General features: G+C 39.4%; 53 protein-coding genes. 31 read left to right on the top strand and 22 right to left on the bottom strand.

The features are described 5' to 3' along the window. The first annotated feature begins 144 nt into the window (after window positions 1-144). A complete protein-coding gene (locus IBX42_RS02950; protein ID WP_294928575.1) occupies window positions 145-834 on the top strand; it encodes a 16S rRNA pseudouridine(516) synthase in 690 nt (229 codons plus the stop codon). On the opposite strand, the gene IBX42_RS02945 is transcribed toward IBX42_RS02950, so the two are convergent. Then, window positions 818-1,348: a hypothetical protein gene (locus IBX42_RS02945; protein ID WP_294928571.1), complete on the bottom strand. Its 531-nt coding sequence runs from the start codon at window positions 1,346-1,348 to the stop codon at window positions 818-820. The two genes, IBX42_RS02950 and IBX42_RS02945, sit on opposite strands and share 17 nt — an antisense overlap. Before the next feature lie 160 nt (window positions 1,349-1,508). Here IBX42_RS02945 and IBX42_RS02940 point away from each other — a divergent pair, with 160 nt between their 5' ends. Both IBX42_RS02940 and IBX42_RS02935 read left to right on the top strand, forming a co-directional pair. Next, the gene (locus IBX42_RS02940) at window positions 1,509-2,723 is read left to right on the top strand and encodes a NifS family cysteine desulfurase (protein WP_294928568.1); all 1,215 of its coding nucleotides are present in this window, start codon (window positions 1,509-1,511) and stop codon (window positions 2,721-2,723) included. A gap of 174 nt (window positions 2,724-2,897) precedes the next feature. Further along, the gene (locus IBX42_RS02935; RefSeq protein ID WP_294928565.1) at window positions 2,898-3,872 is read left to right on the top strand and encodes an iron-sulfur cluster assembly scaffold protein; all 975 of its coding nucleotides are present in this window, start codon (window positions 2,898-2,900) and stop codon (window positions 3,870-3,872) included. A gap of 3 nt (window positions 3,873-3,875) precedes the next feature. Here IBX42_RS02935 and IBX42_RS02930 read toward each other — a convergent pair whose 3' ends face one another. The 3 genes from IBX42_RS02930 to IBX42_RS02920 are packed head-to-tail and all read right to left on the bottom strand — an operon-like array spanning window position 3,876 to window position 5,832. Next, complete coding sequence (locus IBX42_RS02930; RefSeq protein WP_294928562.1) at window positions 3,876-4,703, bottom strand: UDP-N-acetylmuramate dehydrogenase; 828 nt, start codon at window positions 4,701-4,703, stop codon at window positions 3,876-3,878. Beyond that, a complete protein-coding gene (fliQ, locus tag IBX42_RS02925; protein WP_294928559.1) occupies window positions 4,703-4,969 on the bottom strand; it encodes a flagellar biosynthesis protein FliQ in 267 nt (88 codons plus the stop codon). The genes IBX42_RS02930 and fliQ overlap by 1 nt, the downstream gene beginning before the upstream one ends. Then, window positions 4,969-5,832: an MqnA/MqnD/SBP family protein gene (locus IBX42_RS02920; protein WP_294928556.1), complete on the bottom strand. Its 864-nt coding sequence runs from the start codon at window positions 5,830-5,832 to the stop codon at window positions 4,969-4,971. Before IBX42_RS02920 ends, fliQ begins: the two co-directional genes overlap by 1 nt. A 172-nt stretch (window positions 5,833-6,004) precedes the next feature. Here IBX42_RS02920 and recA point away from each other — a divergent pair, with 172 nt between their 5' ends. The 4 genes from recA (at window position 6,005) to IBX42_RS02900 (ending at window position 9,644) form a co-directional block, all read left to right on the top strand. Then, complete coding sequence (recA, locus tag IBX42_RS02915) at window positions 6,005-7,042, top strand: recombinase RecA (RefSeq protein WP_294928553.1); 1,038 nt, start codon at window positions 6,005-6,007, stop codon at window positions 7,040-7,042. Between the two features lie 200 nt (window positions 7,043-7,242). Next, window positions 7,243-8,508 (top strand): phosphopyruvate hydratase, encoded by a 1,266-nt coding sequence (gene eno, locus IBX42_RS02910; RefSeq protein WP_294928550.1) that lies wholly within the window; start codon window positions 7,243-7,245, stop codon window positions 8,506-8,508. Window positions 8,509-8,517: 9 nt separating this feature from the next. Next, on the top strand, window positions 8,518-8,796 hold the full coding sequence (locus tag IBX42_RS02905; protein ID WP_294928547.1) for a hypothetical protein: 279 nt from the start codon (window positions 8,518-8,520) through the stop codon (window positions 8,794-8,796). A gap of 191 nt (window positions 8,797-8,987) precedes the next feature. Next, entirely contained in the window at window positions 8,988-9,644 is a 657-nt protein-coding gene (locus tag IBX42_RS02900; protein ID WP_294928544.1) for an AMIN domain-containing protein, read from the top strand. Between the two features lie 3 nt (window positions 9,645-9,647). Here IBX42_RS02900 and IBX42_RS02895 read toward each other — a convergent pair whose 3' ends face one another. From IBX42_RS02895 to IBX42_RS02885, 3 genes are all read right to left on the bottom strand, one after another. Continuing rightward, window positions 9,648-11,456: a DUF4105 domain-containing protein gene (locus IBX42_RS02895; RefSeq protein ID WP_294928541.1), complete on the bottom strand. Its 1,809-nt coding sequence runs from the start codon at window positions 11,454-11,456 to the stop codon at window positions 9,648-9,650. An 88-nt stretch (window positions 11,457-11,544) separates the two neighbouring features. Further along, entirely contained in the window at window positions 11,545-11,991 is a 447-nt protein-coding gene (locus IBX42_RS02890; RefSeq protein WP_294928538.1) for a DUF3015 family protein, read from the bottom strand. Between the two features lie 58 nt (window positions 11,992-12,049). Next, entirely contained in the window at window positions 12,050-12,640 is a 591-nt protein-coding gene (locus IBX42_RS02885; RefSeq protein ID WP_294928535.1) for a hypothetical protein, read from the bottom strand. 287 nt (window positions 12,641-12,927) lie between these two features. Here IBX42_RS02885 and IBX42_RS02880 point away from each other — a divergent pair, with 287 nt between their 5' ends. Genes IBX42_RS02880 through IBX42_RS02830 form a run of 11 tightly spaced genes read left to right on the top strand, consistent with a single transcriptional unit; the run spans window position 12,928 to window position 22,858 of the window. Beyond that, entirely contained in the window at window positions 12,928-13,584 is a 657-nt protein-coding gene (locus IBX42_RS02880; protein ID WP_294928532.1) for a DUF3313 family protein, read from the top strand. 11 nt (window positions 13,585-13,595) lie between these two features. Further along, window positions 13,596-14,342, top strand: a complete 747-nt coding sequence (locus IBX42_RS02875; RefSeq protein ID WP_294928529.1) for a metallophosphoesterase — start codon at window positions 13,596-13,598, stop codon at window positions 14,340-14,342. A 43-nt stretch (window positions 14,343-14,385) separates the two neighbouring features. Then, the gene (locus IBX42_RS02870; protein WP_294928526.1) at window positions 14,386-14,856 is read left to right on the top strand and encodes a hypothetical protein; all 471 of its coding nucleotides are present in this window, start codon (window positions 14,386-14,388) and stop codon (window positions 14,854-14,856) included. Next, window positions 14,853-15,926: an ABC transporter permease gene (locus tag IBX42_RS02865; RefSeq protein ID WP_294928523.1), complete on the top strand. Its 1,074-nt coding sequence runs from the start codon at window positions 14,853-14,855 to the stop codon at window positions 15,924-15,926. Before IBX42_RS02870 ends, IBX42_RS02865 begins: the two co-directional genes overlap by 4 nt. Continuing rightward, the gene (locus IBX42_RS02860; protein WP_294928520.1) at window positions 15,923-16,546 is read left to right on the top strand and encodes an ABC transporter ATP-binding protein; all 624 of its coding nucleotides are present in this window, start codon (window positions 15,923-15,925) and stop codon (window positions 16,544-16,546) included. The genes IBX42_RS02865 and IBX42_RS02860 overlap by 4 nt, the downstream gene beginning before the upstream one ends. Further along, window positions 16,530-18,071: a hypothetical protein gene (locus tag IBX42_RS02855; protein WP_294928516.1), complete on the top strand. Its 1,542-nt coding sequence runs from the start codon at window positions 16,530-16,532 to the stop codon at window positions 18,069-18,071. Before IBX42_RS02860 ends, IBX42_RS02855 begins: the two co-directional genes overlap by 17 nt. After that, window positions 18,068-18,976, top strand: coding sequence for a hypothetical protein (locus IBX42_RS02850; RefSeq protein WP_294928513.1), 909 nt, complete (start codon window positions 18,068-18,070; stop codon window positions 18,974-18,976). Before IBX42_RS02855 ends, IBX42_RS02850 begins: the two co-directional genes overlap by 4 nt. Before the next feature lie 48 nt (window positions 18,977-19,024). Beyond that, window positions 19,025-19,549 carry a YceI family protein gene (locus IBX42_RS02845; protein WP_294928510.1) on the top strand — a complete coding sequence of 175 codons (525 nt, stop codon included), beginning with the start codon at window positions 19,025-19,027 and terminating at the stop codon, window positions 19,547-19,549. A gap of 12 nt (window positions 19,550-19,561) precedes the next feature. Then, a complete protein-coding gene (gene mgtE, locus IBX42_RS02840) occupies window positions 19,562-20,890 on the top strand; it encodes a magnesium transporter (RefSeq protein ID WP_294928507.1) in 1,329 nt (442 codons plus the stop codon). 13 nt (window positions 20,891-20,903) lie between these two features. Then, window positions 20,904-22,127, top strand: coding sequence for a dicarboxylate/amino acid:cation symporter (locus IBX42_RS02835; protein WP_294928503.1), 1,224 nt, complete (start codon window positions 20,904-20,906; stop codon window positions 22,125-22,127). Between the two features lie 29 nt (window positions 22,128-22,156). Continuing rightward, window positions 22,157-22,858 carry a tetratricopeptide repeat protein gene (locus IBX42_RS02830; protein WP_294928500.1) on the top strand — a complete coding sequence of 234 codons (702 nt, stop codon included), beginning with the start codon at window positions 22,157-22,159 and terminating at the stop codon, window positions 22,856-22,858. 15 nt (window positions 22,859-22,873) lie between these two features. Here the strand turns inward: IBX42_RS02830 and IBX42_RS02825 are convergent, their stop codons facing one another. The 11 genes from IBX42_RS02825 to IBX42_RS02775 form a co-directional block, all read right to left on the bottom strand. Further along, window positions 22,874-23,563: a response regulator transcription factor gene (locus IBX42_RS02825; RefSeq protein WP_294928497.1), complete on the bottom strand. Its 690-nt coding sequence runs from the start codon at window positions 23,561-23,563 to the stop codon at window positions 22,874-22,876. Beyond that, a complete protein-coding gene (locus tag IBX42_RS02820; RefSeq protein ID WP_294928494.1) occupies window positions 23,553-25,079 on the bottom strand; it encodes an ATP-binding protein in 1,527 nt (508 codons plus the stop codon). Before IBX42_RS02820 ends, IBX42_RS02825 begins: the two co-directional genes overlap by 11 nt. After that, a complete protein-coding gene (gene cobA, locus IBX42_RS02815) occupies window positions 25,072-25,812 on the bottom strand; it encodes a uroporphyrinogen-III C-methyltransferase (protein WP_294928491.1) in 741 nt (246 codons plus the stop codon). The genes IBX42_RS02820 and cobA overlap by 8 nt, the downstream gene beginning before the upstream one ends. Further along, the gene (locus IBX42_RS02810) at window positions 25,812-26,951 is read right to left on the bottom strand and encodes a cytochrome D1 domain-containing protein (RefSeq protein WP_294928488.1); all 1,140 of its coding nucleotides are present in this window, start codon (window positions 26,949-26,951) and stop codon (window positions 25,812-25,814) included. Before IBX42_RS02810 ends, cobA begins: the two co-directional genes overlap by 1 nt. Beyond that, the gene (locus IBX42_RS02805) at window positions 26,951-28,072 is read right to left on the bottom strand and encodes a radical SAM protein (RefSeq protein ID WP_294928485.1); all 1,122 of its coding nucleotides are present in this window, start codon (window positions 28,070-28,072) and stop codon (window positions 26,951-26,953) included. The genes IBX42_RS02810 and IBX42_RS02805 overlap by 1 nt, the downstream gene beginning before the upstream one ends. Next, on the bottom strand, window positions 28,073-28,378 hold the full coding sequence (locus tag IBX42_RS02800) for a cytochrome c (RefSeq protein ID WP_294928482.1): 306 nt from the start codon (window positions 28,376-28,378) through the stop codon (window positions 28,073-28,075). It abuts the gene before it with no gap. A gap of 202 nt (window positions 28,379-28,580) precedes the next feature. Beyond that, window positions 28,581-30,224: a nitrite reductase gene (locus tag IBX42_RS02795; protein WP_294928479.1), complete on the bottom strand. Its 1,644-nt coding sequence runs from the start codon at window positions 30,222-30,224 to the stop codon at window positions 28,581-28,583. A 65-nt stretch (window positions 30,225-30,289) separates the two neighbouring features. Next, window positions 30,290-30,442 carry a hypothetical protein gene (locus tag IBX42_RS02790; protein WP_294928476.1) on the bottom strand — a complete coding sequence of 51 codons (153 nt, stop codon included), beginning with the start codon at window positions 30,440-30,442 and terminating at the stop codon, window positions 30,290-30,292. A 10-nt stretch (window positions 30,443-30,452) separates the two neighbouring features. After that, a complete protein-coding gene (locus IBX42_RS02785; protein ID WP_294928473.1) occupies window positions 30,453-31,877 on the bottom strand; it encodes a cbb3-type cytochrome c oxidase subunit I in 1,425 nt (474 codons plus the stop codon). Next, complete coding sequence (locus IBX42_RS02780; RefSeq protein ID WP_294928470.1) at window positions 31,867-32,553, bottom strand: cytochrome c; 687 nt, start codon at window positions 32,551-32,553, stop codon at window positions 31,867-31,869. The genes IBX42_RS02785 and IBX42_RS02780 overlap by 11 nt, the downstream gene beginning before the upstream one ends. Window positions 32,554-32,590: 37 nt before the next feature. Further along, complete coding sequence (locus IBX42_RS02775; RefSeq protein WP_294928467.1) at window positions 32,591-32,917, bottom strand: hypothetical protein; 327 nt, start codon at window positions 32,915-32,917, stop codon at window positions 32,591-32,593. 513 nt (window positions 32,918-33,430) lie between these two features. Between IBX42_RS02775 and IBX42_RS02770 the strand changes: the two genes are divergently transcribed. The 3 genes from IBX42_RS02770 to IBX42_RS02760 all read left to right on the top strand — a co-directional run bounded on the left by IBX42_RS02770 (window position 33,431) and on the right by IBX42_RS02760 (window position 36,097). Then, window positions 33,431-33,808, top strand: coding sequence for a hypothetical protein (locus IBX42_RS02770; RefSeq protein WP_294928464.1), 378 nt, complete (start codon window positions 33,431-33,433; stop codon window positions 33,806-33,808). A gap of 176 nt (window positions 33,809-33,984) precedes the next feature. Further along, a complete protein-coding gene (locus IBX42_RS02765; protein WP_294928461.1) occupies window positions 33,985-34,881 on the top strand; it encodes a glycosyl transferase in 897 nt (298 codons plus the stop codon). Continuing rightward, on the top strand, window positions 34,862-36,097 hold the full coding sequence (locus IBX42_RS02760) for an MFS transporter (RefSeq protein WP_294928458.1): 1,236 nt from the start codon (window positions 34,862-34,864) through the stop codon (window positions 36,095-36,097). The genes IBX42_RS02765 and IBX42_RS02760 overlap by 20 nt, the downstream gene beginning before the upstream one ends. A gap of 12 nt (window positions 36,098-36,109) precedes the next feature. Here the strand turns inward: IBX42_RS02760 and IBX42_RS02755 are convergent, their stop codons facing one another. Continuing rightward, window positions 36,110-36,487, bottom strand: coding sequence for a hypothetical protein (locus tag IBX42_RS02755; protein ID WP_294928456.1), 378 nt, complete (start codon window positions 36,485-36,487; stop codon window positions 36,110-36,112). Continuing rightward, entirely contained in the window at window positions 36,484-37,053 is a 570-nt protein-coding gene (locus IBX42_RS02750; RefSeq protein ID WP_294928453.1) for a bifunctional precorrin-2 dehydrogenase/sirohydrochlorin ferrochelatase, read from the bottom strand. Before IBX42_RS02750 ends, IBX42_RS02755 begins: the two co-directional genes overlap by 4 nt. 139 nt (window positions 37,054-37,192) lie before the next feature. Here IBX42_RS02750 and IBX42_RS02745 point away from each other — a divergent pair, with 139 nt between their 5' ends. From IBX42_RS02745 to IBX42_RS02725, 5 genes are read left to right on the top strand one after another with little or no spacing between them, the layout of a single operon-like run. Further along, complete coding sequence (locus tag IBX42_RS02745) at window positions 37,193-38,191, top strand: Lrp/AsnC family transcriptional regulator (protein ID WP_294928450.1); 999 nt, start codon at window positions 37,193-37,195, stop codon at window positions 38,189-38,191. A 9-nt stretch (window positions 38,192-38,200) separates the two neighbouring features. Further along, window positions 38,201-38,620: a hypothetical protein gene (locus IBX42_RS02740; protein ID WP_294928448.1), complete on the top strand. Its 420-nt coding sequence runs from the start codon at window positions 38,201-38,203 to the stop codon at window positions 38,618-38,620. Continuing rightward, a complete protein-coding gene (locus IBX42_RS02735; protein WP_294928445.1) occupies window positions 38,621-38,782 on the top strand; it encodes a hypothetical protein in 162 nt (53 codons plus the stop codon). After that, window positions 38,779-39,072 carry a hypothetical protein gene (locus IBX42_RS02730; RefSeq protein WP_294928442.1) on the top strand — a complete coding sequence of 98 codons (294 nt, stop codon included), beginning with the start codon at window positions 38,779-38,781 and terminating at the stop codon, window positions 39,070-39,072. The genes IBX42_RS02735 and IBX42_RS02730 overlap by 4 nt, the downstream gene beginning before the upstream one ends. After that, the gene (locus IBX42_RS02725) at window positions 39,069-39,764 is read left to right on the top strand and encodes a hypothetical protein (protein ID WP_294928439.1); all 696 of its coding nucleotides are present in this window, start codon (window positions 39,069-39,071) and stop codon (window positions 39,762-39,764) included. Before IBX42_RS02730 ends, IBX42_RS02725 begins: the two co-directional genes overlap by 4 nt. On the opposite strand, the gene IBX42_RS02720 is transcribed toward IBX42_RS02725, so the two are convergent. After that, the gene (locus IBX42_RS02720; protein WP_294928436.1) at window positions 39,761-39,961 is read right to left on the bottom strand and encodes a hypothetical protein; all 201 of its coding nucleotides are present in this window, start codon (window positions 39,959-39,961) and stop codon (window positions 39,761-39,763) included. The two genes, IBX42_RS02725 and IBX42_RS02720, sit on opposite strands and share 4 nt — an antisense overlap. Window positions 39,962-40,027: 66 nt before the next feature. Between IBX42_RS02720 and mtnK the strand changes: the two genes are divergently transcribed. From mtnK to IBX42_RS02695, 5 genes are all read left to right on the top strand, one after another. Continuing rightward, the gene (gene mtnK, locus IBX42_RS02715) at window positions 40,028-41,254 is read left to right on the top strand and encodes an S-methyl-5-thioribose kinase (protein WP_294928433.1); all 1,227 of its coding nucleotides are present in this window, start codon (window positions 40,028-40,030) and stop codon (window positions 41,252-41,254) included. After that, the gene (mtnA, locus tag IBX42_RS02710) at window positions 41,244-42,323 is read left to right on the top strand and encodes an S-methyl-5-thioribose-1-phosphate isomerase (RefSeq protein ID WP_294928430.1); all 1,080 of its coding nucleotides are present in this window, start codon (window positions 41,244-41,246) and stop codon (window positions 42,321-42,323) included. Before mtnK ends, mtnA begins: the two co-directional genes overlap by 11 nt. Before the next feature lie 4 nt (window positions 42,324-42,327). Next, on the top strand, window positions 42,328-44,289 hold the full coding sequence (locus tag IBX42_RS02705) for a bifunctional aldolase/short-chain dehydrogenase (protein WP_294928428.1): 1,962 nt from the start codon (window positions 42,328-42,330) through the stop codon (window positions 44,287-44,289). Window positions 44,290-44,380: 91 nt separating this feature from the next. Continuing rightward, complete coding sequence (locus tag IBX42_RS02700) at window positions 44,381-44,911, top strand: YaeQ family protein (RefSeq protein WP_294928425.1); 531 nt, start codon at window positions 44,381-44,383, stop codon at window positions 44,909-44,911. Between the two features lie 16 nt (window positions 44,912-44,927). After that, window positions 44,928-45,416, top strand: coding sequence for a YhcH/YjgK/YiaL family protein (locus IBX42_RS02695; RefSeq protein ID WP_294928421.1), 489 nt, complete (start codon window positions 44,928-44,930; stop codon window positions 45,414-45,416). Window positions 45,417-45,505: 89 nt separating this feature from the next. Here IBX42_RS02695 and IBX42_RS02690 read toward each other — a convergent pair whose 3' ends face one another. Beyond that, on the bottom strand, window positions 45,506-45,952 hold the full coding sequence (locus tag IBX42_RS02690) for a hypothetical protein (RefSeq protein WP_294928419.1): 447 nt from the start codon (window positions 45,950-45,952) through the stop codon (window positions 45,506-45,508). Window positions 45,953-46,193 lie beyond the last annotated feature (241 nt).

The raw sequence follows: 46,193 nt of genomic DNA, 5'->3' as shown, positions 1-46,193 counted from the left end.
CATGCTCAGAGAATATTTTTTCGGTTATAGTTTGTCCCATGACGTATAATTCCTTCACTTTATTTGTATCTGCTATTTTTTTGCAATTATACCCATTTTCTTTTTAACCCACAAAATGGTAGGATTGCAAAAAAAGTGATAAATATGCAAAACAGCTATAAAAGAGTGGACGCTCACCTCTCAAGTCTAGGGTACTGCACAAGAAGTGAAGCAAAAAAGTTTTTGAGCAAAAACCTAGTATGCATAGAGGGCGTCAGGGTTTTTGATGTAAGACAAAAAGCTTACCACAGCGACATTACGGTTGAGGGTGAGAGACTTGATGATGAGAGATTGGTTATTTTGATGAATAAGTCAAGCGGAGTAATCTGCTCTCATGATGACGCTGGAGTACTTATCTACTCTCTGCTTCCACAGCGCTGGCAAAGAAGAAATCCAAAGATTTCTACCATCGGAAGATTGGACGCAGACACTACGGGTGCAATTCTCTTAACGGATGACGGGGAGTTGAATCATAAATTAACCAGTCCAAAAAGCGATGTGGTTAAAGTGTATGAAGCTACTCTTGCAGAACCTTTGAGAGGGGATGAGGCAGAGATTTTTGCAAGCGGGTCTCTTATGCTAAGGGGAGAGAAAAAACCGCTTCTTAGTGCCAAAATGGAGATAACAGAGCCAACTTTGGTAAGGTTGGAGATTTGCGAGGGAAGATACCATCAGGTAAAGAGAATGTTTGGTGCAGTAGGAAATAGGGTAGTCGCACTTCACAGACTACGTTTTGGAGAGTTTAGTGTTGATGGCATGGAGCCATCAGAGTATAAGATTATAAATCTTTCCTAACATCCAAATCGGAAATCTCGTATCTTAGAACCTTTTTCATATATTCGGTTGAACAGAAAAATAATGCTACAAAAATAGGGTTGATTTTTACGCAATCCTCCTCAATTGTTTCAAATATTTTAAAGCCAAACCCCTCAAAATCTTCAGAGTTTTTAACCCTTACGCTAAACTCTATCGGCGCTAAAGTTTTGACCATGTTTAAAATCTTTTTTTTCTTTTTTTGACTATCGCTTTGAAGAAGATTAAAATCTGGATTTTCTGAGCTTCTATGTGAGCGAATAGCCTCTTCTAAAACATCAAATTTATCTTTAAAAACTATTTTATTCCATTTTATATTGAGCTCTTTTGAGTCAACTTTGCAACTGCTGCTGATTAAAGCGTTTGGTTTTTTCTCTTTTATGGCTTCGATGAGTCCTAAAAGAAAATTGACTCCTCCGACACTCTCTACACACTTTTGCATCAAAAGGTGTATGATTGCTTTGGTTTCTTCATTATGTTTGTTAAAATTACACATTGGTTTTCCTATTTTGTTTCAATGTATAATTATAGCTTAAATATTATATAAGCACAGTTTCATTTAAGCTTATTCAAATAACAAAACTAATACCATAACAGAAGTAAAAGAAGACAAAAAATGTCTTAATTAAAAACAACTCGATAAAACAAGGTTAAATATGCTAGTTTATTTAGATAATAATGCCACAACAATGGTTGATCCATTAGTCGTTGAGGCGATGGGACCATTTTTTAGTGAGATTTACGGTAATCCAAACTCGCTACATAAATTTGGTACTGCTTCACATCCTGCACTTAAAAAAGCGATGGATCAAGTTTATATGGCGCTTAATGCAAGTGACAATGATGATATTATTTTTACGTCATGCGCAACCGAATCAAATAACTGGGTTTTAAAATCTGTTTATTTGGACCATATAGTAAACGGCGATAAAAACCATATTATTACAACAGAGGTTGAACATCCATCAGTTTTGGCGGCATGTAGAGCGCTTGAAGAGGAGGGCGTAAAAGTTACTTATCTACCCGTAAATAATCAAGGTGTTGTAGAAGCTCATGTTGTCAGGAGTTTTATAACTGACAAGACGGCTTTGGTCTCTGTCATGTGGGCGTCAAACGAGACGGGCATGATTTTTCCTATTAAAGAGATTGGCGAAATATGTAAAGAGAAGGGTGTTCTTTTCCATACAGACGGAGTTCAAGCAGTTGGAAAAATTCCTGTTGACCTTCAAGATGTACATGTTGACTTTTTATCTATGAGCGCACATAAATTTCACGGCCCTAAAGGGGTAGGCGCGCTCTATATTAAAGATTCACAGCCGCTCTCTCCGCTTCTACATGGCGGCGAGCATATGGGTGGAAGACGCTCAGGAACACTCAATGTTCCATATATCGTGGCGATGGGTAAGGCAATTGAGCTTGCAACTACAAATATAGAGGAAAAGATAACTTCAATAAGAGCAAAAAGAGACCGCTTGGAAGATGCTCTTTTGGAGTTAAGTGATACTTTTGTTGTAGGCGATAGAGACAACAGAACACCAAATACTATACTCATATCCATTAGAGGTGTCGAGGGTGAAGGTATGCTTTGGGATCTAAACAACGGTCAAATCGGAGCTTCTACAGGTTCGGCTTGTGCAAGTGAAGATCTGCAGGCAAATACAGTTATGCTTGCAATCGGCGCAGATAGCGAACTTGCTCATACCGGCATTCGTTTAAGCCTTAGCCGTTTTACTACAGACGCAGAGATTGACTACACGATAGAGCACTTTAAAAAAGCAGTTTTCAGACTTCGTGCAATTTCAAGCTCATTCGCAAAAGTAGGACCGACTCCCGGTGGCGAATCAAAAGAGTGTGAGCTGCATCACCATTGATTGCCAAGCAATCAATAGCAATTCTTTGTTAAATGAAAGTATAAATTTCTGACACGAACGTGTCAAGCTTTAGTGCCATAGCGGCTAGCGAAGTAAAAGGGACGAGTTCCTTTTGCGGACAAATCAGGGAAAAAGGTTCCCTTGAATTTATGAAATAAATTATAAGGATATATAATGGCAAAAAATGACTTATTGGGGGCTTCTTTATGGGATGCTTACTCAAATAAAGTAACCACCTTGATGAATAACCCGCAACATCAGGGCGAGATTACGGAAGAGGAGGCTGCAGCACACGGCAACAGACTTATTGTTGCTGATTTTGGAGCTGAGAGCTGTGGGGATGCTGTGCGTCTTTACTGGGAAGTTGACCCAAAAACAGATGTTATCGTAAACTCTAAGTTTAAAAGTTTTGGATGCGGAACTGCAATTGCAAGTTCAGACATCATGACGGAGCTTTGTATTGGTAAAACCGTTCAAGAGGCTGTAAAGATAACAAATATCGATGTTGAGTTTGCTCTAAGAGACAACCCAGAGACTCCTGCTGTTCCGCCTCAAAAGATGCACTGTTCAGTTATGGCTTACGATGTTATTAAAAAAGCTGCAGGACTTTATCTCGGTGTTGATTCAGAGACTTTTGAAGAGGAGATAATCGTTTGTGAGTGTGCTCGCGTTAGTTTAAGAACTCTTCAAGAGGTTATTAGACTAAACGACTTGACAACTATTGAGCAGATTACGGATTACACAAAAGCCGGCGGTTTTTGTAAAAGCTGTATAAAACCTGGCGGACATGAAAAAAGGGAGTACTATCTAGTGGATATTTTAAGAGATACACGTCGTGAGATGGATGAAGAGAAGATGAAGGCGGCTGCGGATGCAGGCTCAAAAGGAAGTTTTGAGTCTATGACTTTGGTGCAGCAGATTAAAGCAATTGATGCTGAAATAGATGAGAGTGTTCGTCAGTTTTTAATCATGGACGGCGGCGACATGGAAGTAATCGACGTAAAGCCCGGTGATGAGTACATCGACGTATATATCAGATATTTAGGTGCATGTAACGGATGTGCAAGTTCTGCAACAGGAACTCTTTACGCAATCGAATCAACTCTAAAAGAGAAACTCTCTAAAAAAATCAGAGTTTTACCGATCTAATTCCTACTTTTTGTAGGGATTATGAAGCGGTGAATTCTTACCCATATATTTCGTATCTAAAACCGCAATTTCACACTCAAGCCAGATTTTAAACGCATCATATACTCGTTTTTGAGCCTCTTGTATCAAAAATATTGCATCATCAAAAGTTCCATTTCCCACATTTACCAAAAAGTTTGCATGTTGTGAGCTAAACTCCACCCCGCCCACTCTATAGCCTTTAAGTCCGACTGCTTCAATTAGTCTGCCTGCATAATCATTCTGTGGATTTTTAAAACAGCTTCCTGCACTCGGTGTTGAGGGTTGGTTGTCACGCATACCTTTAAACATTAAGAGCTTCTCTTTGTCATACCCGTACTCTAGCAAAAAAGTTGCTTCTAAAATAGGAGTTTTAATATTTGTAAACCTGTATCCATGCGCAATTTCTCTTTTTTGAAAAACACCGCTGCATGTAGTTATAAAGAGCAGATGATTAAATATCTCATACTCTTTAAGTCCTGCGTTCATATAGACCAAACCGCCTAAAGTTCCCGGCAGATGGGAGAGAAACTCAAAATTTGCAATATCGTATTTTTTGCAAAAAGAGGCTATTTTCCCCGAAGGCGTTGCAGCGCCGATCTTAAGAGTGTTCTCCTCTATCTTTATATAGTCATACTTCTTGCTTAGTTTTAAAAGAGGAGGAGGTTTTGTGCCCATTAAAATATTGTTACATGAGCCGATAATGTAAAAATCTTCATGGTCTTGGTTGCAATCTTCAAGCAGAAAAACATCTAAATTTCCGCCAATCTTAATGGAGGAGAATTTGCTGAAGTCCATTGTTTGGCTCTTCATTACTCTACAAAGGCTGGAATCATATTAAAAATGTTTAAAGAGAAGTCTGTCATTGCATTTAACATCCAAGGCATCGTTAATATTACAACAATAACTACGCCGATAATTTTAGGAATAAAGCTAAGAGTCATCTCATTAATCTGTGTAGTAGCTTGAAATATACTTACCGCCAAACCTATAAACATACCGGTTAAAAGACCGGGGAGTGCAAGCATGAGCGCTATTTTAAATGTTTCAATTCCCAGCGATACGAGCTTTGCTTCCATTATGAATTTCTTATCTCTTGATACTCGGTTGGTATCATAAAGTCTTCAACTTTTAGAGGAGAATCATAAAAACCGTTTTTGTAACCAATCTCAAAAAGTTTGTTTATAGCTTTATACTGTATTTCGCTCAGAGTTATGGAGTTGTCATTTGCGTAAAGTTCAAGATATTTATCCAAAGTAGGCGCATCTATGCGTACAAGATCCCTCTCAAGCAGCATTTGTGAGAGTTTATATTTGTGATCGCGCGCTACTTGCACTGCTCTTGTTAGGGTGCGCTCGTACTCTATGGCTCTGTTTAGAGGTATAGAGCGGCTAATCGCCATGCCTCCCAGGGGGAGAGGAAGCTCATCTCCTGCGAGTTCTTGCCAAATATCCCACATCTCTCTCTCAACTTCAAGCGCATCATTGTAGGTCAAAATGCTCTCATGAATAAGCACGCCCGCATCAACTTTTCCATCAAGAACAGCCTGCTCAATCTCCAAAAAGTTCATATATGTCACTCTGGCATCAGGGTAGGCAATGCGAAAAAGCATAGCGTTGGTCGTGTGTTTGCCGCTAAGAGCAACTTTGAAATTGCGTTTGAGTTTAGCACCTTTTTTTTTGATGAGTTTAGGTCCATAACCCTCTCCAAAACTAACGGCGGTGCTCAACAGAGCATAATCATCTCTTATATGAGGGTAGAGGGCAAAGCTTATGGCGACTATCTCATAAACTCCCTCAAGTGCTTTTTCATTTAGAGTTTGAATATCTTCGGCGATATTGTCAAATTTTACGCCATCCATATCTACCCAGCCAAACTTAATAGCATAATACATAAATACGTCATCAGCGTCCGGAGAGTGTGCAATAACTGTTTTTTTCAAATTAGTCGCCTATCTACTTAAAAATATAAACTAAATTTTAACCAAATAAGGATAAAATCCCACTAATTTTATATAGAATTTCTGTATAAAAATATGACAATTTGCAATATTTTAAAATAAAAATCAAAAGTTGTCGTACAATAAGTCTAAATTTAATATAAGAGAGTCAAATATGGACGCGAATAAACAAAAATCATTAGACTTAGCTATGAAGCAGATTGATAAGGCATTCGGCAAGGGCGCGCTTATGAGACTAGGCGATAAAGAGATAATGCCGATTGAGTCGATTAGTACCGGTTCTATCGGACTTGACCTTGCACTCGGCATCGGCGGAGTACCGCAGGGCAGAGTTGTCGAGATATATGGGCCTGAGAGTTCAGGAAAGACAACTTTGGCACTTCAAATAACGGCAGAGTGCCAAAAAGCCGGCGGTATTTGTGCATTTATTGATGCAGAACATGCCCTTGATGTCGGGTATGCTAAAAATCTTGGTGTTGATGTTGACAATCTGCTTGTTTCTCAACCGGATTACGGCGAACAGGCTTTAGACATAGTTGAGACTATCGCTCGCAGCGGCGCAATAGACCTGATAGTTATCGACTCGGTTGCGGCGCTTACGCCAAAGTCTGAAATAGAGGGTGAAATGTCTGACCAAAATGTCGGTGTTCAAGCACGTCTTATGTCAAAAGCTCTTCGTAAGTTAACGGGTATTTTGCATAAAATGAACTGTACGGTTATTTTTATCAATCAGATTCGTATGAAAATCGGTATGATGGGATACGGCTCGCCGGAGACTACTACCGGAGGAAATGCGCTTAAGTTTTACGCTTCGGTTCGTATAGATGTTAGGCGTATTGCATCTCTAAAGCAGGGCGAGAGCCAAATAGGCAACCGTGTAAAAGCAAAGGTTATAAAAAACAAGGTAGCACCTCCGTTTCGCCAAGCTGAGTTTGATATAATGTTCGGTGAAGGTATCTCAAAAGAGGGCGAACTTGTAGATTATGGCGTTAAGCTTGATATCATAGACAAGAGCGGCGCTTGGTTCTCTTATGGAGAGGCAAAACTCGGTCAAGGGCGTGAAAATGTCAAGGCTAAGTTTAAAGAAGACCCAGAAATGGCTCGCGAAATTGAAGAGAAAATAAAAGCGGCCATGGGCATAAACTCACTTATGACAATGGATACTCTAGAGATAGAGGATGCAGATTTATAATCCGCCCGTTAAGCGATATAAAATTAAAAATAATAATGACCTTATACGCTTTTCATAAAAGTACATAAAACATACCCTTGTAATTCTCGAAAAACAAAGTTTTTCGTAGCTTTAGGGGGTTGTAGGGACATTTGTCCCTGACACTGAAACGGACGCGTTCGTTTCAGTGTGTAACAAAAAAATAAGAAGGTAGATAAATAATGTTTATAGATAATGTTAGTGCAATAGAAGTGATGGATTCACGTGGAAACCCGACGGTAAAAGCTACAGTAGAGCTTAGTGATGGAACAAAAGAGAGTGCAATCGTGCCATCTGGCGCGAGCACTGGCAAGCGCGAAGCGCTGGAACTTCGTGATGGCGGCAGCAGATATATGGGCAAAGGCGTACTAAAAGCGGTAGAAAATGTAAATAGTCAAATTTCTGATGCTATTATCGGGCTTTCTCCGTTTAATCAAGCCGTAATCGATGCCACAATGAAAGAGCTTGATGGAACTGAGAACTACGGAAATCTAGGTGCAAATGCAGTTCTGGGTGTCTCTATGGCAGTTGCACGTGCCGCAGCAAAGAGTTTGGGTATCCCTCTTTACCGCTATCTTGGCGGAGCTAATGCTATGGTTATTCCTACGCCGATGCTCAACATTATTAACGGCGGTTCACATGCAGACAACTCAGTGGATTTTCAAGAGTATATGATTATGCCGGTCGGATTTGATGATTTTGCAACTTCACTTCAAGCCTCAGCAGAGGTTTACCACAATCTAAAAGCTATTTTAAAAGCAAAAAAACATAATACGGCTCTTGGAGACGAGGGTGGTTTTGCACCTGATTTAAGCTCAAATGAAGAGCCTATCCAGATCATTATGGAAGCGATAGAAAAGGCTGGGTACAAAGCAGGAGAGCAGATGGCAATCGCTCTTGATGTTGCGGCAAGCGAACTTGTTGCAGATGGCGGCTATAGACTAGAGAGCGAAAACAGAACAGTAACTTCTGCAGAGCTTGTTGATTACTATGTTGATTTATGCTCAAAATATCCAATCGTCTCTATCGAGGACGGCTTAAGCGAGGATGACTGGGACGGCTGGAAGATACTAACCGAAAAGTTGGGCGACAAAGTACAGCTTGTAGGTGATGATCTTTTTGTTACAAATGCTAACATCCTCAACGAAGGAATCCAAAAAGGAATCGCAAACTCTATCTTGATTAAGCCAAATCAAATCGGCTCGGTAAGCGAAACTATGCTTACTGTCCGCCTTGCTCAAAGAAACGGCTACAAGTGTGTTATGAGTCACCGTTCAGGCGAGAGTGAAGATGCTTTCATTGCAGACTTTGCTGTTGCACTAAACTGTGGCGAGATAAAAACAGGTTCTACTGCTCGCTCAGAGAGAACAGCTAAGTACAATCGCCTCTTAGAAATAGAAAATGAAGTTGTTTACGGTGAGTATTTAGGTTCAAAACTTTTCAAATAAGAGCTTTTAATGAGAGATGAAGAGCTTTACGAGGGAATAGACGACACGCAGAGTTTTACGCAAAAATATCTAGGTCTGTCTTTAGCAAAGTTCTTAATACTTCTTACATTTGTACTGGTAACAGGGGTATATATCGGCATACTTCTGTACGGAACCAATTCGCTAGAGGTTATGCTTGGACTTCAAGATTATGAGGAGTATCTGCAAAGTGAAATTAGCAGACTTAGAACTCAAAATGCAGAGCTTCAAAAAGAGTATTTTGAGTTAAAAGAGATTTCTGCAAAATAGCGCTTAATCTTGATATAATACACCATAGAAATCTCGAAAAACTTGTTTTTTCTAAAGAAACTTCGTTTTGTAGCTTTTAGGTATGCTAACCAATGGCATACTACATGGTAAGGGGGTTGTAGGGACCTTAAGTCCCTGCCACTAAAACGGACGAGTTCGTTTGAGTGTTTAACATTATAAGAGGGGTGACTTTGATTAGAGTTCTGTTTATATCTTTTTTGTTTTTTTTGCTTCTTGATGCTAGAGAGAATCCCTTCTTTGCGTCTGAGGGCGAGAAAGATATATTGATTACATCAAATAAAGATAGAGAGAGTGAGCCTCTAAAAAGAGCTACCATAGCCATTCCCTCACAAGCAAGAGTTCTTCAAAAGGTAACCGTGGAGTTTAAAAATCTTGACGGCTCTATTGAGAAAAAAAGTATAGAACTTAACAATGCCGTTGATTGGCACCTTCCTCTCTTTATCTCCCAGAGCTATGCCCAACAAGATAACAATACGCAGCCGCGAACTGCAGCTTCCACTCAAAAAAGTGTTCAAAAAAAAGAGACCTATCAAAAGATTGCTTCTATAAAATATGTTTCGCTCTTCTCATCTCAAAAGAGTTTAAAACTAGTAACAGAAGATGAGGCAATAAGAAATTTTTTGCTTGTCAATCCTCATAGGCTTGTTATAGATTTCAAAAGAGACAGCAGCATTAAAAGTTACATTAAAAAAGTTCCAAACAATATCTTCAATGAGGTAAGAATCGGAAATCATGACGGTTACTACAGAGTTGTTGTGGAGTTGGATGGACTCTATAGATATAATTTTAAAAAAATTGTTGATGGCTATCTTATAGAGTTAAAGTAACTCTTAAAAGTAGAGGTTTAGATAGACTCTCAAGCTATCCTCTTTATTATTTACTTCTTGTTTGCCTCTCTCTTTATAGTCATATTTAAACTTTATTTGAGTGTTTTGCGAGACTCTAAAGCTTTGTGAGAGAGCAACCATATTTTGTTCCTCACCGTTATCGTACCATCTTCTAGTAGCTTCAATATTAGTGCTCATTGAGTTATATCTGTCAAAAACGACACCGACAGAACCGCCTATTGCAGATTTTGCTTTTCCGCCGAGATAAAAAAGCGGATCAGCCATGATGTAAGTGTAGCCAAGTTTATTTCCCCAGCTCAGTCCTACGCCTACAGTACCTATGAAATTTGCTGTAGACTCAAGAGAGTTTCTATCCCAGCCAAACTTTGTTCTCCAAGAGAGGCTTTCAAAAAAGTGAGATCTTTGTGCAAGAGAGACAATAGAGAGAATGGTTGCATCTTCAACCTCTAAGTCACTCTTTGAGTAGGAGAGCTCAAGATTCATAAACTCAATTTGAGTGCCTCTTAAAAATCCATAGTTACTATCTTCTAGGTCATGATATGCGGGGCGAACACCTAAAAAGCCAATAGCGTTACCATCTCTGGAGCCGGCGCCGATGGTTGCTCTTATAGCTCTATGGCTCTCAATGGGATTTGGAGGGGTTTTTATATCCAGTTTATCTCCCTGCCCAAGTTTTGCTCTTGCTTTTGAGAGCTCATGGAAGAGCTCTAAGTATCTCTCTTTTTCTATTTTGCTTTTGCTAAATTTGTACTCAAGCAGCTCTATTGAGGCTTCTAGAATATATTTTTTCTGCTGCACTTCAATATTTAAATTTGTTAAAACATCATCTAGTGAGATGTCCAAATCTACCAGTTGTAGCGGGAGGTGGATATTTTTTCTCTCTATAAGTTCCTCATATTTTAAAAGAGTGGTTCTTTTTGATGGTCTGAAAAACTTATCTTTAATGATGTTTTCTAGATTTGCGACATGAGCAGTCTCTAGAGGAATTACCTGATAGTTAAAATACTCTCTGAGGTGTAGCGACGGTCTTGCAACCTCTAAGAACCAGAGCATGTTGTATGAGCAGTTTTCGGTAAAAAAATAGTAGTATGAGTGTGTTTCGTTGAGCTCCCAGATATGCTCTATCATTCTGCGCGTCTCATCTTCGCTAAAATCAAGATCATACTCCCAAATGTCTCTCTGCTCGCTATCTCTATACTCTTTGAGTTTGTCATAGTATGGAAGCAGCGAGTATCTTCCGAAGTATCCTCCAAAGAGACCCTTGATTGCAAAAAGTACGGCATTCTCTTCATCCGGATTTGCATCTGCAGCGTAATTTACGGCATAAGAGAGAAGTTTAGAGTCATATACCGAGTTAATACGTAAAAATGTGTGTCCAAACATGGAAGCTGGAGAGTTTATGTGGGCTGATGGGAAAACAAGAGTTACAGATTTTGGCTTTAGTCTCTTGACGATGGCATCATACTTTTCACATTTCACTTCAGGAAGGTTTGAAATAGAGAGTTTTTCTTTTAGCCAGGCTTTTCTTGCAGGAAATCTGCATGCAGTTGCGTTGTCATCAAAAGCAGTCTCATTCAAAAGCGCATCAATAGTGGCATTAAGTTCATCTTTTGCATCTGTTTTGCCGTTGGGTGATAAAAAAAATCTCTCATCGTCTATCTCGCTTCTGCCGTCTTGCATATGCAGCAGCAGATTCCAGTATCTTGAGTCCGATAGATTTAGTTCTTGCGCTTTTTGTTTATAAAGATCTGAAGAAGCATTCAAAAGAGAGAGAGAAATAGTAAGTAGCAAAAATAATTTGTTTAAAATAGGAAGTTCCTGAAGTTGATGTTTAGAAGAGCAAAATCAAACGAAAAAATTCGTTTGATTTTGACTTTTTTTAAAGAGTTGTTGTAGAGATATTGTCAAGTACATCAGCCATTTTTACATCTTGGCTAGTGTAAATTTTGTTGTAGTTCTCTTGTAGAGATGCAGAGAAAGTAGCTTGGTCGGATACCTCTAAAAGTTCTGCCAACGTATCGATGCTCTCTCCATGTCCGATTGCTATCTCTTTAGCAAGTTGATCCATATTTGAAGCAACAAACTCTTCAGCTTGTCCATTCATTACAAATTGAGTTTTTTGGCAACCCAAAGTTCCTGAAGTTATACCGAATGTCTGGTTGCCTGAAGTACCGTTTGTCGTAGCTTGAAGAGCCAATAACACAGCTGTTGAATCATCTTTGATAATCATAGAACCAAGACCACAACCAGTCTGAGAGTTTACGCCTGCCATTGCAGATGAGCTTAGTGCTATAACTGCCGCAAGACTAACTAGAATTTTTTTCATTGAACTTCCTTTTATTTTAAGATCAAACTATTGTAAGATTTATTAGCTTAACTAAAAATTAGTTTTTGTTAAGTTCTGCATCTTTCCAATATTTTGTTCCTTGAACAGTAGCTTGAAGCGCTAAGCCGTTTTGTGTTAGTTTATAGAGTCTTACGCCTGGAGCAACAGTGATTGCCGCATTAAGTGAGCCGCCGCTCTCTTCATACTTTGCAGCAGCATCTGCTTGCGCGTTTGCTTCCCAGCCAGAGTTTACAAAAGTGTCATAAGCTCTTTTGTTCTCAAAGAGAAAAACAGCTCTAAAATCTTTAACTCCAAGCCCAAGCCCTAAGCCGCCGGACGCCATGTTCATGTAGGTGTTGATACCTGTCCTGTTGTTATGTGCCATCCCTTTTCCGCCCTCTGCCGAGAAGAGAACTAGATTTACTCCGACGTTACTAAATGTTGCATATCCGTAAGAGCGGAGCACAATTTTTCTAGCCTCAGGTGCATATTTATAGAGCAGTTGCATTGTTTGGTTGCTGGCAATGATACGATCTACTCTCTCAAGCCTGTTCTCTTCGCGTATCTCTCTTTTGCTCTTTCCCGACCAAAATCCAGAAAATATGAGAGCTATTAGAAGTAAGCCGACGATTAGTTTTAGGTGTTTCATTGTGCAAGCCTTTAGCGCTACTCTAAGTTTATAGCAATAATAATATCATAATTTATTAAAATAGGTAAAGTCTATAATTGATGTTACGCACTAAAACGAACGCGTCCATTTTAGTGGCAGGGACAAATGTCCCTACAACCCCCTAAAGCTACGAAAAAGTATCTTTTTCGAGAATTATAAGGTGTTCTACAAACTTTTTTACAAAAGTGCGTAAGGTCAGTTTATAATCTAAAATGATATTATTACAAAAAACAGTAGAGACACGCTGTTTTAAATAAAGGATTAATTTGAAACTATCAACAACATTTACTGTAGCACTAATCGCTTTTGCATTTTTAATAAACGGCTGTGCAGGCAAGAGTGTAGCGGCTAAGAACAGCGGCTTTTTTAATGACTATACACAACTTAAGAGTTCCGATGGACTTAGTGCTACGAAGAGTTTTAAAGAGTATGAGATCTCAAAGCACAAAACAGTTTTAATCTCTCCTGCTCAGGTAATAGCGACGATTCCTGAAGCACAGCAGAGTGATCCTCAAACAATGCTTTATAAAAAGATATCCGAGTATGTAACAGAGGGATATAAAAGTGAGATTCAAAAAAACAGCAACTTTAAAGTTGTAGATATGAAAGAGCAGGATACTATTGTTTTGGAGTCTGCAATCTCTGCAGTTGAGGTTCATTTTGACGATAAGAAGTGGAACCAATTTTCGCCTATCGCAATGGATGTGACGGTAACATCATACAACTCTTATGCCGATGGAAATGTCAGAATTTTGGGCGAGAAGCGTATTGTTGATGCTACAACAGGCGAGAGTATGTTTGAGAGCATGGAGATTATCAAAGATGAAAAAATCATCTTAGATGACGAGACTCTGAAGTTTGAAAATATTAAACCCGCTCTTGATAAGTGGATAGAGCTTACAGTAAAACATTTTCAAAACTAGGCTAGGCAAGAGTGTCTCTTCAGATAGGCTGGAAATATTTTCCCTTTGATGAGATAGCGATTCAGAGCGATTCATTTTGCAGCTCTTTAAACGGGCTTCGCATAATTTTGCTCTCAGATTTGCATCTTAGTAAAGATGTTGGGGTTCGGTATCTTGAAAATCTTGTCAAAAAAACAAATGCTCTTAAGCCTGATCTTGTGCTCTTTAGCGGAGATATACTTCAAACTTCCGCGCTAAATGTAAAAGAGCAGCTAGAGTGTTTTAGAGAGCTTGAAGCGCCATCTTACTATGTGACCGGCAATCACGATATCGTTTATGGTCCAAAAGATCTAGAGTCGGTTATGGAGAGTGTCGGAGTTCATTGTCTTGACAACAAGATAGCGGAGATAGCACTGAAGGGCTCTGTTGTGCAGTTGGTGGGACTTAGTGATAGATACGGTTTTGTAAGAGGGATAAAACGACCTATAAAAGAGCTCTTTGGTAGATTAGACCCAAAACTCTCTACTATACTGCTTACTCATCAGCCAAAAGATATAGCTCATGTGGAAGATTTTCGCATAGATTTACAACTAAGCGGACATACGCATGGCGGGCAGATATACCCTTTTAGCATTGTCGTTAAATATTTTCAACCCTATATTTCAGGGCTTTACAGATATAGAAATACGCTTCTATATGTATCTAGAGGGCTTGGGTACTGGGGCGTCAGGGTAAGATATAGAGTTGCAGCCGAAATACCTGTTTTTACCATCAATTAACATATCGATAGTATAATTTTATCTTAACTATTCAAGGAAAAAAATGAACAGATTTTTAACCGCTTTAACTCTTAGTGTCGCGATTTTAGGTGCAGCCCCGCTTACTATAACCTCTCCGCTTAATATGCTGGATAGCTTTAAATATGAGACGCCGATGGGGCGCCAAATGAAAATACCCAAAAAGACCAAGTTGGTAATAGTCGCTTTTGAAAAAGATACGGGAGCTTTGGTTAACGAATATCTCAATACTCAGAGCCCTTTTTATCTGCCAAAAAACAACTCTGTATTTATAGCGGACATAAACAAGATGCCCTCGTTAATTACGAATATGTTTGCCCTGCCAAAACTACAAAAGTATAAACATCTAATATACCTGCATTATGGAGAAAAGTTCCAAAACGCAGTTCCAAACAAAGAGCAAAAAATCACTCTTCTGCATATAGAAGAGTCAAAAATCAAAGAGATATCGTTTATCTCGACAAAAGAAGAGTTAAAAATGGCGATTGAGAAGTGATTTCACTCAAAGCACTCAGCAAAAATTCTTTTAAAACCCTTCTAATATTCTCATCTATTACCATCGCCGTCATGGCGATTTTTCTCATCAGCTCCGTATCTCAGGGCGTAATCGGGATGTACTCTAAGATGATTAATACGGACGGCGATATCATTGTCACACAAAAAGGGATCTCGGATACATTTTTTTCAAACGTAGATATTGCGCTTATTCAAAAGATAGATGCACTGCCGCATGTCTCTTCAAGCTATGCTATGATTGTCGGCGCCTCTCCTATTGGGCATATACCCATTGCGGGGATTTACGGTACGACCGCAAACCATTTTCCTCACTACAAGCTTGCGGAGGGAGTTTATCCAAAAGAGGGAGAGGTTATACTCGGTGAGAATCTTGCAAAACAGTTTGTTGTAAAAGAGATCAATATAGGAAATAAGAAATTTACAATATCGGGTGTTTACAGCAGTGAAATAGGCTTTGAAGAGGGCGGTGTTGTTATGAATATAAGAGATGCGGGCAAGCTTTTTAACCGCTCGGCATCTTTTCTCTTGGTCTCATCCTCCTCTCCAAGCGAGATAGATGCCATTGTTGGAAAAATATCCGAGTTAAGCAGTGAGGTCGAGGTAAAGACGACACAGACTTTTGTAAAAGAGTATAACCAGTTTAAAATCATTGAGAACTCATCCCTTGTTATCTCAACGCTCGCTTTTGCTATGGGACTCATGGGAATTGCCTCGGTTATGAGCATGATTGTAAACTCTCGCAAAGAGGAGTTTGGAATCATGCGCGCACTCGGCAAGAGCCGCCTTTTTATCATTAAAAATCTCTTTTTTGAAACACTTATTATGAGTATTTCTGCCTATATATTTGCGCTTCTTCTGAGTCTTGGCATTTTGGCTATGCTTCCGCATATTGAGATGCTTCAGGGCTATGTAAACGGAACACTATCGCTCTCAACCGCGCTGTATGTTTTTGCCTCAACGATTTTTATGGCTCTTTTGGGCTCACTGATACCAGCGTGGATTGCCTCTAAAACGGACCCGATACTTCTGATAAATCAAGGATGTGCATGATACAAGCGTCACATGTTTCTCACTTTTACGGCGCAGAGCAGGTTCTTTTTGACCTTTCGTTCGAGATAAAGAGCGGCGAATTTCTCTTTTTAAGCGGAGAGAGCGGAAGCGGAAAATCAACACTTCTCTCCATTCTCTCAACCCTGCTAAAACCCTCAAGCGGAGAGCTTTTAATAGATGGTGAGTCGGTTGAAAAAATCAAAAATATAGACTATTTCCGTCAAAGCAAGGTGGGGTTTGTTTTTCAGTTTCACTACCTTATAAACTATTTAAGCGTTTATGAAAATATAGCTCTTGCAGCACTCGAAGATAAGAAACAAAATATAGAGAAGATACTTGAAGAACTAGGTATTTTAGAGCTCTCCTCACGTTATCCAAATGAGATTTCCGGCGGGCAGAGACAACGCGTGGCACTTGCCCGCGCTCTTGTGAACGAACCAAAAATCATCTTTGCGGATGAGCCCACCGGTAGTCTTGACTCAAAAAACTCTCAAATAGTCTATGGACTTTTAGCCCAAGCGGTAAAGCGTGGCACTACGGTAGTTGTCGCCTCTCATGACATGCAGATAGAAAATTATGCAACTCAAATTATCAGGCTAAAAGATGGACAAATTTTATAGATTAATAGATTCGGTTATCCCTATTTGGGCTTTTATATTTTTAGGCTCTATTACAGCGGGTGTTATATATGCGGCACAGATGTTGGGATTTTCCTCTTTAGACAATACCCTATTAAATGCTTCAACCGCGCGCTCCCTTCATATTACGCTGATGCTATACGGTCCGATTATGCTCGCTCTCTCCCTACTTCCCTTTGCGCTCTTTGCGAAAGAGAAGCTGGATTTAAGCGCTGCAGTAGAGCCCTTAAGAAACTACTTTTTGTTGTGGCATCTTTTTTTATTTATGGCGGTTCTCTCTATCTCTTTGGGAGTTCAAAGAGGTCTGCCGTTTTATGATTTTGCGTACGAACTTAACTTTATACTTGCGGCTTCGGGTATTTTTTATATTATTGCAATCTTTAAAACCATAAAACAGTATGAGGTTGCGCCTCTTTGGGTAAAAGTTTCAAAAGCTCTTCTTTTTGTGGCACCTTTGGCACTTATTGTTCTAATGAATCCGACTTACGGACAGGTTGAAAAAACGCTTATAGGACCTCACGGGGACAATACTCTGGGTATGAGTTTTACGCTGATTCCGCTCTTTTATCTTATGATAAAGCTGCATGCAAAAGAGGAGTTTGTCGCTAAATGGCACATCTTTTGGATTCTTCCGCTCGTCGGATACGCTCTCTCGGTTGCCACGCGCATTTTTAGAGGAGAGCTTTCATACAATGAAGAGTGGGTTTATCAGTGGCTAACTTTTGCCTACGCCCCGCTGCTTATAAAGTGGTGCATGGATGCAAAGATTACTCTGAAATCCACGCCTTATCTGGTCATCTCCATCTGGGCATTTTTGTTTGTGATGATTCAGGGCAATATCCTTTTTATCCCAGAAATCCGCTGGCCGTTTCATAGAAACGATTTGATAGTCGCACATGCTCATGTCGCCATTGGGCTTGGAATATTTTTTATGTCTCTTAGCGTGTTGAAATATTTCTACAAACTGCCCGAGAGGTTTATGCACTTTTGGCTTCTTGTTATCGGGGTTATTTTTATCTCTCTCACGCTGGCAGGTTTTGATGAAGCAGAAATTTTTGCGATTGATGTCATATCCATGTGGCAGATTCGTCTCTTGGGCGGTATTTTAGCGGTTATTGGAATTATCTATTTTATTGTAAAAAAGATAAAGATTTCAAAACCCTCTCCGCTTGGGCTATACCATCTAAACGGTTTTGCATCTGATGGTCTGGGCGCATTGATACTCTTTTTATCAGCTCCAATACTGTTTGAGTTTTTAGGGTTACATTTTACGCCTTACTACTATTTGGTATTTGGTTTTATGGGCTTTGTGGGAATTTTACATCTTGTTGGAATAACCAAAGAGGGGCATCTTTTTGCCTATTTTACCTCAATTGCTCGTCTTATTACGGGGAGTGTTTTTTTATCTCTCTTTTACCTTGGGACGATAGACGCACTTGGGCTTCTTGTAGGTTTTTACGACATCTCTTACGCTCTTTTATATCTCATCTTTAGAAGCCGCTTATGATCCACTCTTTAGCTCTTGTTTTACTTCTTGGATTTGAGCTCTGTTTCTATCTCTTGATAGTCCAGACGGGCGTTGCCGAGCACTACAACTCAGATATTGTGACACTCTTTCCGATGTTTGTCGGCGGAGTGACAGGGACTATTCTGGGCGGTTTTTCATGGGGTAAAATCAGCAATCCTATACATAAGATAATGGTTGCTCTTGGTCTGCAGCTGCTTTTGTCGACTCTATACCCTGACTACAACAGTTTTACACTTATTCTGCTTGGTCTCTCAGTCGGTGTTATGGCTCCGCTTGGGATCTATCTATTTAAAGCAAAACAGCAAAAAGAGCTCCTTTTCGCTCTTGCGATAGCATACACAATCGGCACATATTTTTTCACCTATGATGCCGATAACAGAGTATATATGGCAGTCGGCTTTAGCGCAATTGCGCTTTTTAGCGCTTTTGTGCTTAGAGACTATATGGTCGAGACGGATGAGAAAGAGGTTTCACACCCATATCTTCAATATCTCCCTTTGATGTTATGGATATTTTTGGATTCAAATCTTTTTGAGACTCTCTCCAGACACTCAAACATAGATATCTGGTCGCAGTACACTTTTACAATCATCGCATTTCACCTCTTGGGATTAGTCGGTGCATATTTCATCAACATATCAAAAACAAAAAAGCATATTTTTATAGCTCTTATTTTTGCGTCTAGCTATACACTCTCATATTTGGAGCTTCCACTTCTTCTTGCTATGTTCTACCCTTTTACCATCTCCTACTACAACGTGGTCGTATTTAGAACTCTTAGCAAAGAAGCGAGCATAACGAAACTCGCATTTATGATGATATTTGTCGGTTGGATGGCATCAGGTCTTGGTTTGGCGGTTGCTCTCTCAAGAGCTCTGCATTAAAGCAAAATATATGCTAAAATTGTACCAATTTAATAATAAGGATTTATGATGAAAAAAATATTTACGATGTTGCTTTTAGCACTCCCCCTCTTTGCGATTAACTTAGAGTTGAAAAGCGGCTATGTCGCAGCACACACAGAGATGATGATGGATAGCACCATTGACCCTGTAAATAACTATCTCAAGGCGGATTTAACCATAGAGAACAACGATATTACTACTATTAATGGTAAGTTTTGGGTTGAGACAACTCTTTTTACAAGTGATAAGAGCGACAGAGATAAGAGCATGTATAAAGAGATTCAATCGGATAAATTTGCTTTTGCTACCTACACAATATCGAGTATAGTAAAAACAGAGAAAGAGGATGGTTATGTTATCAACGGCACGCTTGATTTTCACGGAGAAAAAAGAGAGTTGAGCGCAGATGCTAAAATAACAACGATAGATGGCAGCTTGGTTATAGAGGCAAATTCGATGATTTTAATGAGCGATTACGGGATTGAGATGCCTTGCATGATGTTTATGTGTGTGCGTGATCAGGTTGATCTTTTAATAAAAGCTACATTTTAAGATAACTACTTTATGAATAAATTGCAAGAGTATTTAAATGCCCATGAGCTAAGCGAGATTCACCCCTCCGATATAGCAAAGATACTCAAGCAGCTCGATGATAGTGAATTTGCCGCAGCTCTGAAACTCGTACCAAAAGATCTTATCGGTGATGTTGCTCTTGCTCTTCCTGATAGATATTTTGACGATGTTGTAGAGAACTTTAGCATTGAGGAGCTTCGTGATGCGGTATCTGCGCTTGAGTCGGATGACCAAGTTGACTTTATGCATGAGCTTCAAGAGGTTGATGAGAGTGTAGCTTCTAAGGTTTTTGATACGCTTGATGAAGATGATAGAAAGGAGATTATCAAACTTCAGACTTACGACGAGGATGATGCCGGCGCCTATATGCAGCTTGAAATTTTCACTGCATATAAAGAGGAGATTGTACATGACGTCATAAGAAGGTTTGCTGAGCTTAGAAAAGCTAAAGAGATAGAAAATATACAAAATCTCTTTATTATCGGTAACGATAAAAAACTTCTCTTTACGGTAGGCTTGGATGATTTGCTTGTCTTTGATTTTGACAAAACTCTAATAAAAAACATAGAGCAGAGCGAAGATAGTTTTGAGCCAAAAAAAGCAGAGGATAGAGAGAACATTAAAGATGTCGTTCACTATTTTGAAGAGTATGACCTCTCTGTTATGCCGATTGTCAATGCGTACGGAGTTTTGCTTGGGCGTATAACTTCGGATGATATCTATGATATTATCAACGAACATGCAACGGAGCAGATGTACCATCTTGCCGGAGTAGACGATGATGCAGAGGAGTATGACGAGATATTTAGAGCGGGTAAGAAAAGAGCCTCTTGGCTTGGGCTCAACCTCTTCACTGCCATATTTGCTTCCATAGTTATAGGCTTTTTTGCAGATACTCTCCAGAGCATGGTAGCCCTTGCCGTTTTAATGCCCATCGTCGCTTCAATGGGCGGAAATGCGGGAACGCAGAGTCTTACTGTTGTTGTGAGACAGCTCGCTCTTGGAGGAATTTCACAGGGTGATGCTATGCGTATTATTAAAAAAGAGGTTTTAATCTCTTTGATGAATGGAGTTATTTTCGCGGTTGTTATGGGGATTGTGGCAGCGGTTTGGTTCAAGATAAATATGCTTGGCGTCGTAATTGCCCTTAGTATGGTAATAAACCTTTTTATGGCGGGTCTCTTTGGAGCGGCTGTTCCCCTTTTTCTTAAAAGAATGGATATCGACCCTGCTATAGGAAGCACTGTTATTATAACAACGGTAACGGATGTTGTGGGATTTTTCAGCTTTTTAGCACTTGCAACATATATTTTGTTGTAGAGTTTTTGAACAGATGATAGAAAAAATCAAAAAGTACTCCACAACAAATAGACTGGTTCTCTTAGGCATAGTGCTTGGGGTTCTTTTTGGGGTTTTTCTGCCTCAACTGGCGTTAAAACAGCAGGTAATAGGTCAGATTTTTATAAGTTTTTTAAAGATGCTCGTAGTCCCTCTTGTCTTCTCAAGTATCTATGTTTCAATCGTGGGGCTTGGAAGCCTGCATACGCTTAAGAGCATCGGACTTAGAACTATCGCGCTCTATATTTTCACAACGGCACTTGCCGTTTTTACGGCTATTTTGGCAATGAATATGATTCCAATCGGAGAAGCGGTATCTGCTCATGGACTTGAGTATGCTAAGGCTTCTGAAATAGCACCTCTCTCTTTTGGCTCTATGATTCTGAGTTTTATCCCGACAAATATATTTCATGCTCTAAGTAACGGCTCTATGATGCAGATTATTGTTTTTTCCGCTCTCTTTGGCGTAGCTTCGCTGCATCTTAAAGAGGAGAGAAAGCAGCTGGTGTTGGATTTTTTTACGGCGGTTACAAATGCAATACTTATAATGGCGGAGTGGGTTATTAAGCTAACGCCAATAGGCGTCTTTAGCCTAATCTCGTATGTTATAGCCGAGCAGGGAGCCCAGGTAATAATTGGTCTTTGGAAGTATGTGTTGATGGTTCTCTCTGTTTTGCTTATCCATCTTCTTATAACTCTGCCTGCGGTTTTGGCTTTTTTTGGACGCGTAAATCCATTTAGATATCTCAGCAACGTACGCGAAGCGCCGATTATGGCTTTTTCTACCGCATCAAGTACGGCAACTCTGCCTGTATCGATGCGTGTTGTAGAGGAGGTCGGAGGCGTTGATAAGAAAAACGCCTCTTTTGTGCTTCCTTTGGGTGCTACCGTCTCCATGGACGGAACTGCCGCATACCTAACAGTGGCAGTGCTTTATATATCTCATCTGGCAGGAGTCGATCTAAGTTTTGCAGATCAGCTTTGGCTTGGAGTAACCGTTGTTGCACTTAGTGTCGGGGTTGCAGCGCTCCCGAGTGCATCGCTTGTTATGATGGTCGTAATCTTAAATCAGCTCGGTTTGGCTGTTGAGTATATTGCTTTGATAGTAGCAGTTGACAGGATTTTGGATATGGCTAGAACATCCATAAATGTTACATCCGATCTTGTTGTTGTAAAAATTGTAGATCAGTTGCAAAAGATTAAAAAGCCGAGTGTATAATAGCGTATTGAAATAAGAAGGATAGGGAAATGTTTAAATTTATAGTTGTTGGATTTTTGTTGTTTTTAAATCTGCATGCCGATAATGTGGCGGCTTTGGAGGCTTTTAAAAAGAGTGATTACAAGAAGGCGTTTGAGATTTATGAGAAAAATGCAAAAGATGGCGATGCGGTGGCACAGAGTGCGCTTAGTTATCTCTACGCAAATGGTTTAGGCACAAAAAAAGATATGCAAAAATCAATAGAGTGGCTTGAGAGATCCGCAAACAGCGGCAACGCAAATGCGCAGTATGATCTGGGAATGTTTTATCTGCGAGGCGATAACGTAGAGCAGGACAGCAAAAGGGCATTTGAGCTACTTAGCAAAGCTTCAGAGCAAAAGAGTGCCAATGCACAGTATGATTTAGCGCTTATGTACTACAGAGGCGACGGTGTTGATGCAAACGTTACAAAATCAGCAGAGCTCTTAGAGAGTGCCGCAGCTTCAGGGCATAAGATAGCCGAGCAAAATATAGGACGTATCTATATGCAGCTTTTAAAGTTTGATGAAGCGTCTAAGTGGCTTGAAAAAAATGCGGCAGAGGGCGATGAGGCAGCTTACTATCTTCTAGCAGAGATATACTGCAACCAAGAGAAGTTCTCAAAAGCCAGAGAGTGGGCACAAAAGGCGATAGATGCCGGAAACGAAGAGGCAAAAGAGTTGTATAAAAAATATGAGCTGCATAAATATTAAGAGTATTTAAAACTCTTAAGTAAGAATGATTTTATAGCCAAACCCGTATATATTGTGAATCAACTCCCCTGGTAGCTTCATTCTAATGCGCTTCATAAGAGATGTTATGGCATGTGAAGAGAACTCTTTATTCTCTTTGCCTTCATGAAGAGCCTCGAATATCTCTTGGGCAGAAAAACAGCGGTTTGGTTCTGAGAAGAGAAGCCTCAAGAGAAGACTCTCCATCTTTCTAAGTTTTATCTCTTTAGCGTTTTTCCACAGAGTACTTGTGTCGTAATCCCAATATGTGGTCTCGTTTACATAGACGCGGTGGGAAGTTTTTCTTATAAGCTCAACCGTGTCAAAGAGCATTTTTTTAAGAGTATCTGTTTTTATCGGTTTAATAAGATACGCTTCAAGATGAAGTTTTACTGCTTGGAGCAGTTTCTCTTGATCTGAATGAGCGCTTATTACTATTATTTTCGTCTCTTTGTCATCTTTTCTTATTTTCGCAATCATCTCTAAACCGTCAAGGTTCGGCATGTTTATATCGGTTAAAATAATATCGGGACTTTTTTGCTTATATATATCATACGCCTCATTTCCGCACGATGCCGTATAGACTCTGCTGAAGAATAGTTGTAGATATTCAGATAAAGTCTCACGCAACTCCGTCTCATCTTCTGCCAGTAAAATAGATATGTCTTTGATTTTTTCAGCTTTCATTTTTTATCTTTATGGTGAATTCTGCTCCAATTTTTTCGTCTTTTGGAGAGTAGATATTTTTTGCACCGAGCACACCGCTCATGTTCTCTTCTACAATCATCTTCGCGATATGCAGACCCAGTCCGGTGCCTATTGATTTGTGCTTTGTAGTAAAGTAGGGATCAAATATTTTACTTAGGTTTTTTTCATCAACTCCTCCGCAATTATCTTTGATAGAGAGAACAATATACCCATCCTCATCATAGAGCGAGATGCTCACAGCAGGATCTCTAACCTCTCTTATGGTAATTAAATCGTTGATATTTGATAAAATAGATACGACTACCTGCACAAACTCATTCATAAGCCCGTAAACCTTATATTTGCTATGCAACAGCAGTTCTAGATGTATATCTCGCTCATTTGACTTAAGGTTTACTATATCAATCGCCTTCTCTACCGCTTCACTTACGTTAAAGTAAGCCTTTTCCCTCTCCGGGGTGTAGTAGCTCATAAAATCCTCTATGGTCTCAGACATATAGATTACTCTCTTCTCCATCTTCTCTAGCTTCTCTGCAATCTCATCCTTGCTTAGCATATCCGCTCTATTTTTCTCTTTTAGGATTGCCAGTGATGTGTTTATGATTGCCAAAGGCTGGCGCCACTGATGAGCAATGTTGCCTATCATCTCTCCAATTTCTGCTCTTTTTGACTGCTCTGAGAGCATCAGGTTTCTCTCTCTTAGAGACTGCTCTTTTCTCTTTAGCTCTTCTATGGTGTCGATGAGTTCTTGGTTATATTTTTCCTCTATATAGAGCCCGCAGTCAAGATTTTTCATATCTTCTATCAACTGGGGAATATATTTTTTCTCTATAATTGAGCCGTGCTGGGGAGCTATCATCTCAAGGTCAAGCTTCTCAATTTTACTAAGTGAGTAGTTAAATATATCCTTGCTAGGCATATACTCCTCATGAAACCGCTTGGCTTTAAAAAAATAGCTCTCATCTGCATAAAAATCCCAAGACTCCTCGATTCCCCCAAATATGTCGCCTGAGAAAAGAGTTTTTGAAACAGGCTCATAGCTGACAAATGCTCCTGGAGAGTGGCAGTATGGAGTGGTTAAAAATTCAAGCTTAAATCCGCTGGAGGTAAGGAGCTGATACTCATTTTTATCAATCTCGTAATAGCTTGAAGTAACAAGATAGTGCTTTATCAGAAGAGACATTCTGGAGTGTGTTACGATCCGGAGGTCAGCTCTGTTTATAAGCTTCTCTATCTCCGGCACTGCTGCAGCAAGATCCGGATCTTGATGATGAAGGACAATGTATTTTATAGAGCTCATCTCCATAATCGTTTTTACTTTTCTAACTGTCTCGCTAAACTCAAGCATGGAGCCGGGATCGATTAGAATTGACTCATTGCCGTTTTTGATGAGGTATGGATGACATTGAAATGGGTCGTTTTTTAGATGCATACCGACCCAGTAGATATTTGGTGCGATTAAAACCGCTTCGGAGGTATTTTGGAGATTAGACATTTCCCTCAAACCAATCTAACTGTTTTCTAAGTTCAACGACTTTTCCAACAACAATAAGCGCCGGCGTAGGCAAATCTTTTGTTTTCTCTACGATATCTTTGAGCGTGCCTACAACAACAATCTGATCTTTGGTTGTTCCTTTGGATATTACAGCACACGGATAATCCTCAGATTTTCCGATTTGAATAAGTTTTCTAGATATTTTAGGAAGATTGTGAAGCCCCATCAAAAAGACGATAGTATCATCTGTTTTAAAGGTCTCCCATGGAATCTGGGACTCTTTTTTATGAGGAGACTCATGTCCCGTTACAACTCTAAAGCTAACCGCAACACCGCGATGTGTAACAGGAATACCGGCATATGCCGGAGCACTGATTGAAGATGTAATACCCGGGATTACTTCAAATCTAATGCCTCTTTCATGCAGATAAAGCGCCTCTTCTCCGCCGCGTCCAAAAACAAACGGATCTCCACCTTTAAGACGAACCACATTCTCATATTTGAGTGAATTTTGATAGATTACTTCGTTAATGTCATCCTGAGGCATGATATGTCTGCCATCCTCTTTTCCAACATAGACAAATTCACAACCGCTTTTCGCCTCTTTTAAAATATCAGGGTTTGCCAAACGGTCATAAATAACCACATCTGCCTCTTTGATAACCCTAAGCGCCTTTAGAGTCAATAGCTCAATATCTCCCGGTCCTGCACCGGTTAAGTAGACTTTCCCCATTATTTTCTTTCCTCTCCGTAAATAAATAAACCAGACGGTTTTTTAACATTATACATCTCACGAGCGAGATACCACTCTTTTGTATTAATAACGGCAACTTTGTTTGTATCATTTACGGATATATAGAGATTTGGTCTAAGGTTGGACCATCTCGCATGTAGCACTTTTCCGTCAAACTCAAATCTTTTTATAACCTCTAGAGTTTTTGTGTCTATGATCTGTACAACAGGAAATTTATCGCCGCTAAACGTTACTGCCATATATTTTTGATCAGGACTAAGAGTAGTAAAGACAGGAAGTCCCTCTGTTTCGATGTTTTTTACAAATTTAAAATCAGGAGTATAAACAAGAACCTTGTTGTTGCCGACAGCCGGTATAAAAACATGCCCGTCACTTATGCTCCAAAAGCCAAAGTGCGGAACTTTAAGTACGGGCTTTCTGTCTTCAAGTAAAATATCGATTTTTGAGTATGTCATTGTGTCGAGATCAACAACGCCGAAAAAGTCACTTTTAAAAAATCCGGTAATAAAATGGTTGTTTTTTATCATAGCGTCAAAGGGCATAACACCGACATCTTCAAACTCTTTGTATATCTCAAAGTCAGGCAGCCCTTTGCCCTCATTTTTATCTTTTAGTACTGTGATTTTATCATTATCCATCTGAGAGAAAACCAAGTAGTTCTTATACTGTTTAATCCCGACATTTTTTGAACCGGTTTCAAACGACTTAATAGGGTTTAAATCTCTATCTAAAATATCAACACTCTTTTTTGCGTAGTTTGCAACAGCGATGTAGTTCTTAGTTACAGTAAAGCCGATTGCACTATCGCTTGTTTTAAACTCTTTGAGAATCTTCTCTTCAATAGGGTCAAACTTTATAATATATCCGTCACGGGAGATGACATATCCGTCGTTGTCATAAAATTTTACAACGCCGTGATTCATGTCGTGCATCCCCTCCATATGGTTTCTCGTTAGCCCTTGCTCAATAATAGCAAGCGAACTGCTCTCTCTCTCAACAACAAAAAGCTTATCGTTTCCTCTTAGCTCTGCGAGTATCGGGTTTAGTCCTTTGGCGTGAACGTTTATAAACATCGCCGCCAGAAGGGAGATGCCTACTACTGTTTTACTTATTTTCATTAATCTTTCCTTCTCTCTTGTTCACTTAGGTAGCATGATGGATCTTCGCTCCATAAATCACCGGTAATAGCGTAGGCTCTTGATCTAGAGCCGCCGTTACAAATATCTATCTGCTCACACTCTGCGCAGATGCCGCTTATCTGACGTCTAGGATGAACTCTTAACTGATCTAGCAGTTCACCGCTTTGCCAAATCTCCCCGAAATCCTGCTTTGTTATGTTCCCGACTGTTAGAGGGAAGAATGGGTCAGGTCTTACGTCGCCCTCGCTGTTTATGTTTAAGAGCTTGCGTCCCGCACTGTTGCCGCCCCAAGAGACAAGACGCTCTCTCATTGTCTCTTTAAGATGAGGATATTTTTGGGCAAATCTATTTAAAAATAGGATTGCATCCTGCTCCATATTTCCTGTTACTATCTCTATATCTCTTCCTGTTTCGTAGTACTCAAAAGCTTTATCAATTATAAACTCCATAGCCTCTCTTCTTTGCTCTTTTGATAGATCCATTTTTAGATTATCAAGCCCACGCCCTGAGTAGACAAGGTGAGATATATAGATTTTTGGAATATTCTCTTTTTGGGCAAGGTCAAAAATATACTCTAGAGAGTTAATGGTATCTTTTGTCATTGTAAAGCGTATGCCGACTTTAGCCCCTGTTGCATTTGCAAGTTGCACAGCTTTAAGCGTCTCTTTAAATGCACCCTTGAGTCCTCTGAAATAGTCATGCGTAGGCTCATCACCGTCTATGCTCACACCGACATAGTTGAACGTGCTTACTATGCGCTGTATATTTCCTTTTGTGAAGTAGAGACCGTTGCTTGAGAGGTAGGTAATAATGCCGTTTTCTTTGCAAAAATCGGCAATCTCAAAGAGATCTTTTCTTGTGAGTGGCTCTCCTCCTGAGAAGATAATAAACTTGACTCCGTTCGCTTTCATCTCTAAAATAGTTTTTTTAATCTGCTCAGTTGTTAGTGTATCCACTTCATCAAGTGTTGATTTCGAGTAGCAGTGAAGACATGAGAGGTTACAGCGGTTTGTGAAGTTCCATATCGCAATAGAACCATCCAGTACTCTCTCAGGCTTACCCTCAACAACTGAAGATATGAGGTTTGATAATCTAAACATTTATTTACCTTTGTATGAGAGAACATATTTTGCAATAGCTTCTCTCTCTTTGTCTGTTAGCTTTAATTTTGTCATCACTGTGCGTTTATATCCAAACGCTTTATACATTGACTCAGGATCTAAAATATAGGCTTGTATCTCCTCATAAGAGCGCTTGGAAGCAATCTCTGTAAAGGATGGACCAAACGCTTCAGAAATCTGATGATGACATCCCCAGCAGTACATTTCAAAAACCTCTTTTCCATCCATTTCGTTTGCAGATAAAAAAGACGTTAAAGCGAGCGATATTAGTATACTTTTTTTCATAATTGTCTCTTTACGTTTATATATTATTCTAGCTAAATCAAGCTTGAACTTTGGCTTATAATTGTCAAAATTATTAATTTTATATAGTTATTGTATAGCTGAGAAGCTTTATATATTTTTATAGCTTATGAGTACTTTAGTTGAAGAACTTAATTGTTAATATAAAAAAAGTTTTCTCTCCACGAGGGAGAGAAGGTGCAAATTATGCACCTGGAATAGTTTGTCTGTGCTCGATTGAGTAAGTAAACGTAGGAGTTATTAAACCAGTGATGTATTTAACAAACTTACCTGTTTTTGCTTCATAGATACCGATGCGACCAGCATTCCACTCAGAAATCATAGTCCAGTAACCGTGGTTAGCAGGCTCAGCGTGAAGAATTCTAGGAACGATAGCGTTACCTTTGTCATCTTTTACAGTCGGAACATCCCACTTGTATAGCACTTTGTGAGTTACAGGATCTATTACTGTACCTTCCTTTGTACCAACAGTGATAATTCTGTCAACTTCAAGAGTCTGCTTGTTGATCAAGTGAACTTGATTCCAAACATCGCTTGAACCAAGAACGTTGTCAGCCCATAGGAACGGAGTGTGCTCAGATGTACCGATAAATAGTCCACCGCCGCCGATTGGAATCTGACGAATAACATCAAAGCTGCTATCCCAGATAGTTACTTGACCTAAGTTCATGTTAACAGTAGCACCAAGTTGCTCTCCTAAACCTTCATTAAACCAAGAAGAACCTTGACCTGGGTGTGGCTTAGATGCAGGACCTGTGTAGATTTTTGTTACTAATGATTTAGTTTTAAAGTCTACAACACCGACAACGTCACTTCCTTGAGAAGCAATAAATAGGTAACGACCAATCTGTTTACCTTCATTTAAGAAACCATCATGAAGAATATCACCAATGTTTGGAATATCTCCAACGATTGGGAAATTTGGCTTAGAGTAATCTACGATATAAACGTGACCACCGTCTTTTAGTGCAAATGCAAAGTAAGGACCGTACGGAGTGTCAAAGATACCGGCTACACGAGATGAATCGATATCACCGTTTGGCTTGATAACACTTGATGTAGGATAAACTTTTAACGGCTCAAGAGTCATAGCATCCATAAGTACAGCACCGCCTGGAACATAGTTGCCGGCCATTAGGTATTTACCATCTGGAGATACTGCAAGACCACGAGAGTCAGAACCAACTTGACACTCAGCAATTTTTTGCTGACCCGGAGTGTTAAGGTCGAACATTGTTACTAGACCTGAACGAGAGATTGAGTAAGCATAACGAGGCTGACGCTTGTTTGTAACTGTTACGTGAACAGCAAAACCTGCAGGGTGCTTAGATAGGATCTTACCGCTTGTACCATCAACGAATGCAACACGCTCAGCATCACGCTCAGTTACGAAACAGATGTCTGTGTTTTTCTTAACATCAACTGCGTTTGGATACTCAGTAAAGAATTTCATTCTGTCGTTTAACGGCTTCCATCCCTCTTTTACTGTCTCAAGAGTAAGCTGCTTGATTACTCTTCCCTTAAAGTGCTGAATATAATCAACCATCTTATCAGCATCGTCTTTAGTAAATTTATCTTTAAATTGAGGCATAGCTGTACCAGCTTTACCGTTTAAAATAACTTCTGCGAGCTCATAAGCGTTTTTCTTAGCAGTAACCGCAGGACGTAAATCAGAACCAACACCACCCTCTAGGTTAGGACCGTGACAGCCTTGACACTCTTTTTCAAAAACCAACTCTACATCCATCTTGCTAGACGCTTGGACAACCATACCCGAACCTACTACTGCCATTGCAGCAACTGACATAACTAATTTATCTAATCTCATTTTATTTCTCCTTCTAAAATAGACGAATATGCGGGCCCGAAGGCCCTGCACGACTAATTGTTAAATTAACCCTCTTGCTCTAAACGAGCTTTCTCTTGCTTGTAAATCCAAAACATTGGAAGTACGATAACAGTATGTAAAAAAATTGTTAGAGTCAAGGGACCTTGGTTTAACCAACCAAAGAAACTTGGAACTACATCTACAAATGGTTCAAACATAACTTTCTCCTTAACGTTTGTGATGAGTAGCTTTGCCGATACTCAATAAGTCTGCGATTAGAACAAAGAAACCTAAGAATGTAACAACACCCATAATAAGTCTCCAATCCATACCTTGCGTAAACCATATACTTGCTTGACCTGCAAAGTAACCTTCCCAAGTAGCACCCCATTGTGCACGAGAGACAAGAACTTGAACATATCCAGAAAGTGTAAGAGCGGCAGTCATACCAAGAACGCCTCCGAAAATCATACTAGTTGCCCAGATTGATTTCTTTGTTGCATTCATTATTTTTATACCGTTTTTACCTTGAACTGCAAGGTAGAACATACCGATAAGAAGTGTTGCATAAGCTCCAAAGAACGCTAAGTGTCCGTGTGCCGACGTAAACTGTGTACCGTGTGTATAAAGGTTAACTTGTGGAAATGTGTGGAAGAATCCCCAAACACCAGCACCTAGGAAGTTACCGATTGCATTAAGAACAAACCAAGTAAACGCAGGTTTATTTGCAATAACAGAAGTTTCCAGACCCTTTGCACTCTCTTCACCTTGCATTTTTCCCCAGTCATAAAGAACGTGGATAAACATAGCAACAAGCGGCAACGGTTCTAGTGCAGAGAATAGTGCTCCAATTTCCCACCAGTACTCAGGTGTACCGATCCAGAAGTAGTGGTGACCCATACCAAGGATACCTGAACCAAATAGCATTGCTACTTCAATCCATAACCACATCTCAACAACTTTACGGTGCGCACCAATCATAGTGATTAGACCATAAGCAGCAAGCGAACCTACGAAAACTTCCCAAGTAGCTTCAACCCAAAGGTGAATAACCCACCACCACCAGAATTGATCAACAGAGATGTTATCAGTATAACCCATACCTGCTAAGTAGATACCGGCGAACGCTAGCATGTCAGCCATAAGTACAGTAACGATACCTGAACGGTTACCTTTCATTCCTGTTGCATAAAGGTTATAGATAAAACCAAGAACAACAACAACGATAGCGATGTCAGCCCAACGAGGTGCTTCGATATACTCACGACCTTCATGTATTAGCCAAAGAGATGTCTCATCTGCTGGTCCAACTTGAACTATTAGGTAAACAAGAACAACAACAACGATAGAGGCAGCAAAAGCCCAGAAAAGCACTTTCCCTAAGCCAATACCTACAGTCTCGATACCTGTCTCATCCGGTAGTAACCAATAAACTGAACCGATCATCGCAAATACCATCCATACAATAAGCGCATTGATGTGTATCATTCTAGCAACAGAGAAGTCCACGATTTCAAACAGGAACCCCGGCATTACATATTGTGTAGCAGCAACTAAACCAAAAAGTAGTTGTGCACCAAAAATAATTGCAGCAAAAGTAAAATACCATGTCGCTAATTGTTTTGATTCATATTTTAAATGACTATTTACCATGTACTGCTCCTTCTATTTTTCCAAAGTTTCTTGGGAAACCATTTGTATCTATTGATGACATATGTTTTAAGAAAGCAACTAAACCCTTAGCCTCTTCAGGAGTAATACCAAGGTTTGGCATCATACGCGCATGAGTAGGATATTGAGATGGGAATTGTAAAAATTCCGCCATTGCTTCTTCTTTTGTATTTTTGCCTGTCATAGCTTGCATTGGACCATTAGGACCCCATGCTGGATCTAACCAAGCCTTTGTTAAGTCTGGAGCATAGTATGCACCGTTTCCAAGAAGAGTATGACAGTTCATACAGTTTTTAGTTTGTGAGCCTAATTTACCTAGGTGAAGCAGCCCCGCAGCCTCTTCTTCGCTCCAGTCATCTCTTCCAAAGAATGTCTCTTTTTCTTGAAAAGATGATCTTCCTTCTGCATTTGCACCACCAATTACTGGAATTTCATGGCCACGTTTTGTGTCCATTTCATAAGTAATTTTATAATTAATAACAGTAGGTCCTGGAACCCTCTTTGTTACGCCTTGTTGTAAATCCTCATCTGAGCCTAACATTATTTGCGGTATCGTATCAAACGTTAACCAAATAAGAAGCATCGATGCGAAACCTGTAACCCATCCTGCTGAACGTTGCCAGAAGCGATTGTCACTCCATACGGATTTTTTTGCCACTATACCCTCCTATAAATTATGGGTCAATATATATAAGTTAGTGTTCATTCTCTTCGTGAACACGGTCTTGCATGTAATAAACTGCATGTGGAAGTATTAATATTCCAAGAGCAGCAACAACTAAAGCCTTGGCTGTAAAATCATTCACATGCATATAACTTCCCATGAGATACAAACAGTAAGCCGTTAATATCCAAAATAGGTAGCTAAAAGGCATAGCCCAGTTTTTGAGCAGTTTGACTTTTACAGCTGTATATATACCAACATAGAATCCTCCAAATACTAAAACAAGAGTAGAAGCTATAAATAGTGGTAAGAATTCATCAACACCTATGTCCTGTGTCATCAAGATTTCACCAATCATTTTATCTCTCCTTCAAGTACTAAATTTTTCAGAATCAAGAGAAGTTTAGTCCTAATTAGTTTAAAATCTGTTGACATATATCAATTTTTCTATTAAATCTAAAATTTAAGGTTGATTTTATTATTTTTGTAACAATCTGAAACACAGTGCTCTTTTTATTACTTTTTCTAATGTATATGTTTTGATTGTCTTAGTAAAACTCTATAGGAAGTGGAGTAGAGATGAGAGAGTCATCGCAAATATAAGAGTTGTAGCGATTGAGACAATGCGCTTTTCTTTCTCTTGCAGATTATACTTTTTTTGTAAATACTCACCGAGCTTTATCCCGGGAAATACAGAAAACATTATCATAGGAACAGACATGACAAAAATAAATACAATATCCGGAAGCATAATATAGTAACTCTTTTCTATTTAATTTTTAAGATTGTCATTATATCATTGATTAATTAATTTTTTTTAAATATAATTAAACTTACACAAAATTCACCATTAAAGTCTAAAGGAAAAAAGATGAAAAAAATGTTCTCAATAGTTGCTGCATCTGTTGCAACTCTTATGTTATCTGTGGGGTGCAGCGGCGGTTTAGAGATGGGTACAAAGGGTCCTGAATCGATTTCTGAAACAGCAATATATGTAGGTCATCATAGCAATGAAGATGTGCTAAAGGCTATAAGAATTGCGGGTAAAAAAGAGGGATGGCGTGTTACCGAGTATAAAAGCAACGCGGTTATAGTAGAAAAAAATATCGACGACAAAACTGTTTCTTCAACAGTTGTGTATCAAAATCAGCAGATTGCGGGAGATAATAAAAATGCTCCAATGGATCAGTTGTTAAAACTTAGACACGCAATTGTAGACGAGTTGAAAAAAGAGGGATTGAGTCACTAAGACCTACTAAATACTACTATTCACGGGCATCTTAGTCGTGCCCGTGGGAATCTTTAAAAATACCCATATCTTCTCCTGTACAATACCAAAAAATCCACTCTTCACTTAAATCTATTATCTCAATGTCAGCCAAATAACTATATCATGCTAAAAAATAAAAGCATAAAGAGATAATAATGGATTTTTTTAAATATATTCATGCTGTGGGAACAGGTGAAAAAGGAAATAGAGATTTAACTTTGCAAGAGGCAAAAGATATGATGGAGCAGGTTTTAAAAAGATCTGCTTATGATGAACAGATTGCTGCTTTTTTGCTTGGGTGGAGACTCAAACCTGAAACTACAGATGAGTTTAGGGGCGTTGTTGAGGCATGTGACGAGTTTATTCAAAAACGAGCAGTGCCAAACTCCATAGAGCTTGGTTATCCATTTGACGGGAAGGCAAACAACCCATTTATATTTCCTTTAGTCGCAAAGATTTTAGAGGGTTCAGGGCTAAATCTTGTTGTAGTAGGCGATGATTTGGCACCTGCAAAAAAAGGAATAACGCTCAAAGAGATAGCTACAAATATAGAACTAAACAAGAACATACACTATTTTGATAGAGCTGATTTTTTTAAAGAGATGCATGATTTAACTCAGATGCGTATGAGACTCGGACTTCGCACGGGGCTAAATACCATAGAGAAGCTTCCAAATGTCGCATCTAGCGAGTATGCAATTACGGGTGTTTTTCATAAACCGTTTGTTAAAAAATATGTCGATACTTTTGAGCATAGATATAAAAGACTCGCACTTATTCAGGGTAATGAAGGGACTCCGGAGCTCTTTAGCAAAGGGCGCCTTTGGATTGCAGAGGATGGCAGCGTAGAGGAGATTATAGTAGATCCTGAATATTACGGCATAAACTATACAAAATCTTGGGAGAAGATAACTCTTAGCGAGTCTTTAGAGCAACTGAGCAACCCTTCAGACGAGTTTTTAAAGTTGGCACGACTTAATGCGGCTGTTGTTCTCTTTGTGGCGCAAAAGGCTTCCACTATTAAAGAGGCTTATGAAATGCTCAATGGATAAATTCTCCAACCATGTAAAAAATATTTTACATGGATTCTTTTTGGCAATCGGAACTACAATTGCCGAACCTTCCACGATTTTGCCGCTTATCGTAAACTACTTCGGCGGCAGCTCCATGCTTGTGGGGTTTTTCGCGGCTCTTCTTCGCGGAGGGGCAATTGTAGTACAGCTGTTTGCAGCCTTTCATGCGCAGACATATAAGTTGATGATGCCATACCTTCGCAGAATCTTTTTTATAAGATTTTTGTCATGGTTTCTCATCGGTATTGCAATTATCCTCTTTGGCGAAAACTATCCAAACCTAACGCTTGCTTCCATCGGTTTTGGACTCTTTATGTTCTCATTTAGCGCAGGTTTTGCAGCAATATACTTTAGAGAGATAATGGCTAAGATTTTTTCTCATAAATTTCGCGGCAAAACGATGGCATATCGCCAGTTTTTCAGCGCCGTAGGCGGACTTATAAGCGGTGCACTTGCTGCTTGGATTTTGGAATCGTTTGAACCGCCTCAGAGTTACGGCTATCTATTTATAATAAGTTCTTTTATTATGGGTTTTGGGTATCTGGCATTTGCATCGGTAGATGAGCCTGTAAAAGAGGAGGTCTCCAAAAAAGAGAGCACATTTAGAAAATTTTTGCAAAACTCCTACGCAATTTTAAGGGCGGACAAAAACTTGCAAATCCAAGTCACTACTTTTCTTTTGGCTTATGGATACTTAATTGCTTTGCCATTTATCATACTTGATGCGCAGCAAAAGATAGATCTTGACGGTATTGCGATAGGCTCTTTGATTACAACCCAGATGGTGGGCGCCATGCTGAGCAATTTTTTGTGGGGAACTCTTAGCGGACGCGGACACAATACACTGACCGCAAAAATCTCTATAATGCTTCAGATGGCAGCAATAGTTTTAGCAGCCAATGCATCATCGCTCTATGAGTATATGTTTATTTTCTTTTTAGTCGGCGCTTCCATTGACGGCAACCGAATAGCGTCTAGTAACCTTATACTAAAAATAGCACCGGCGGAAAAAAGACCGGTTTATATAGCTCTTCAGATGAATATTGTCTCTTTGGGAATGTTTTTCTCAATTGCAGGCGGAGTGATTTTGCACTTTTTTAATTATGCAACTCTATATAGCAGCTCTTTTGTTGTGCTCTTTTTTGCTCTATATCTATCTTTTAAGATTAAGACATTAGAGCATGACTCTTTTTAAACGCAGAGAGATTTAGATTCCGAAAAAGTTTTTCAGAAATTCTCTCTCTTTTTGGTTTTCAATAAAGATTCTTGCAACTGTCTGGTTGTTTTCGCCTAGTATAAGAACTTCATTGTTCTCTATACTCAGATGCTCTTTTCCCCATGCTTTATCTAGCTCATCTACTCTATGAAAAAATTCTTTAGAACTTGGACTCTCTTTCTCTCCGTTACGTTTATCGATAATAGTTAATCCGCCTACCTTTTTCTCCACCGTGTAAGGGCTGTAAACCTTTATGGCTTGATATATACGCTCCTCTTTTGCATCAGGCAACGCTCTTTTCATTGAGACTATTCCCAAGATTAAAAAGGCTGTGAAAAACCCAAATATTAACGCTTTTTTCATACTCATTTTTTGCTCCATGTTTGTATATAATCTTCTGCTTTTTTATCAAGCATATTCATTCTCTCTCTGCCTTTTGGCAAACTCTCTCTTAGACTTCTCATCTCTTTTAAAAAAATAGCTATGTCTGATGGAATCAGCTTTAAAAGATATTTTTTCAGATGTTTTGCAATAGCCGGAGATGCTCCGGATGTAGATATGGCGATAGTTAAATCATCCTTTTTTATATATGATGGAAAAATAAAATCACAATAATCTACTGAATCAACAGAGTTGCAAAGGCAGTTGTAGTCCCTTGACTCTTTAAATATTTCTGCCTGAAGTGGGATATCATCAATTGCAACGACAACAATTGCAAAATCTTTAATATCTCCTCTTTTGTAACCTCTTTTTAGAAAATGAAGATTTCTCTCTTCTACCATCTTCTGCATCTCATCAGAGAGCTCAAGTGCTATTACAGAGATATCGGATGTAAAATCTAAAAGATGCTTTAACTTCTCAAAAGCGATAACACCGCCACCGACTATTAGAATTTTTCTATTTTCAAGTTTTAAGAAGGCCGGAAAATAACTCAATCTATCTCTTTTCGTCTCTGTTTGAGTGACATAGTATCATACTTTTTTTAAAACTCTTATTGATGGATATCAACTTAGATTAATTGAAATTAGATTACAATCGACATAAATAAAAATAATGAATGGAACAGTAATATATATGAAAGATGAAATTTTATCGCGCATTCAAAAGAAATTTCCTTTGCTTGAGAGACCGTTTAAGGCTATAGCTGATGAGTTAAATATGAGTGAAGATGAGGTTCTTAGCATTTTGCAAGAGCAGAAAAAAAGCAATATTATACGTCAAACGTCAGCAATATTTGACACAAAAAGATTGGGCTATATCTCCTCTTTGGTAGCATTTAAAATTCCTGCGCAGAAGATAAGCGATGCGGTAAAGATTATAAACTCTCATCCCGGAATATCACACAATTATGAGAGAAATCACGATTTTAACATCTGGTTTACGCTCGCAGTTGCTCCAAATTCTAAGCTTGGACTTGAAAAAACGCTGGAGGTTCTGGCAGAAGCTACTGGAGCAGAGGAGTATATTATGCTTCCTACACTGAAGCTCTTTAAGATCAACGTAAAGCTAAACACTACGGGTAAAGATGAGAAAAAAGAGGAAGTAAAAAAAGTCAAGCATACTGAAATAGAGCTTACTCCCCTTCATCATGCAGTAATAAGAAGCGCTCAATATGACATAGAGATGATAAGCGAACCGTTTAAGAAGGCAGTAGATGAGCTTGGTATCGATTACGACACTTTTTTTGGGATCTTAAATGAGCTTCAAGAAGCGGGAGTTATGAGAAGATTTGCTTCAATTCTCAACCATAGAAAAGCAGGCTTTAGCGCTAATGCTATGGTAGTTTGGGATATTGATGAAGAAAAAGGAGAAGCCATAGGAGAGAAAGCTGCTGCATTTAGCGCAGTTTCTCACTGCTATCTTCGCCCAAAATATGCAAACTGGCCATATAACCTCTTTACGATGGTTCACGGAAAGAGCACGGATGAGACAAATGCTATTATCGCTGATATGGCTTTAGAGATAGAATCAAAGAGTTACATGCCGCTTTACAGCTCAAGAGAGTTTAAGAAGGTAAGAATAGAGTACTTCACTCCCGAGTTTGCAGCTTGGGAAGAACAGTATGGAAATTAAGGAATAAAAATGGAACTTTTTTTAGAATTGGAAGCGGTATATATAGTAATAGGAATTTTTATTCTTAGCGTTGCAGCATTTGTAACAACAAGAGATTTTATGCCAAAGGGCGCGTTTAAAAAAGGGATGCTCTCTGTTGGAGCTTTTGTCTTGATTATGATAACTCTGCACTACAATGCGACAACATCAAGGATGCAAAACGTTGAAGAGATGTTTAATGCCGGCGAAGAGATAATTTGTGAAAACAAGATGAAAAGAACCGTTGCAAGATCTGTAATTTTGTCTAAAGCACTGGGCTGGAGAGTAGAAGATCATCTATTTAAAAATAGTGATTACGAGAGAGATTTCCACACTTCAAGATGTATTGAGTGGACAGACAGTGATCTTAAGATGGAAGAAGAAGCAAAACAAAAGAAAGAGATTGAGTAGATGCTGGAAATATTTAAACGATACTCCTTAGCAATATTTTTCCTGCTGCTCATTAGCGGGTTAATGGTGCTTGCGACCATAGGCGTTAAGCATTTTAGCGATGGAATGGTTAAAGATGCCGGAATCGTAGTTAAACCAAGAGAGGAGCGTTTAGTAAAATGAGTCTAACTATTATATTGGCAATTGCCATAGCTTTAAGCCTTGCTTTCCACTTCGTTGGAGTTTATGTGGGCGCCAAAAAAACTGTTTGGGCTATGCTTGTTTTTGTATGGGCGATTGTTGTAGGCACGGCGATGAATGAGATTAAACCTGCCGGATACGAAGACATTGAGAAGATGAGGGGTCAGTTTAGAGACACCGATAAACTCATAGAAGAGGCGATGCCTGAAGTTTCGCTCTATGAGATGATAACGATCAAAAAAAGTTACCATACAAACAAACCCAAGAGATGAACCAAAAAAAGAGTGTCGGAATCATCGGATGCGGCTGGCTTGGAAAGCCGCTCTCTAGTGAGCTTTCAAAAGAGTTACATGTAGAGTGTTTCTCAAGGGAGTCGACTACAGATGACGCTTCTTTTTGGCAAAATGATATAATAATAATCGCAATAAACACAAAAGACAACTACTTAAAGACGCTTCAAAAAATAGCCGCACTGACAAAACTAACATGTGAAATAATCTTAATGAGTTCGACATCGGTTTATAGAGAGTTTGACTCAGACGTTGATGAGAGCGCATCTATTACAAAAGCATCTCTTATAAAAGATGCCGAAGATTTGGTTATTGGTTTAAAAGAGAGAGTCTTGATTTTAAGACTCGGTGGACTTATGGGAGATGACAGGGTTGCCGGAAGATGGAAAAGCGCAACCGATTTTAGCGACGGTTTTGTCAACTATATCCACAGAGACGATGTAGTAAATATTGTAAAGATGATGATAAAGAGCGGAGTAAATCAGGGCATATACAACCTTGTCGCACCAGAGCATCCGACAAGAAAAGAGATTCATCAAAAGAACAGCCAAAAATTTGGTTCCGAGATTGGAAATTTTCAAGGGTTTTCAAATAGGAGAGTTTTGGCGGATAAGTTGATTAAAGAGTTTAACTATACATTTTTATATCCCAATCCGTTGGAGTTTTGGGATTAATGACTTCTTGCTAAAGCGGCAAAATCAATCTGAGGGTTTTCCTGTTTCTCGTCCTGTGCTTTTTTATACTCTTCATAGCTGCCAGTGCTAAACGTATACTCGCTGCTTTTTAGTATGCACCCTTTCATTCCGGGGGCGCACTCTTTTTTAATAAGCTTGCAGTAGCCTTTGTAGTCATGTTGACATGTCCAACCCATCAGAAACCCTCCTTTTAATAAAATAATAACGAATTATGATACAATTTTTTAAATAAAGAGGAAAAAATGGATTATAAAAAGTTAGATAAAACAAGTGTGATAGAGCATATTTCAAAGATAAAAAAAATTATGGCATATTTCGGTGCTGATGATTTGACCGCACAGGAAATTGGTGACGGCAATCTCAACTATGTATATAAAATAAGCTCTGTGCAAAATCCCCAAAAAGCTCTTATAGCAAAACAGGCAGTTCCATATCTTAGATGCGTGGGTGAAGAGTTTCCTCTGGGGCGGGAGAGAATGACATACGAGATAAGAGCCTTGCAGAAATTTTACAATATCCTTCCAAGTTTTATACCCAATATTTACCATACCAGCGAAGATATGAGCCTTGTGGTTATGGAGTATCTGGGCAGTCATGTTATTATGAGAAAAGGGCTTATGGAGGGGGTAAAGTATGAAAAATTTAGCGAACATGTATCGACATATATGTCGGCAATGCTTTTTTATACATCATCTCTGCATCTTAGCAGCAGTGAAAAAAGAGCTATAATCGCTCAGTTTAACTCCAATATAGAGCTTTGTAAACTAACGGAGGATTTAGTTTTTAGTTTTGCTTTTATGGAGCATGAAACAAATGATAATGAAAATGTAAAAAATAATCCAGAGGCGCAAAAACTTTTTAAAGATATGAAGTTTAAAGAGAGAGTTTTAGAGTTAAAATATAAGTTCATGACGCAGAGTGATGCTCTTTTACATGGAGATCTGCATACAGGCTCTATCATGATAAACGAGAGCCAGACCTATGTAATAGACCCCGAGTTTGCATTTGTAGGACCATTTGGTTTTGATGTAGGCGCTCTTTTGGCAAACTTGGTAAACAACTATATCTACCATGTCGTTATTACAAAAGATGAAGATTTTCAAGAGTGGCTTTTGGTAACCATAAAAGAGGTTTTAGAGAAATTTAGCGAGAAATTTTTGGATTTTTGGGCAGAGGATAGAGAGTCCGCTCTCTTGGTAGAGGGATATTTGGATAATGAAACACTTTTAAGATATAAAGAAAATTTTGTAAAAAATATTATAAAAGAGAGCATCGGATATGCCGGAGTTAAAATGGCAAGAAGAGTTTACGGTGTCGCGGGAGTTGCAGAAATAAGAGGAATTGAAGATAAAAATCTCAGAGCCGAGGCTGAAAAAATTGCTCTAAAAATTGCAAGAGAGTTTGTAATAAATTATGACAAGATAGATAGTGTAGATGAGATATTGGAGATAGTGAAAAATGCAGGGTAAGTATAAGGCTTTATGGTTAAGCGATGATATGTTTGATGAGTGTCTGGAGGTAATAGACCAGAGGCAGCTGCCTTTTGTTTACGACACAAGACATCTAACAAACACCGAAGAGGTTGTGAATGCTATAAAAAACATGACTGTTCGCGGTGCGGGGGTTATCGGAAGCGTTGCCGCATTTGGGATATATATAGCCGCTATCGAGGTTGATGGAGATTATGAAGCGCTTCAAGAGAAAGCTGCACTGATAAGAGAGTCCCGTCCTACTGCGGTAAATCTTATGTGGGCGGTTGATAGGATGATGGAGCTTTTAAAAGATTCGGATGATTTGGTAGATGATGCAAGAAGATTTGCCATAGAGCTAAATGACCAAGAGGCGTTAGAGAGCCAAAAGATAGCAGAAATCGGTTGTGACATAATAGAAGATATTTTAAAAAAGAGCGGCAAAACAGAGATAAATATACTAACGCACTGCAATGCAGGATGGCTCGCGGTAATAGACGAAGGAACTGCTTTAGCACCGATTTATGAGGCAAAGCGAAGAGGCATAGATGTGCATGTGTGGGTTGATGAGACGCGTCCGCGAAATCAGGGAGCCTCACTTACCGCGTGGGAACTTACCCAAGGCGGCATAAAGCACACGATAATAGCAGACAACACGGGCGGACATCTTATGCAGCACGGCATGGTAGATATGGTAATTGTCGGGGCGGACAGGGTAAGTGCCAACGGTGACGTGGCAAACAAGATAGGAACTTACCTAAAAGCACTTGCGGCGCATGATAACAGTGTTCCTTTTTATGTTGCAATCCCCACTTCAACATTTGATTTCGAGATAAGAGACGGAGTAAAAGAGATACCCATAGAGGAGAGAAGCCCTGATGAGGTTAGGTTTATAAAAGGGGTAGACGGTGAAGGAGTCGTTCGTGAAGTACGCATAACTCCCGAAGATTCGCCTGCATTAAATTACGGCTTTGACGTTACGCCCGCAAGACTAATTACTGGACTTATAACAAACAGAGGTGTTTGCGAGGCAGATTTCGATAAAATTCAAGAAAAATTTAGAGGATAATATTTTGACAACTTTATGGGATAATGAAGAAGCAAGAAACTACAAAACAGATCTGGATTTGAGGGTTTACACCTCAAGACTGCTTGGGCGTGATGCCTCTTTGGTTCTCCACGGCGGCGGAAACACATCTGTAAAATCAATTGCAACAAACCTTTTTGGAGAGATTGAAGAGATTCTTTATGTCAAAGGGAGCGGCTGGGATTTGGCAACTATTGAAGCTGAGGGTTTTGCTCCTGTTAAGATGGAGATGCTTCTTAAAATGGCGGAGTTAAAAGAGCTTAGCGACACCGATATGGTAAAGTATCAGCGCCTTGCCATGACAAATCCATCTGCTCCAAACCCATCAGTTGAAGCGATACTGCATGCGATTATCCCTTTTAAATTTGTTGACCACACGCATACCGACGCTGTTGTAACCATTACAAATACCCAGGGCGGCGAAGAGAAGATAAAAGAGCTTTACGGTGAGAGAGTGTTGGTTATTCCATACATTATGCCAGGATTTGTTCTTGCAAAGCTTATCTACGATATGACGAGAGATGTTGATTGGAGCAAGTTGGAGGGGATGGTTCTTATGAACCACGGTCTTTTTACATTCAATGATGATGCAAAGAACTCTTACGAGAAGACGATAGAGCTTGTGGAGAGGGCAGAGAGGTATCTTGAGACTAAGGGCGCAAATCTACATGTAGAAAAATCTGATGCCTCTTTGGAGCTTCTAACTTTGGCAAAAATCCGCAAAGAGGTCTCAAGTCTTAAAGGCAGAGCGACTATCTCTATCTTGAACGACAGTGATCTGGCGGTACACTTTTCAAAGCAAAATGTTGAAAAAATCGCTACCGAGGGACCTCTGACTCCTGATCATGTTATAAGAACAAAGAGGGTTCCTGCCATTTTAGGAGATGACTTTAGAGCAGATCTGGCAGATTTTGTAAAAGAGTATAAAAAGTACTTTGAGGCAAATAAAACTACGGAGACTCTTCTAAATCCAGCTCCGAATTTTGCAATATTAAAAGGAGCTGGAACCCTATCTTTCGGCGCAAATGCAAAAGAGGCAAATATCATAAAAGATATAAACGACCACACATTTGAAGCGATACTAAAAGCCGAAAAACTAGGCGGTTACAAAGCTCTGAGCGCACAACATATCTTTGAAGTTGAGTACTGGTCGCTTGAACAGGCAAAGCTAAAAGGGGGTGCAAATGCGCCTGAGTTTAGCGGAAAAGTAGCTCTTGTAACGGGTGCGGCAAGCGGAATAGGACTGGCAATCGCTAAGATGTTAAACAAAAGAGGAGCGGCGGTAGTTGCTCTTGATATTAACCCAGAAGTTGAGAAAATCTTTGCAAAAAGTGATGCAATAGGTGTGAAATGTGATTTAACATGTAGCGAAGATATCCAAAAAGCGATAGAGAGGGCGGTTAAGAGTTTTGGAGGAATCGACATAGTTGTCAGCAATGCGGGAATCTTCACGCCCAGCGAAAATCTTGACATGTTGAGCGATGAGAACTGGCAAAGAAGTATGGATATAAACCTTACTGCGCATCAAAAACTGCTCAAATATACGGCGCCGTTTCTAAAGTTAGGCGTTGATGCTACTGTTATTATGGTCGCTTCTAAAAACTTTCCCGCTCCCGGAAAAGGTGCGGCGGCTTATTCCGTGGCAAAAGCGGGGCAGACACAGCTTGCACGTATTGCCGCACTTGAGCTTGGAGAGTTTGGAGTGCGCGTAAACACGCTTCACCCGCACGCTGTATTTGATACGGCTATCTGGACGGAGGAAGTTTTGGCTAATCGTGCAAAAGCCTATAACATGAGCGTTGAGGAGTACAAAACAAACAATGTGCTTAAAACAGAGATAAAATCAGACGATGTTGCAGAGCTTGTATGTGCGATGGCGGGAAGAGCGTTCGCAAAAACAACCGGCGCTCAAGTCGCGATTGACGGCGGAAGCGATAGAATAATCTAGTTTATTTAGGGAGCATAACCCACTTCCTTAGGTATTTGTTCCCTATTGTCGTATACTCTCGCTTATAAAAAGAATCAATAAAAGGAAAATCATGGCTGCTAACGCGACTATTTACAAAGCTTCGCTAAACATCTCAGATATGGATCGCAACTACTACGCGGAGCATAACTTCACTCTTGCCAAACACCCTTCCGAGACAGAGTTGCGCCTAATGATAAAGCTGGTTGCGCTTATGTTAAACGCAGATGAAGAACTACTATTTACCAAAGGAATTTCACAAGATGATGAGCCGGATTTGTGGCAAAAAGCTCTAAACGGCGATATAAAACTCTGGATAGATTTGGGTCAGCCAGATGAAAAGCGCATTAGAAAAGCGTGCGGTCGCTCCGAGAAAGTTATTATCTACATGTATCAAGAGGGAAGCGCTTTGGCTTGGTGGAAGCAGATGCAAAGCACTCTTGGACGTTTTAAAAATCTCTCTGTTCGTTACCTGAGGATTGATGGCGATATAGAGCTTTTGGCTAAGAGAGCAATGCTTTTGCAGTGCAATATCAGCGACTTTGAACTTACCATTATAGACAATGATAACAGCGTGGTAGTAAGAGAAGATAGATGGAAATAAAAGCGGAGATGATTTGATGGCACTGTTTGGAGCGTTGGAAGTTGTAAAGAATCAGGCGGAGAGAGAGAAATTTGCAACGGCATTTCTCTATCTTGAGAGATTTCTCGATAAAAACAGTGTTGAGCATAAGCGACTTATTGAATGCCCGTTGGGTGGCTGTGAAAAAATAGAGCTGGATGAAGAGAATTTTGCGCTAGAGCAGGCATATAACTCTAAAAATAGAGAGGAGTGTTTTTTTGAATCGCACAGAAAATATATTGACGTGCAGTTCATACTTGGCGGCGAAGAGATTATAGAGGTTTCAAGCACAAATCTTTTAGCAGTGGCTTTGTCTTACAACGAGGAGCTTGACTTTATAAAATATGAGGACAAAAAAGGAGTATCGTCTATCGTTTTAAAAGCGGGTAATGTCGCTATTTTTTATCCACAAGATGCCCATATGCCATGTATAAAAGTCACTGATAGTGTAAAAGTTCTCAAAGCTGTTGTAAAAGTTAGGGTCTAGTAGATAACGTAGAATCGATAATGGTCGTTCTGTGTAAGGAGAAGCCCTTTTCTTTTATATATCAGCTCTACAAGAGAGTGGAATCATAATTATTTTAGATAGAGCATTCTTTTGATGTTGTCGGGCATACTCTCAAGTGTGAAGCTTTTTTGACTCTTGATATAGCTTGGGTATTTAAAATCTTTTGAAGTCATAAGAGCATAGAGCTTTGATAGGCTCTCGTTCTCTATATTTTCATATTTAATATCCATCTCTTTTGCTATACGCATGAAAAAAGTGAGCAAAATTGCTTGAACTTTTTCGCTTACCGAGCTGCCATGTATAACCGACTCAAACTCTTTTTTCATTGTCATGATATTATATTCGCATAGTTCATCAAGCTTTTGAGGGTCTTCTGTACCAAGATACTCTAAAATATCTAAAATCAGATGAAGAAACATCTTGTTAGTTTTGTCGATTATCATGTTGTTTTTTTCTAAATTCTCTCTGTAGGAGAGTATATCTTTTTGTATGTTTTGAAAATAGGGCTCGTTCATATAAATATCCTTTATTGTTATAATAAAAATAACATTTCATGTTGAGATTATAGCACATTTGTTTTTGTGAGTGTTTAATTTTATAAATAGCAGATATTCAAGCAGAGAAGGGGGAGTAAAGAGCTAAACTCTTTACTGTACCGAGAGGATGTTGATGTCGAAATTTAGCTCTTTTCCTGCCAATGGGGATTTAATGAAAAATTTGGGTGCGTAAAAACCTAAGCAAACTACGGTACTATAG

It is taken from the genome of Sulfurimonas sp. (genome assembly GCF_014859695.1).
In the GTDB taxonomy this organism is placed as follows: domain Bacteria; phylum Campylobacterota; class Campylobacteria; order Campylobacterales; family Sulfurimonadaceae; genus Sulfurimonas.
This window is presented reverse-complemented; position numbering and strand designations above follow the sequence as displayed.

Bases quoted from the DNA above. Each gene is read 5' to 3' on its own strand.
- IBX42_RS02950 (WP_294928575.1), top strand. From the start codon at position 145: ATGCAAAACAGCTATAAAAGAGTGGACGCTCACCTCTCAAGTCTAGGG.
- IBX42_RS02945 (WP_294928571.1), bottom strand. From the start codon at position 1,348: ATGTGTAATTTTAACAAACATAATGAAGAAACCAAAGCAATCATACAC.
- IBX42_RS02940 (WP_294928568.1), top strand. From the start codon at position 1,509: ATGCTAGTTTATTTAGATAATAATGCCACAACAATGGTTGATCCATTA.
- IBX42_RS02935 (WP_294928565.1), top strand. From the start codon at position 2,898: ATGGCAAAAAATGACTTATTGGGGGCTTCTTTATGGGATGCTTACTCA.
- IBX42_RS02930 (WP_294928562.1), bottom strand. From the start codon at position 4,703: ATGAAGAGCCAAACAATGGACTTCAGCAAATTCTCCTCCATTAAGATT.
- fliQ (WP_294928559.1), bottom strand. From the start codon at position 4,969: ATGGAAGCAAAGCTCGTATCGCTGGGAATTGAAACATTTAAAATAGCG.
- recA (WP_294928553.1), top strand. From the start codon at position 6,005: ATGGACGCGAATAAACAAAAATCATTAGACTTAGCTATGAAGCAGATT.
- eno (WP_294928550.1), top strand. From the start codon at position 7,243: ATGTTTATAGATAATGTTAGTGCAATAGAAGTGATGGATTCACGTGGA.
- IBX42_RS02905 (WP_294928547.1), top strand. From the start codon at position 8,518: ATGAGAGATGAAGAGCTTTACGAGGGAATAGACGACACGCAGAGTTTT.
- IBX42_RS02890 (WP_294928538.1), bottom strand. From the start codon at position 11,991: ATGAAAAAAATTCTAGTTAGTCTTGCGGCAGTTATAGCACTAAGCTCA.
- IBX42_RS02885 (WP_294928535.1), bottom strand. From the start codon at position 12,640: ATGAAACACCTAAAACTAATCGTCGGCTTACTTCTAATAGCTCTCATA.
- IBX42_RS02870 (WP_294928526.1), top strand. From the start codon at position 14,386: ATGAACAGATTTTTAACCGCTTTAACTCTTAGTGTCGCGATTTTAGGT.
- IBX42_RS02860 (WP_294928520.1), top strand. From the start codon at position 15,923: ATGATACAAGCGTCACATGTTTCTCACTTTTACGGCGCAGAGCAGGTT.
- IBX42_RS02855 (WP_294928516.1), top strand. From the start codon at position 16,530: ATGGACAAATTTTATAGATTAATAGATTCGGTTATCCCTATTTGGGCT.
- IBX42_RS02850 (WP_294928513.1), top strand. From the start codon at position 18,068: ATGATCCACTCTTTAGCTCTTGTTTTACTTCTTGGATTTGAGCTCTGT.
- IBX42_RS02845 (WP_294928510.1), top strand. From the start codon at position 19,025: ATGAAAAAAATATTTACGATGTTGCTTTTAGCACTCCCCCTCTTTGCG.
- mgtE (WP_294928507.1), top strand. From the start codon at position 19,562: ATGAATAAATTGCAAGAGTATTTAAATGCCCATGAGCTAAGCGAGATT.
- IBX42_RS02835 (WP_294928503.1), top strand. From the start codon at position 20,904: ATGATAGAAAAAATCAAAAAGTACTCCACAACAAATAGACTGGTTCTC.
- IBX42_RS02830 (WP_294928500.1), top strand. From the start codon at position 22,157: ATGTTTAAATTTATAGTTGTTGGATTTTTGTTGTTTTTAAATCTGCAT.
- IBX42_RS02825 (WP_294928497.1), bottom strand. From the start codon at position 23,563: ATGAAAGCTGAAAAAATCAAAGACATATCTATTTTACTGGCAGAAGAT.
- IBX42_RS02820 (WP_294928494.1), bottom strand. From the start codon at position 25,079: ATGTCTAATCTCCAAAATACCTCCGAAGCGGTTTTAATCGCACCAAAT.
- cobA (WP_294928491.1), bottom strand. From the start codon at position 25,812: ATGGGGAAAGTCTACTTAACCGGTGCAGGACCGGGAGATATTGAGCTA.
- IBX42_RS02810 (WP_294928488.1), bottom strand. From the start codon at position 26,951: ATGAAAATAAGTAAAACAGTAGTAGGCATCTCCCTTCTGGCGGCGATG.
- IBX42_RS02805 (WP_294928485.1), bottom strand. From the start codon at position 28,072: ATGTTTAGATTATCAAACCTCATATCTTCAGTTGTTGAGGGTAAGCCT.
- IBX42_RS02800 (WP_294928482.1), bottom strand. From the start codon at position 28,378: ATGAAAAAAAGTATACTAATATCGCTCGCTTTAACGTCTTTTTTATCT.
- IBX42_RS02795 (WP_294928479.1), bottom strand. From the start codon at position 30,224: ATGAGATTAGATAAATTAGTTATGTCAGTTGCTGCAATGGCAGTAGTA.
- IBX42_RS02790 (WP_294928476.1), bottom strand. From the start codon at position 30,442: ATGTTTGAACCATTTGTAGATGTAGTTCCAAGTTTCTTTGGTTGGTTA.
- IBX42_RS02785 (WP_294928473.1), bottom strand. From the start codon at position 31,877: ATGGTAAATAGTCATTTAAAATATGAATCAAAACAATTAGCGACATGG.
- IBX42_RS02775 (WP_294928467.1), bottom strand. From the start codon at position 32,917: ATGATTGGTGAAATCTTGATGACACAGGACATAGGTGTTGATGAATTC.
- IBX42_RS02770 (WP_294928464.1), top strand. From the start codon at position 33,431: ATGAAAAAAATGTTCTCAATAGTTGCTGCATCTGTTGCAACTCTTATG.
- IBX42_RS02765 (WP_294928461.1), top strand. From the start codon at position 33,985: ATGGATTTTTTTAAATATATTCATGCTGTGGGAACAGGTGAAAAAGGA.
- IBX42_RS02760 (WP_294928458.1), top strand. From the start codon at position 34,862: ATGAAATGCTCAATGGATAAATTCTCCAACCATGTAAAAAATATTTTA.
- IBX42_RS02755 (WP_294928456.1), bottom strand. From the start codon at position 36,487: ATGAGTATGAAAAAAGCGTTAATATTTGGGTTTTTCACAGCCTTTTTA.
- IBX42_RS02745 (WP_294928450.1), top strand. From the start codon at position 37,193: ATGAAAGATGAAATTTTATCGCGCATTCAAAAGAAATTTCCTTTGCTT.
- IBX42_RS02740 (WP_294928448.1), top strand. From the start codon at position 38,201: ATGGAACTTTTTTTAGAATTGGAAGCGGTATATATAGTAATAGGAATT.
- IBX42_RS02735 (WP_294928445.1), top strand. From the start codon at position 38,621: ATGCTGGAAATATTTAAACGATACTCCTTAGCAATATTTTTCCTGCTG.
- IBX42_RS02730 (WP_294928442.1), top strand. From the start codon at position 38,779: ATGAGTCTAACTATTATATTGGCAATTGCCATAGCTTTAAGCCTTGCT.
- IBX42_RS02725 (WP_294928439.1), top strand. From the start codon at position 39,069: ATGAACCAAAAAAAGAGTGTCGGAATCATCGGATGCGGCTGGCTTGGA.
- IBX42_RS02720 (WP_294928436.1), bottom strand. From the start codon at position 39,961: ATGGGTTGGACATGTCAACATGACTACAAAGGCTACTGCAAGCTTATT.
- mtnK (WP_294928433.1), top strand. From the start codon at position 40,028: ATGGATTATAAAAAGTTAGATAAAACAAGTGTGATAGAGCATATTTCA.
- mtnA (WP_294928430.1), top strand. From the start codon at position 41,244: ATGCAGGGTAAGTATAAGGCTTTATGGTTAAGCGATGATATGTTTGAT.
- IBX42_RS02700 (WP_294928425.1), top strand. From the start codon at position 44,381: ATGGCTGCTAACGCGACTATTTACAAAGCTTCGCTAAACATCTCAGAT.
- IBX42_RS02695 (WP_294928421.1), top strand. From the start codon at position 44,928: ATGGCACTGTTTGGAGCGTTGGAAGTTGTAAAGAATCAGGCGGAGAGA.
- IBX42_RS02690 (WP_294928419.1), bottom strand. From the start codon at position 45,952: ATGAACGAGCCCTATTTTCAAAACATACAAAAAGATATACTCTCCTAC.